The organism is Mesorhizobium wenxiniae (assembly GCF_002284535.1).
Classification (GTDB): Bacteria; Pseudomonadota; Alphaproteobacteria; order Rhizobiales; family Rhizobiaceae; genus Mesorhizobium; species Mesorhizobium wenxiniae.
The window spans coordinates 229,926-287,402 of the sequence record NZ_NPKH01000001.1; the positions used below are offsets into that span (position 1 = coordinate 229,926).

The following is a 57,477-nucleotide window of genomic DNA, read 5'->3' on the forward strand; positions in this document are numbered from 1 at the left end:
CAAGCGCCGATAGGCCCTGCCACGACTCGTGGTAGGGTGCCCGATGCCGATACGGTCATTGCTGCCATGGAAAAGTGTGGCTGGGTGCAGGCAAAGGCGGCGCGCCTGCTCGGTTTGACCCCGCGCCAGATCGGCTACGTGCTGAGAAAACGCGGTATCGAGATCAAGCGTCTCTGAAACAACCCGCCGAGCAAGAGCTGGAGCAGGTCAAGCATTGGTGCTCTGGCGCCGAGCCCATCGGCCAGGCTTACGAAGTGGGTGTGAACAGCGCTGCCAAGATTCCGGCCGTGTGCTTTCTACCACCAGTCGTACTGGGGCTCTGCGACTGACAAACTAAAAAGGAGTAATCCTATGGCTAGTAACTTCGCTCTACACCGCAAGGGCAAATCAATTCGACGTGCCTGAAATCCAGAAATAATCGATGTATCATTGGTGACACGCCAGCATGCGTAGAGGCGACGCACAGATGTCCGCTGGCGGGACCTGGTCGATACATAAGCTGATCGCTTACCGCTCGATATCGCGCCAATCTGAGATGGGCATGAAAGTGAGTTCGACCGCTGGACAGTTGCCGACTTCGTCAGGTATTGGCCCCTGCGACCGGTTGATCTGCGATATTTCCAACTTCGCAGAAGTTGGTCGAGACGAAACTGTCGCCCCGGCTCGTGACCGCGCGCCCGGCAAGACCGAGTTACAAAGTTGCCGAGGCCAGTTTGATGTGCGTTCCTGCATCACTGCACGGGACACGACCTGACGGGAGACTATGATGCGTAGCCAAAAAGAAAAGATGCTCGCAGGCGAGTTTTACAATGCGGCGGATCCGGAGATCCAAGCTGACCTGTTGGCCACCGGGGCTTGGCTCAAGCGGTACAATGATACGCTGGGGCAGACCACGGGGCATTGGCATGAGCTTTTGTCCGAGCGGCTGGGAGAGGTTGGGCGCGGAACGGTCATCCGTCCGCCCTTTTTTTGCGACTACGGATTCAATATCCGCATTGGCGCCAATGCCTACATCAACTTCAACTGCGTTATTCTTGACGTGGTAGAGGTCAAAATCGGGCAAGGAACGGCAATTGGGCCTGCCGTGCAGATTTATACCGCCGATCATCCACATGATGCCGAGCAGCGGCAGGCCGGCCTGCAGGTCGGGCGTCCTGTTCGCATTGGCAGCCGTGTCTGGATCGGCGGTGGAGCAATCATTCTGCCTGGCGTCACGATTGGCGATAATGCGGTCGTAGGCGCTGGCAGCGTGGTCACACGAGATGTTCCCGCCGGGGCAAAGGTAGTGGGAATTCCTGCTCGCGTCGCCAACCCACATAAACAGGCATAATCAACCTCCTTGACCCTGGAGGTGCATGCGAACTGTCGAAACTGTGCCAAATTTCTGCCGAAGCCATTGAGCGCTGCATATCTTGTCGCGGTTCGGCTCGGGCGCTTCAGTTCTTTTGCCACGGGTGTCACAAAATCATGTGCGTAATGCCGCCGCAACGTGCTCACGTCCCGCAGCAGCGGGCCCTTTGACATGGCCCAACGAATTCAGAGCCTTCGTTGTGCTGCCAGTAGCATTACTGCTCACGAATGTATTCCCAACTGAGTTTTCGCCCTTGGAGGCAAGCGACTCACCAGCAATCGCCGGCCATTAATCCTGGCTAGCATCGACCCCGACGAGGCGAGCCGCGGCGTTGCGGATCGGCATGTCGATGACCGTGATCGCGCCTTCGGCAAGGAAACGACGTTCGTTTCTGGTCAGCGTAGCCGAATCGATCACCGCAAAGTGTGGGCCAGTGGAGCGCTTCATCATCTGTCTGGCATATGTGCGCAGCATCTGATCGTTGAAGCGGCAGCCCACGAAGAAAAAACCCCGGTTGACGCGCCGTTGCTTCACCACGTCCGGGATCGGCGTCTGGATATCAATTTCGGTTAGGACTTCGACGTAATCGGAATCAGCCACGAGGAAGTTTGCGGCCGGCCTGACGCTGCCGTGCGGCGCATAGAGCACCGTCCTAGCCACTTGTTCGGCGTCGAGTTCTGTTCCTGACAAATCGTAAGTTCTCGTCCAGATGTTACCGATTCCGGTCGCGCGCGTCGTTCCTTGTATCTCGACAACGTCTGTTTGGCCGGCCTCTGCAAGGGCTGCTCGCATGGCGCCATCGTACCAGCTATCGATGATGACAGACAGTTGAAGGGTTGCGAGCCAGGCGTGAAGAACGGTCGGCTCGGCGGGGGCTGCGAATATCTCCGCCATCCACGCTTGAAGAGTCCGACGATGTCGGCGCTGCTCGATAAACTGCGCGACCGACCACATATTGGTGCGAATCCTGGAAGGGGCAGGCGCCCGCTTGTTGAGCGCCGCGGCGACATCTTCAGGGGTGCAAGGTACAGGTGATTCCGGCGCGTTAAGCTGCAGAAGACCAGGACCGAGATAGGGGATCACTCGATCGGCCTTGAGAGCGCCCTTCAGCAGGTCAATCAGCTTTTTGGCAAAACTGCCCCGGACGACGACGAGATGGTCCCAGCTCAGCATCGTGTTCATACGCGTTTCCTCTCCGCCACTGAACCCACCGGCATCAGGCCCCGTCGGAAATCTTCATCGCCTCGACGGTGATCGGCAAACGCGTATCGCGCGGAAGGTCGGGCAGCATGAGCCGCCAACCGTTCCTGAGCGTCACGGTCCCGCCCCATAAGTCTGCGTTCTCAATCTCGGTGATCGGCTCTTCGAGATCCTTCTTGGGGACATAAGCCGACAAGCCAGTAGCGGTCCTGCGAATCATTACTTTCATCCGGCTGTTCCTCCGTTGGAAATGCCTTCAGCTCCGCAGGGAACCTCGACTTTGTCGAGGCTAATGAGTTCGCGCGCTCGCATGCCGACGACCGTGCCACGATCGATCCATTCGACCGCATAGATGAAGAATTGCTGGAGAAAGGTTCCAATGTCGCGCACGTAGCCTTCATCGCCCTTCCGCACGAGGTTTTCGCCGATCTCCTTGCCGGGATAGGTGCCGTCGTTTTTTATGTGGCGTGTCGCACGGACGCGCTCACCCTGCATGAACCGTGGCGGTCTGCCGATTTCGACCTCCTGTTCGCGTCTGGACCACATGCTGTCCATTCCTTTCTCGAGGCTTTTGGTGTGGTCGCGGGTTGCAGGCGTCCTCGTGCGGCGAACCCGACCGTTTCGGTAGGAATCAAGCGGGAACGCAGGTTTTCGATACCGGACAGACCGACACGCATTGCTGCGTATCGAAGGCCTCCTTGCATTCGGTGCACTTGTTTGGATCGATCACATAGGCGTCGCCCTTGAACTTGATCGCTTCCGAGGGACATTCGAACTCGCAGGCCCCGCATTGGGTACATTGGGATGCGATGATCTTGAAAGCCATTCTAACTCCTGGTTATCGGACGAGACGGCTCAGGCCGTCGCCGCTAGTGGTCTGATCCCAAGCTCTGCCGCGTAAAGTGCGCTGACTGCGGTCTCGATGTAGTCATGGCCATAGGCGTCGGTTACGCGCAGTCCAGCTCGCGAGAGTTGTTCCTTCGGGCGATTTCCGATCTTGGCGCATAGGACTATGTGTATGCCTTCCAGCGCAGCGATGACGCCCTCGAGGGTGGCGTCTTCGCCCCCGCCTCCGAGGCAATACCGCTCGACCTTCCGATGCCCGACCAAGCTGATCCCTCTAGGCGAGACTTCATAAACCTGGAACTCCTTCGCGTGGCCGAAGTGTTCATTGACGCGTCCACCTCCCTTAGTGGCCACCGCAACCAGAAGCGACTTTTCGGAGTCTGTTGCCTTGACCATACCGATGGCTTCGCTCCTCGCCGCCTCGTGATCACGGCGCTCGTGTGCGACCACCTGCCGATAGGCCTGACGCTTGCCAGCCTCGTAGGTGACACCGTCGGGAATCCCGTCCAGCGTGAATTCCTGGCCACGATCTTCACCGAGCAGGCCGACAGCATCTGCCCGGCACTGCCGGCAGTGGCGCATCAACTTGGCGCCACCTTCAAGTCGATCCTGAAGAGCCATCATCTCCATTGCCGTTGGGCCGCGCTGCCCGATGAGTCCGTAGTGGGTGCCGTGCGCCGGGTCCGAAATCAGAGGCATCACGTTGTGCAGGAACGCGCCCCGCTCCTTCACCATTTTGTTCACCTCAAACAGGTGCTGGTCGTTCACTCCAGGAATCATCACCGAGTTGATTTTGGTGAGGATGCCGCGCGCGCTCAGCATCTCCAGGCCCAGCATCTGCCGCGCGTGCAAGATTCGAGCCGCTTCGATGCCGAAGTAGCGGCGATTTTCATAAAAGATCCAAGGATAGATCTTTGCGCCGACTTCCGGGTCGACCATGTTGATGGTGATCGTCACGTGATCAACATTCATTTCGGCAAGCTCGGCGACATGGTCCGGCAGCACGAGCCCGTTGGTGGAGACACACAGCTTTATGTCGGGAATTTCCCTGATGACGCGGTCGAACGTTGCCTTCGTTTTCTCCCAATCGTAACAGGCATCCCCCGGCCCAGCGATGCCAAGAACCGAAAGCTGCGGAACTTCGTTGGCAACCGCGATGACCTTGCGTAGCGCTTGGTCGGGCGTCAGCTTCTCAGACACAACGCCAGGCCGGCTCTCGTTGGCGCAATCGTATTTGCGATTGCAGTAGTTGCACTGGACATTGCAAGCCGGCGCGACCGCCACATGCATACGCGCGAAATAGTGATGCGCTTCCTCCGAAAAGCAGGGGTGATCCTTGATCTTGTCCCAAATAGCCGGATCCACATCGCCCGGGCTGGTCGGCGACGAGCCGTAGGAGGACGGTGCGCAGCCACCGGATTTCGCGGCTGCCAGAAAACCCTCGGATGTCGTGCTGGTCGGCCCCTCAATCGAAACTGTCGGTGAGGACATCAAACGGCTCCGTTGCTGGTAACGTCGCGGTTCAAGGTGCAAGAGCCATACCAACTTAAAAAAGCGGCTTCAGTTCACTATTTGGGTCGATGTCGGATTGTGTGAGGCCGGCGCGACACAATTTTGTCCTGCTTGCGACAGTGCAAGTCCAAATCCGTTCAGAAGCACAAAGCACTCCTTGTCGCGCAGAGGGCGCGCAAGACCACTGGCCTGACGATTGGCTCATCAGGCTCTTAGAATTTCCTTCACCTCGATACTATGCCGGCGTATCGCCTAGCCGACTTGTCGCGGCGTGAGGCGGAGAATTCGAGCCGCATTAGCCTGAACCCAGCCGGCCTTCTCCATTGTGTCGATCAGCCGGTCACGCTCCGTCCGTCGCGGTCCCAGCGCCGGTCCGGCCGTATCGTTAGAATCGCAACCGGCTATCTCGTGTTCAGGGGCGCCGATGCGCCTAACCGGCTTCGTGCTGGGCCGTGAGAGCTCGTCGATGCCATTGCCACGTTCCGAAAGATTGGTTCCTTCCAGAGGAGAACGCGCAAGTGTGGCTGTTCTTTACACGCTAGTTCTCCAGCTCGCGGACGTTGCCGCGGAAATAGCATTGCGAGATCAGCTCAACTGCCGACGGCGTAAAGCCATGGTTCTCCATATTTCAAAAGTAAGCGCCGTGTCCTTCCAGGAGTGCCCGCGATCTGTGGGCCTGCCGATTCTGAGGTGGATCGGAGATCGGCTTGTGTCTGAACTTGAACTTTACGATTGACCCTGAGCGGCAGCCTCGCGTTTCAAGGTGATCAACGGCGCTGTTAGTCGGCAGGCATTGGTCGATGGACGACAAGGGACGGAGTCATCGCCGAGACCCTGGGGCCGAACGTGGTGATCTCGGAGGTTGCCCGGCGCTACGGGCTGCGGCCGCGGCGGAACGCTCGCAAGCTTGCGACGTCGGCAGGACAGGCCACTCCCGCCTTTGTTCCGGTGGTGGTTTCGGTGGCGCCACCGGAACGACCCGTTGGGCCTACATCCGTGCACCAGAACTCAAGGCCGCGGCCTGAGAATCGGCCGCCCGCTCACCCTTTCCTCAGCCGACAGCGCTAAGAAGGAGAGCAACTTCCGTCGGTGCGAGGATCATTGCGTCGTGGCCAGTGGCGAGTTCCTGCCACGCCCAGCCATCCTGCTTCGCGACCCATTCTCGCGCTCCCGCCGTCGGCGGGTGGAGCGGATTAGTGCAGACGACATAGGTCCGGGGCCTGCCGTTGCCGAGCGGGTGCTCGAGCTTAAGTCCGCTTTCGTAGGTGCTTGCCGGATGCGGTGTTTATCCGGCGCCGCACCCAGTCCGTGAGCGAGTGTCCCTTGGGAATGCCGAATGCTGTTGGCGGCGGAGTCGGCATGAAGATACCCCGTCCTTCCTCCGCAACCAATTTTCGACGGGCGGCGACGATGTCGGGGGGCATGGTGCTGAATACACTTTGACCGCTCTCGACGATGGCGCCGTCGAGATAAACGAGATGGCTGATATGGTCGGGTATCCGGTCGGCGGCGCCGGTGATGCTGATGCCGCCTAGACTGTGACCGACAAGGATCACATCGCTCAGCTCTTCCGTTACAATGTGGTTGACGATGTCGGTCACGAATGTGTCGGGCGTGATGTCCTTGCACAGCAAATGTGCGCGTTCGCCGACACCTGTCTGGGTCGGCGTGGTCACGTGGCATCCCATCTTGCGAAGATTGGCGGCGACGTCCCGCCAACACCATCCGCCATGCCAGGCACCATGCACTAGCACATACGTCTTTGTCATGGATTGTGCCGTTCCATTTGCTCACCGGCCGTTGTGGCTGCCATCCGGCACGATGGCCGAACGTTGTCCCAAAGGGGCTCGACCACGTTACCGGTGGTAAGTCCGGCGCACAGGCCGCCGCCGTGGCCTGAGGACACCCCTACCAGTCGAGGAAATTTGAATTGCGAAAGCCCAATATTCACTAGCTCTTTGCAAGTGGATGGAGAGGCTCATGGTGTGCCGCAGTTGCTCGCTGCCGGCATGCTCTTGGCACGGTGCCGGCTGATCATCCGAACTTGAACAGGACACCAAAGCCGCCGCGCGGATAGTTCCACTCGATGTCGCCGCCTTTCTCGCACAATATCCGGCAGGTGCCGCATTCCATGCAGCCGTCGGCGGTGATCTCGACTTGGCCCCTGTCATTCAACTCATAGCATTTCGCTGGACAGACGTAGGTCAACGCAAGCAAGTTCGCGCTTGGCTTCTCGTGCGGTCGCACTATGATATGGGGGCGGCCCGAATCGACCAGGTAGCGGTTCTGGTAAAGCTTGTCCTCGACACGAACCTTCGTCACTGCGATCGTCATCTTGTACCCTCTTCAGCGCCATGCCAATGCCAGGCGGACCGCGTCGCTGACCAACCCCCAGCGCGAGCGCGCGTTGATGAAGGCGGCCGTGGTGGCCCTTTCCTTCTCGATCTTCGGCGTGCCGTCGACACGCATGAAGCTCTGAGCGGCATACGACATCAACCGCGGATAGCTGGTAAAAAAGTTGCTGGAATTGGTGTGGAGTAAGGCTGGCATGTCCTTGTATTTCTTAAGATCCTTGATCACAAAGGATTCATCCAACATCGTCTTGTAGAGCGCAAGGTTCCCTTTGGTCATAGGACCGTTGCGGCTTTTGACTTTGATGATCGCCTCAGCCGCGACACGACCTGAGGTCATGGCAAGGTTCGAACCCTCACGGTGAATGGCATTGTTCAGTTGCGCTGCGTCGCCGACGATGACCCAACCGTCGCCGAACAGCTGCGGAATGGCCCTGTAACCACCTTCGGGGATAAGATGGGCGGCATATTCTTTCACCTCCGAGCCAGCGATCAGCGGCCGGATCGAAGGATGGTTTTTCATCGCGTCTAGGAGGGCGGACGGGCTCTCCAACGTCGCGGCGAAATCCGAGACCAGGCAGCCGATGCCGAGTGAAATCGACTCCTTGTTGGTGTAAAGGAAGCCGAGCCCGGCCATGCTGCGAGAAATCGTGCCCACGGCCTCGATTACGCAGCCTTCATCGCCCTTGACACCGAACCGCTGGCCAATGACCTCTTCGGGCAAGAAATGCATTTCCTTGACGGCAAGTGCCACGGTCTCCGGCTTCGGCATCTCGCGCAGGCCTGCGCGAGTGCCAAGCAATCCCGACACCCCTTCTGCGAGAACGACCACATTCGCGAAGACCACTCCGCCAGCCCGGTCTGTGCGGACGCCGATCACCTTGCCATTGCCATCACGGACGAGTTCCGTCGCGGTCGTCTCACACAGGACCGTCGCGCCAGCCTCGCGCACCTTGCGGGAAAACCATTTGTCGAACTGGGCGCGGATGATCGTGTAGCGGTTGGGTTTCGCCTCATTGAAGTCGTCCGACCGGTAATGAATTCCGGTGTGAGATGTGTTGTCCATCACCCAAAGTCGCTGTTCGACCAGGTGCCGCTCGAGGGGCGCATCATCCCGGAAGTCCGGGATGATCTTCTCCAGCATGTTCGCGTACATTATGGCGCCCTGGACGTTCTTAGAGCCCGGATATTCCCCGCGCTCCAACTGCAGTACCTTCAGCCCCTGGCTTGCCAAAGTGTAAGCAGCTGCGTTTCCGGACATGCCGGCTCCGACCACAATGGCATCGAATTGTTCAATCATGTCTTCTCCCTCAACTCGCAAGCTTGTCTCGACTGTGCGGCGACAGCCGCCGGGTGAAGGCTTCCGTGAGTGCGGGCAGGAAGCGGATTGCATCCGTGACGATCCCGAGGTGGGCGAACTCGAAAATCGGCGCGTTCGGATCGGTGTTGATCGCTACGATGAGATCGGCCCCCTCGACCCCAACTCGGTGCTGGATGGCGCCGGAAATTCCGGCCGCGATGTAAAGCTTCGGTCGAATGGTCTTGCCAGTTTGGCCAATCTGCCGATCAGCCGGCATCCAGCCCTTCTGGACCAAGGGGCGCGAACAGCCATGCTCGGCGCCGATCGCTCGGGCAAGATTCTTCACAAGCTGAAGGTTCTCCGCCGCACCGAGACCGAGGCCTCCCGCAACCACGACATCCGCATAGGCAAGATTTGCCATTGCCGACTGGTTATCCGGTAGGAAGCCGAGGACTTTGGTGACGATATCGTCCTCAACGAGCGACAGCTTGTGCCGCATGACACGCCCGACCGGCTTATCCACCCGTTGCGGCATAGGCATGACCCTTGGTCGCACGGTCGCCATTTGCGGCCGGTAATTTAGTGTATAGATCGTACACAACAACGAGCCACCAAAAGTCGGACGGGTCGCGGCGAGTGAACCGTCGGAATCTACATCAAGTTCGGTGCAGTCGGCCGTGAGCCCCGTCTGCAGGGTCGTCGCTACCGAGCCCGCAAGATCCCTGCCCAGTGTGGTCGCGCCGAGAAGGAGGATTTCGGGTTTATGGGTATTGACCAGATCCGTGAGCGCCTTGGCGAACGGCTCGTTCCGGTAGTCGGCGAGCGGCGGCGCATCGACGATGTAGACAAGATCCGCCCCGTAAGCGAAGGCCTCGGCAACAGCGTCCTCGACCATCTCGCCCGGCGGTCCCAGCACGACGCCCGCGAGCTGGACTTCAAGCTTGTCGGCTAATTTGCGGCCTTCACCCAGCAGTTCGAATGATACAGGATGCACATTGCCGCGTTCGAGCTCGAGGAAGACCCACACGTGCCGGTAGTCTTTGAAACGGTCGGGAAGTTCTTTCTTTACACCGGCACGGCCGGGGGCAATGCGAGGGGTAGTTTGGCTTGCGGTCGACATTTTCTGCTCCTGGCCGTCACGTGCCGCTGTTGAAGGCCAACTCATGTTCCAGCGCCGGCCGGCGGGTTAAGATATCGGCGATGAGTTCATCGGCTATGTCCTGCAAGCCCCTTTCCGCGGTGTCGATCTGCGCCGCGCTTTCTGCCCGTGCGGTGGGGGCGAAAACACGCTTGACGACTGTCGGCGAGCCACGCAGACCGCACCGGGTGAGATCGTCAATGCCGGCGTCGGCTGCAGTCCACTTCACGACTTGGCTGCGCGCCGCGCAAAGAGCCTGCTGGAGCGAGCCCCGGCGGATTTCGTTGGTGTCTTCCAGCATGGTAATGAGGCAAGGGAGTCTGCTCTTCAGCAACTGGGTGCCGCCTTCGGCGCGACGCGCGACTTCGATCTCTCGCGTTTTGAGATCGATGGAGGCAATCTTCGCGACATAGGTAAGTTGCGATAGATCCAGGCGCTTGGCTATGCCGGGTCCGACCTGGGCGGTATCGCCGTCAATCGTCTGCTTGCCGGTGAAGACGATGTCTGGCCTGCCGAAAGTCTCCCCAATTTTTGCGATTGCTTGCGAAAGAGCAAAGGAGGTCGCCAGCGTATCGGATCCGGCAAAATAGCGGTCCGTCAAGAGAACTGCTCGGTCAGCACCGTAACCGAGCGCCTTTCGCAGCGAGTCCTCCGCCATGGGCGGACCCATTGTGAGCACAGTAACCTCGCCACCATGAACGTCGCGCAGTTTGAGCGCTTCTTCGAGGGCGAACAGGTCGTAAGGATTGATGATGGTCGGCACACCCTGACGCATGATCGTGTTCGTCACCGGGTGGACGCGGATCTGTGCCGAATCCGGCACCTGCTTGATGCAGATTACGATGTGCATTGGCGATTTCTCTAAGCTCCCAGTCCGGATGCGTGCTTGGCGGTTCACCTCATGCCTGCATCGTTCATGCCAAGTCTTCTTCCTGCCTCTATTCCAGAAGGTGGCTTCGTTTGCTTCCGAGGAGGCGTCATGAGGACTGGATTTGTCGACTTCTCGACATTGTCGCGTCGCAGCCGTGTCGGGCTCATTACTTTCCGAACCGCTTCAGTGCAGAGTTGAGCGGGACGAAAGCGCGGCCAGGTGCGGCACATACGTTTGGATCGTGGTCCCTTAGCACCTTGAACACACGTTGCGTGAGCGGCGAGGAAGTCGCGAAATCTTCGTAGGCGCGTTCCAGCTTGGCGCGCACCCGCGCGGCGATTACCTGGTCAGGCAGACCGGAGAAATCTTCTTCGGCAAGGTATTGGCCCACGCGCTTCATGATATGGAGCCGCGAGACATTCATCACTTTCGGGTCGTAGGAGACGCCAAGGCAGGCGAAGAAGTCCTCCGCAGCCGACAGGCCCTTCAGTCGCGCCAGGATATCGGTGGGATTGATCGGGCGGCTGTCAGCGGAGCAGTTCATTGTATTCTCCCGGCACGAAATTGTGGTGTCGATGCGTTGGTGACATTGCTGACGGCGTGCCGACCTCTGGCACGGCGGCTGGGCAAGAGACTTGGCGATCTCAAGCTTTTCTGAAGTGGTGAAGGCGACCCCGGGTTTGACTGCTCTCCATTGCGCAGGGTCGTCACGTTGAGGAAGACCTCACGGCTCCTGAGTGGGCGTCGGCTATTGTGCCGCTCGGACCCGGGCCGGAATGAAGCTGTTCTGCACCTCGCCCGCACAGTCCAGCACTGGGAACGGCCCGTAGCTTCTCGGTGATCGCAGGCAGGACCTCAAGCACGCGGTCTACGTCATCTTCGCCGTTGTCACGCGACAAGGAGAAGCGGACTGCCCCACATGCCGCGTTCATAGCGATCAGAACATGGCTCGGTTCCAGTGAGCCAGAGGCACAGGCGGACCCGGCGGAACAGGCGATTCCCAGCCGGCTGAGGACAATTGGGATTGCATCGCCTTCGATACCTTCGAATCCAATGTTTGCAGTGTTTGGCAATCGCTCTTGCGGATCGCCGTTGATGGATGTGTTTGGGATGCGCTGGATGATCCCGTTCTCAAGGCGGTCGCGCAACCATTTTATTCGTTTTGTCTCGTCCATGAATTTCAAGGCGAGTTCGGCCGCCATGCCCAGCCCGACTATGCCGGGTGTGTTTTCAGTGCCTGCACGCCGGTCGCGCTCTTGGTGGCCACCCTTGATCATGGAGGAGAAGCGCACGCCACGTCTTACATAAAGCGCGCCTATCCCCTTTGGACCATGCAGCTTGTGGGCGGAGAGCGACAGCATGTCGATCGCGGTCGATTTCAGCTCAACCGGAAGCCTTCCGACCGCCTGCACTGCATCAGTGTGGAAAAGCGCGCCGACTTCCCTGGCTAGATCGGCAAGCTCAACCACGGGAAAGATCGTACCGGTCTCATTGTTCGCCCACATTATCGAGACGATTGCCACTTGTGGGGTGAGGGCGGTTCTGTAGGCGTCCAGGTCGAGCCGGCCGTGGTGATCGACTGGGATAATGTGCACCTTGACGCCGCGCGTCTTTTCAAGGTGCGCGCACAACTTCAGAACGGCCGGATGTTCAACCGCGGAAGTCACTATTTCCTTTCGGCCGGGCATTACCTCCAGCGCCGAAAGGATGGCTGTACTGTCGCTTTCAGTCCCGCCCGAGGTGAAGATGATCTCGTCCTCGAATCCCGCGCCGATGAGGGCTTGCAACTGTTGCCTCGCCTTTCTCACGGCTTCAGCAACCGATGCGCCATAGGCGTGCATGGACGAAGGATTGCCAAATTGCTCCGTAAAGAAAGGCAACATCGCTCCAACGACTGCAGGATCAACCCGCGTCGTTGCGTTGTTGTCGAGATAGACAGGGCTCATGGGAGTGATCCTTCAACTGCTGAAATGATTCAAGGGTAGGCGGGCCATTGAACCTCTGGCGCATATCGTATCTGGTAAGGTGGGCGGCCGGGCGAGCGATGGCTTGGCTGACCGGTCGCTGTCGACATTGCCATTTGGTGGCGGCATCCGCCGGGAATTCAGCTGTTTCGGGCAATTTTGTTTGCTTGCCCACGGCAACGATCGATGATCGCGATTTGGCGCATCACCGAACGCAATTGTTCCGGGCCGACAGTGCGTGTCGGCCGGTTCCAGAGCGCCGGCGGTTACCGGTTCGACGCAGTATTCCTTGGCGTCGCTATAGTCGAACATAGCCTGTTCCCTCGCGATCATTTGCAGGACTTGCCGCAGCCGCACGTCTCACGCGCATTGGGGTTATCGAAAACAAAGCCGGATGTTTCGAGCCCAGTGACGAAGTCCACGGTCATGCCGGCGGCATGGGGTTGGGAGCCTCTATCCATGAACACCTTGAGCCCATCTCGCTCGATGATCGCATCGCCCTCATGTGAGACGCTCTCCAGGCCCATTGAGTATTGGAAGCCGGCGCAGCCGCCGGCATGGACCATGATGCGAAATCCTTCCGCCGGCTCGCTGGCGCGGTAAAGAGCGGCCTTGATGGCGGCAACAGCGTTGTCGGTGAGCGTAATCATGGCTCGATTTCTCCTCGGTCCGACGTTTTCGCGGATCATCTCGCATGGACCGTGCCAAAGGGAAGACGTGTCAAAAACCGTAGGACATCCCGACGTCTCTTATGCTCGATTGCTGGGGAGACGTCCGACAACCGACACTTACTGTCGGGTTTGTCGCGTCCGCGTCACAGGAAGGGCGCCTGAGTTCGCGATGCACTCACGCGTAAAGCAATGAACAGAGCCAAAGATGTTCAGAGCTTGCCGCGGAGCAACTGGCACGACGTTTGAGAAGCCTTCGTTGCGGCGGCAAAATTGCCGGCCGATTCACCTTTGGGTTGCCCTCGCAATCGAAGAACGAAGGAAAGCAATATGTCGCTCCTCCATCAGACCCGCCTTGAGTGGGAAGGCAGCACCGCCGGTGGTACCCGAATGCTCGATCGGCCGATTGGCGCCGACCACCCAACAATCGCTCTCTACCGGCGATTGGCCGCTGACCGCCCGGAGACAGGATTCGACTGGCATGTGCCTGACGATCGATCGCGTCCGCCGTGCACACCCCTGAGGCCCGTTTTTCGATCGATCGTCAAAAGAAGAACGGGGCGGGGGTAAAAACATGGATCAGCGCAAGAAGCGGTCGCCCAACGAAATCCGGCGTGCGTGGGAAGTCTGTCCGAACATTCCCGCGCGTGATTTCGCCGCCCAATTGGCCATTTCGGAAGCGGAACTGGTCGCGGCCCATTGCGGTTTCGGCGCGGCACGCATCGACCCGCGCGTCAATCACCTTCTGACGGGCCTCGAATTCGTGGGCGAAGTGACGGCGCTGACCCGCAATCAAGGTGCCGTGCACGAAAAGATTGGCGTCTTCAACAGAGTGATAACCGGCAACAATCACGCCATGGTCCTTGGTGACGAATTCGACCTTCGCGTCTTCCCGCAGGCTTGGAGGTATGGTTTCGCTGTTGAAAGGCGCCATCGCGGCGGAATCCAGCGCAGTTTGCAATTCTTCGACGCCACCGGCGCAGCAGTGCATAAGGTGCATCTCAGGCCGGGCTCCAACCTTCATGCCTATCGAAAGCTGGTGGCCGAGCTCGTATCCGCCAACCAAGAGCCGACCATGTCGCTTAAGGCGAGAGTAGCCGACCTGGGCGCGAGGACTGCGGACTGGGCCGGCACGGTGGACGACCTACGCGAGCACTGGAGCCGGCTGACTGACGTCAACCTTCTAAAGACGCTCAAGCTCAGCCGCTGCCAGGCTTTGCGCATGGTCGGCCAGGATTACGCTTGGCTGCTCGACAATGCTGCAGTTGGCGCCGTGCTCCAGCGTGCGGCCGAAGACGAATTGCCGATCATGTGCTTCGTCGGCAACCGAGGTTCTATCCAGACCCATTCCGGCTTAATCGAGTCGGTCAAGCAGATCGGGCCGTGCATCTATGTGCTGGACGAAACGTTCCGGCTGCATCTCAGGACCCACCAAATCCGTGAGGTTTGGGCCGTGCGCAAGCCGACCAATGACAGTCACGTCACCTCGCTCGAAGCATATGGGTCCGACGGCAAGATCATCATCCAGTTGTTCGGTGCGCGCAAGGAAGGCGAACGCGAGCGTGACGACTGGCGGGTTCTGGCGGAAAACCTGCCTCGTTTCCCCGACAGCTACATGAGAAAAGACCGATCGTTGTCGGTGGGACGCCGGCGCCCATCTGCCTCCGCAGCCAGTAGCCGGGCATTGAAGCCGAGATCGGGAACACGATGACGCAATAAGCGCGCTGTATTATCGTAACGCGATGAGCAGGAAGCAATTTGGCGCTGCCCCATCGACCGCATGGTTACGACGAAGCCGCGGCCTTCGGGCCGAGCTCAGAGGTGACAATAGCGTTAACGCCGCCGACCGTCGTCACTCCCCACCAGGCGGTCAGGTTTTGCGGTTCGGGCCGAGCAAAAATACTGTCAAGACAGCGAGGAACGTGGCAACCGCGCTGTAGACAAAGACACTGGCAATGCCCGTGTGATCCACCAATAGGCCACCGAAAGTTGTGCCGGCTGCGATGGCCACTTGGAAGGTTATGACCATCAGTACACCAGCGCTCTCGGCCTGTTTCGGAGCGGCGCGTAGCACCATCCATGTCTGCAATCCGACCGGGACCGCGCCAAAAGCAAAGCCCCATACGGCAACTGCAATTGCCGAGGTCAAGGCCGATGCTCCCATAGTCAGGAGCGAGACAGCGGCTACGGCAATGAGCAGGGGCGGCAGGGCCGCGACTGCCTTGAGACTGTGTTTGGTGAGGAATGCGCCCGCTAAATTGCCGAAGACGCCGGCCGTGCCAGAAGCAAGGAACACGAGCGGGATCGACTTCTTGTCGAGCGGAGGAACGCTCTCGAGAAAGGCGCGGATGTAGGCGAAGCTGGCAAAATGGGCGGAAGCGACCAATAGCACGACTAGCACCGCAACCTTCATCGTCGGATTCTTCGCGACATCCAGCGGACTGCGGAATCTGCGCACTTCGATCGGAGGCAGTGGCGGAATGGTTACGAGTTGCACGAGCAGCGCAACGGCACTCACGATTGCGGCGACCTTGAACGAGGCTCGCCATCCCCAAATGTCACCGACATAAGCGCCGATTGGAGCCGCGCAGACGGAGGCGACAGAAACGCCGGTGAGGATGATCGACATGGCGCGCGGCATGAGGTGACTTGGAACCAGCCGCATTGCCAACGCTGCCGAAATTGACCAAAAACCACCGAGCGATATGCCAAGGACGACGCGTGCCGCCAGCAAAACCGGCAGCGACCCCGCAACCTCCGCCAGAACGTTCGACAGGATCAGCAGGAGCGTCATCGCCCAGATGACGACCCTGCGGTCCAGACGCTTTGTCACGATGGCGATTATCGGTGCCGAGATCGCCGCGACGATTGCGGTCGCTGTTAGCGCCTGTCCAGCCGTGCCCGTGGTGATACGGAGATCATGCGCGAGCGGTGTCAGAACGCTGGCGGGCAGAAACTCTGCCGTCACAAGCCCGAAGGTGCCGAAGGAAAGCGAAATGATGGCACCCCATGCAGGGCCAGAACGTTGATAGGGACTTTCTGGGTCAAGCCGATCTCGGTCGAACAAAGCCGCGTCCACTAAATCTGTCGCCGATTCGGTCATGAATGAGTTCTCCAGCTAGGAGCTGTTGCAGCAGGGGTGGCTACATCGCCGGGGATCAAAGCCGCTAGACCTTCCGGCGGCGGCCAGTCGGCATCAGTCGAGGCCTCGGCGCCCGACGCATCCGAGGCCTCATCGGAGGGCCGACGGACACAACCGTCGACAATGCGGGAGAGTTCTCGGCGCGTTCGCATCGATCGCATCCGTCGAAGTGCGGCCTGTTCACTGCGAACCAAGCAAGCCGAACGCGGTGTCCTCGATCGAGGCCTTGATGGGGGGATGATCGACGATCTCTATATTGCTTTGAAGCAGGAAGTTCCGTCGCCATATGCGGTTATCCTGGCAGCCAGAATTGAGCGGTTGTCGCAAGCACCAAGGCGGTCGCAATGAGTGCAACGAGGCGGAAGTCTGATCGATGGCTGCGGTTCGATGGCCGCGCGATCGACAAAAATTGAGGTGATGAGTTATCCCTTTTGAAGCCGTTGCTCCCAATTCTGGGATAAGGTAATTGCAGGCGGTCCCAGCAACGTCGGGCGGCCTTTTTGGTGATCGAATTCATGGGACGACACTCTCGGTCCGTGACGCATCTGCGAATGACTGCGCAAGTTCCGTGCCATCAACGACAAATCTGGCTCTGCTGAGCGGGTGGTGGAGGCACGAGCGTGGGCTATCCCAAGAGCTTGCCGCAAGGTTGTTCGAAGTTGAGGTGCCGGATAGACCGCAAATATGTCGGGCGGCCTGGGGTTCGCCAACACGAAGATGCGCAAGTTCAAAAGGACGAGCTGAACCCTTGCCGATATCCGTCCGAGGCTGATCTGGAGAAGGTCAAGAACTGCGTCTTGAAGGCTTCCGCCGCTTCGGCAAATGCGAAGCCAAGGTGCTGGGCAAGATGGACAGGGCCATCCAACCCCTCGACTGGACGCTCATTAACGGCGTCGGTGTGGCTCTGTAGCTGGCGAGAAAAACGCCTCTGCTGAAAGACGAAAGCTCGTGTGGCCGGCTCTGAAGGACGGCCAATGAGGCAGGCGAGGAGAGGCTATAGCCCATTCGTGTAGACTGACCTTGTCCCACGGAGGCGGCTAACCACCCCGCCAGACATCATCGAGGGGAGCGCCACTAGGCTCACGAACAAGTGTTGGTCATTTCCACCTGGGTGACCTCGGCCAAGTCACCAAGCCGCTTAGCGCAACCGTTCGAACTGGATGCTCCCCGGGCACATGATCGGCTAGCGATCCCACCAGTTGAGTTGCTCCAAGCCGGTGTCTAGCTTTCTACATTCTGTGTCCGACGCTGGACAAGAATGTTGCAATCCCGACCAGTAAGTCAGCGCAGGCGCCACCTGTTGCCCAGCAAACGGCAAGGATTATCGAAAGACCAATTCGGCACGGACTTTGCACCAACGATTGCATGCAAATGCCGACAGCATCTCATGAACGGTCTCTCGATTCTGGCGCGGTTAAATCGCGGCCGGTTCCAGATCATGTCCCGCCCGAAATGGTGAGGGACTTCAGCCTGTTTACGTCGCCCGGCATGTTACCGACGGCTAACGGGGATCCACATGCAGCGGTTGCTTGCGTTCATGCCGGGCCTCCGATCTTTTATTCAACCAGCAACACGCGCGACGGTCGGGGTACCTGGGTCATCACTCGCGCGAGCGACCAGCGCCGGGTGCTGCAGGACACCGAAACGTTTTCCAGCCATCGCAGCATCTTCGCCTCTGTGCTCGGCGAGAGCTGGCCGATGATCCCGCTTGAGCTCGATCCGCCATTCCACGGTGTTTTTCGCTCACTGCTCAATCCGCTGCTTTCGCCAAAGCGGGTAATGGCATTGGAGCCGGCTGTCCGGGAACGAGCGATCAAGCTGATCGACAGGATCGCCGCATCAGGCACGAGCTGCGACATCATGAAGGATTTTGCAGTTCCGTTCGCGGTCAATATCTTCCTTCGCTTTATTGGGCTTTCGGACGACGGACTAGAAACATTTGTCGGCTGGGCTAGAGATCTGCTCCACGGCGATAAGGAGCAACGACCACCCGCAGCCCGGGCGATCGTGGCCTTCATCGACGAACTTGCCACCGAGCGCCGCAAGGAGCCGGTCGATGATTTCATGACCTTCATCGTGAAGGCAAAGGTCGAGGGTCGTCTGCTCAGTGACGAAGAAGTCCGTGGCATCGGCGTGCTTGTGTTCGTCGCGGGGCTCGACACGGTCTCAGCAGCCATATGCTTCGACTTGGCCCATCTCGCGCGCAACCCCAAAGATCAGGAATTGCTACGAAGCGAACCGGACCGGATTGCCGTCGCTGCGGAAGAATTGCTGCGCGCCTATTCGACCATTCAGATGATCCGAGTGGCAACGAAGGATGTCGACTTCAAAGGCGCGCCGATCCGCAAGGGAGACTATGTTTCCTGTGCCACGATGATTGCCAATCGTGACCCGGCGGAATTCGAATGCCCGAATGAGATCGATCTGGCGCGCGAGGACAACCGGCACGCTGCCTTTGGCTATGGTCCCCATCGTTGTCTTGGCTCACACCTTGCCCGGCGGGAGATTGTCATTGGCCTGGAGGAGTGGCTGGCGCGCATCCCAGCCTTTCGGATCAAGACAGGGACTGAACCTATCACCTTCGGCGGCCATGTGTTCGGGATCGAGAATCTGATCCTGGACTGGTCCTGAAGTTTCAGCCAACGACATTGGAGTTCGCTATGCGTGTCGTCGTACACAAAGCCAGATGCCAGGGTCATGCGCGCTGCTGGGCGCGGGCGCCGAGAGTCTTCAAGCTTGATGACGCCGGCTACATCTTGCCCGGTGATATTGATGTTGCCGATGGGGAGCAACTGCTTGCCTCACAAGGGGTACGAGCCTGCCCCGAACAAGCTCTGGAAGTTGACGAGCCCCCCGCTAACTCAATTGTAGAGAGAGACACACGCAAAGTGCAGACTGGCATCGAGAAGGACAAAACAATCATACAATTCGCGACAGACCCTGTCGACCACGCGAAAATTACCGAATTGCGTGACCGAGAGGCGATCCGCAACTGCCTGTATCGGTACTGCCGTGGGATAGACCGCGCCGATGAGGCGGCGCTGCGTAGCGCATACTGGCCCGAAGCGTATGACAGGCACGGTCCCTATTGCGGACCGGCAGAGGACTTCATCCAATTTGCTCTCGGTCTGCCGGGGCACCGTAACATCCATCAAATCACGAACAGCCTGATCGACTTCATCAGTTCAGCAGAGGCCGCGGTCGAGAGCTATTTCACCGCGCTGCAACGCGGACCGGATACAGACCAAGAAATACGTCAGACGCTGCTTTGCGGCCGTTACTGCGATCTGTTTCAGAAGAGGCAGGACGAGTGGCGAATTGCGGAACGGACAGTCGTCTACGATTGGATTGAGGAGCAAATCCCGCCAGCGATTCTTGAGGCAGATAGGTTCGGCCGGCGACAGCCGATTGGAGCACCACATCCAGACGATCCCATCTACCAGTTGCTCAAGGGTCACATCCCCACCGACCAAGATGGCGTCGAGGGTCCCCAACTGGGAGCTGCATAAGTGGGTAGAAATGGAGGATGAGCGCCTTACGGGAACGACATCTGTGTGGGGCGCAACTGGCGGTCACTGCAACGATTTGGCTCGACCCTTCATTCCGCCCAAGGTTGATGCTGAGATCACAAGCGGTCATCGTGGAGAAGCTCTCGTGAAACTGGCAGCACGCACCGTAATCATCACAGGCGCTGCGGGCGGGATCGGCCGTGCCCTGGTCGATATCCTTGCCGCGGACGGAGACACTGTAGTTGCGGTGGACCTTCCGGGCAGTGGTGTGGTTGAACTGGCTCGGGATCTCGGGTCGCCGCACGTCGGTCTGGAGTGCGATGTGTCGCGAGAGAAGGACATGCTCTCACTTTTCGGCCAGGTCGAAGCACGGTTCGCGCAAATCGATGTCCTCATCAACAATGCGGCGGTTGGACCCACGATGGATCGGATCATCGACACCGCTGTCGATACCTTCCGACGCGGCGTGACAGTGAACCTTATTGGGCCATTCGTTATGGCCCGGGAAGCGGCGCGGCGCATGAGGCCGGGCGGTGCGATCGTCAATGTGGCTTCGATGGCGGGCGTGGTCGGCAATCCCAGGCGCAACGCCTACGCAGCCTCGAAAGCTGGCGTGATCTCGTTGACAAAGTCCCTTGCATGCGAGTGGGCTATGCGAGGAATCCGCGTCACGGCGGTGGCGCCGGGCTCCGTCCGCACCCCAATGGTCACAGAACTGGCACGCGCTGGCAAAATGGACCTCGCGGCGATACGCCGCCGCGTGCCGATGGGGCGCTTGGCTCGCCCCGACGAGATCGCCAGGGTCGTGCGTTTTCTGAGCAGCACGCAGGCGCGCTACATCACCGGCTCGGTGCTGGCAGTCGACGGAGGCTGGATGACATTCAACCAGCCGGGGGATGCTCACCCGCCGGTGGATGGTGCGCTCCAAGCCGAGCTCTCCTGTCCGGCCGAATGCACAGATGCGAGAATCGTGCTCATCACCGGTGGCGCAAAAAGCATTGGCGCGGCCGTCGCTCGCCGCTTTGCCGCGAACGGCGACACCGTCGTGATTGCTGATAAAGATGGCACTGCAGCGGCAGAGCTGGCTACATCGCTCCCCGGCAAGCATCTGGCGAAATCGCTGGACGTGGCCGTCGAGAGCGATGTGGTTTCGATGTTCGAAGAACTGAGGGCACGCTTCGGGTATATCGATGTTCTGGTCAATAGTGCTGATACCGCCGACAGGATTGTGCCTGCGATCGAGCAACTGTCGAAACAGCTCGAACACGTCCTGGATGTCAACCTTACCGGCGCCTTCACCTGCGCGCGCGAAGCGATCAAGGCTATGCGCCCGGGCGGCGTGATCCTCAATCTCGGGTCGATCGACAGCTTTCTGCCGTTCGCGCCGCGCCATGCCTACGGCGCCTCCAGGGCGGGGATGGATATGCTGACCCGTTGCATGGCGGCCGAACTCGGGCCGGTCGGAATTCGGACAGCCACCGTCGCTCCTGGCCACATCCGCACGCCCGCACTTGCTCAGTTGGCCAAAGCCGGCCGCATCGACCTGGCAGCAATCGGACGACGCATCCCCATGGGCAGGATGGGACGGCCAGAAGACGTCGCAGATGCATCGTTCTTCCTTGCTTCGTCTGACGCCTCATACATCAACGGCTCGATCCTCTACGTGGACGGCGGCTGGACCTCGTTCGGTGATGCGGGAAACGCCAGCGAACTCTATGACGAATGTTTTGCGGAGGCCGCAGGTTAATTGCCAGGCCTTCGCAGGGCGACCGGCCGAGCATTATGAAGCCTCGGCTCCACGACGCACCTGAGGTGCTTGAGATCCAAGCATGTGCATGCCGAGCACATTCCCGGTCGGCTGACGTGTCTATAACGAGGAGAAATCATGGAATTTGCCACTTTCATTCTGGCCGCCCAGCGTGGCTATCACCAATCCTCAGAAAGCGTCATCCGCAACTCCATCGAACAGGCCGTCGCTTCGGAGCAGGCTGGGTTCAACACCGCGTGGTTTGCTGAGCACCACTTCAACAATTACAGCCTCATACCATCCCCGCTGATGATGGTGGCGCACTGCGCCGGCTTGACAAGCACGATTCGCCTGGGCACTGCCGTCTGCGTGCTGCCGCTTTACCAACCGCAGCGCCTGCTGTCCGAGATCGGCTTCGCCGACATCGTTGCGAACGGCCGTCTCGAGCTCGGCGTAGGCTTGGGATACCAGCAGTTCGAGTTCGAACGGTTCGGCGTGGACATCGATGAGGCGCCGGCCGTCTTTTCGGAATACCTGGACATCATTCTCAAGGGCCTCAACCAAAACGTCTTCGAACACGACGGCCAGTATGAGAAGATCCCCCCAACAGCGATTTCGGTCCGCACAGTCCAGCAGCCGACGCCGCCTATCTGGATCGCTGGCGGAGCCGCACGGATGGCTCGGGCCTACCGCGAGGGGCACAATTTTTTTGTCACAGCCTTCCACGACGGCTTAGAGACTTTGACCACACTGCGTGAATCAGTCGAGAGGGCGGCGGCATCCGAGGAAAAGAACGTCACCGACGTCAAGATATCGCTGCTGCGCTGCTGCTATGCCAGCCACGACGAGTTGGAGATCAACAGCTATCTCGACAATGCCCGCTTCCAGCGCCGGCTTTCTGAAGCCCTGCATCAGCGCCGCCAACAGAGCCACGATGGCTACCTGCTGCAGGAGACACCGACCCAGCAGGATCTGTCCTTCGAGACCATGCGCAAAAATTTGCCGATTGGCAGCGTAAATCGCGTGATTGATCGCCTGCTGGAAGAGATCGATATCTTGAAACCGGACCAGATCGCAGTTCAGACTCAATTGGGCGACTTCGACCAAAAGACGATGCTGCGCCAGATCGAGCTCTGGGGCGACAAGATCATCCCTGCGGTCAACAAGGCGCTTTGTCATGCCGGAAGCTGAAGCCGGCCGTTACGATGATGGCTGCCTATCCAGCGCGCAATGGCGTGGGTCCGAGCTAGGGAGGAGCTTCGATCAGCATGTGCTGCCCTGCGTACATTCACGTTCGCTTGAGGAGGTCCAGGCGGGCGAGGTGTTGGCGACGGAGGGGACAGGCCTTTCGTCTGTCGAATTGCGTGATGTCTTGGCCGCAACTTTCCCGTCTACCTCCAGCAGCGTATTCGCTTTGGAGGAGTTGAGCGAGCCCGAGCCGGAACTGGAAGAGGAGCTGCTACGCCGGCTGCTGCTAGCGCATGCTGCGCCGGCCGACCCGGCGAGCGCCCGCTTGGCCAAGATCATCGCCCGGCGTGCGATGCGCACGGACCATCTTTGGCGGGATCTTGGCCTCTCAAATCGCGCTGAGCTCAGCCGCCTGCTTGCCAGACATTTTCCCGCGCTGGCGGCAGGCAACACAGAAAACATGAAATGGAAAAAGTACTTTTACCGCAAGCTGTGTGAGGCCGAAGGCTTTTCGTCATGCACAGCACCCAGTTGCGGGGAATGCCATGACTTCGAAAGCTGCTTCGGCCCGGAGGAAGTTGAGAGTCGCCTCTCGCCGACCACGAATGTCGGTTAGTCACTTCGCTTGATCGCAGCTGCGGACAAACGCTTTTCGCGGCGCCGTCGTATGGAGGAAGGGATGTTCATCGCCTCGCGATATTTGGTGACGGTACGGCGAGCGACATCGATGCCGGTCTCCTTGAGTTGAGCAACGATGTCTTCGTCGGAATGTACCTTGTCGAGCGATTCTTCGGCTATGATTGCCTTGATCCGATGGCGGACAGCTTTGGCGGAGTGCGCGTCGCCGCCCTCGCAGGATGCGATTGGCGCAGCGAAAAAATACTTCAGCTCGAACACCCCGCGCGGAGTCAACATGTACCTGTTCGAAGTCACCCGGCTTACCGTCGACTCGTGCATGCCGATCTCGTCAGCGACATTTTTGAGACAGAGAGGCCGCAGATGGGCGGCGCCGTGTGTAAAAAAGGCATCCTGCTGGCGCACGATTTCGGTCGCAACCTTAAGGATCGTCTTAGCGCGCTGCTTGAGACTGCTGATCAGCCAGTTCCCTTTTTCCTGGCAATGGTCGAGAAACGCTTTGCCTTCCGGATTTTGATTGGTCAGCTGCGAGATTTCGGCGACATAGGTATGGTTAATCAACACTTTGGGCAGCGTGGCCGGATCAAGCTCCACCCGCCATCCACCTTCGGACGAGGGCATTACCCAGACGTCCGGTACGATGGTTTCCGGCGTCCCGGACTGGAACCGGTCTCCAGGCTTGGGATCGAGCGCGCGGATTTCGTTCCTCATGTCGAGGAGATCCTCCTCGTCGACTCCGCAACGCTGCTTCAATCCCTGAAAATCCCCCCGTGCAAGCATCTCGAGATTGGCGACCAAAGCTGCCATAGCCGGGTCGAACCGGTCTTGCTGGCGCAGCTGAATCTCCAGGCATTCGCTGAGAGTTCGCGCAAAAATCCCCGGCGGATCAAATTGCTGCAAGATTCCGATGACCCGTTCCACATCAGCTTGCCGAACGTTTAACCTCCCGGCCAGATCGAAAAGGTTTACCTGAAGATAGCCAGTGTCCTCCAGATGGGCGGCGAGCTGTCCGGCAATCAGCCGCTCCTGGGGGGTGAACGGGGTGAGGGCGACCTGGCGGGCGACATGGTCGTGCAATGTTTCGGTGTGGGCGGTAAACTCCTCGACGGCAGGTCGATCGTTGCCGCTACTGCGTTGCGACTTCCATTGCCCTCGCCCGCCAGACGGCCCGCCAATGGGCGATTCGCCGATTTCGCTTCTGCTTTGACTGCTCCGCTGATCCTCCCCTGGCAGCGGCGAAACGTCGTCAAACGGGTCAGGCTTCAAAACGGGGTTCTTCTCGAGTGCCTGCTCCACGAGCTGATGGAGTTCAGTATGCGTCAATCGCAGCAAGCGAATAGCTTCAATGGCTTGAGGCGATAAGACCATACGTTGCTTCTGGCGTTGAAGCAGGCTTGCTGAGAGATGCATGTTGAACCGGTAATCTGCCGAGGAGGCTCTAGTGTGTGCTGGGGTTGTGTGAGACTTGCCACTTCTGGGTCATGCCGCCGCCTTCAGTTTGTCGAGAACGTTTTGCGGGGATGAAACGCCATAGGGGTCCGTCTCGCAGTTGTCACAGAAGCCTTCCTCCTCGAACCACTGCTCCACCACGCCATCGTCGATCAGAGCGGCGTATCGCCAGGAGCGCATGCCAAAGCCCAGATTGTCCTTCGCGACCAGCATGCCCATCTTGCGCGTGAACTCGCCCGACCCGTCTGGGATCAGCTCGATCTTCTGCAGCCCCAAGGACTTTCCCCACGCATTCATGACGAAAGCATCGTTGACTGAGACGCAGTAGATCGCGTCAATTCGCAGTTCCAGAAATTGATCATAGAGTTTTTCGAAATCGGGCAGTTGGAAGGTCGAGCAGGTCGGGGTGAAGGCGCCAGGCAGCGAGAACAGGATAACGCGCTTGCCCCCGAAATAATCGTCGGAGGTCTTGTTCTCCCACCGATAAGGATTTGGCCCCCCGATCGACTCATCGCGAACACGCGTGCGAAAGGTCACGAGAGGAACGTTCTTTCTATCGGTCATTGATTTGCTCCCAGGCCAAAGTGGTACGGTGCATTTTTCGGTTAAACTGAAGCGGCATCGACTTCGGTGGACAGTTCCGGCAGCCTTTCGCCCTGGCGTGGTTGCCTCGGACCAGTCTTGTGCAAGACCGCCCCCGAGCAGGGACGTTTAACGGCGACGAGCTTCCAGTTTTCCGCGGGGACGGGGAATGTTTGCTCGCGTGCTTTATCGAGCTTTGAGAGGTAGGCATGGTCTCCAACCGTGGTTTTGACTGCGTTCTAGCGACCGGGTCGCAAGCGCCATGCCAATTGACCCCATGCCTTGGGTTCACTTCGGTTTTTGCAGCAACTTTCGTGTTGTGCAGTAATGCCGGTCGATATTATTGCTCAAGCAGCACTGGAAATTGGGTGGGACTCCGTTCGGCAAACCCGGCCTTTGTCCGAAGCCGGACACGAATGTCGGAAATTAGCCAAACGCCAGGACCTGGGGCGGGTTTAAGAAACGTTGCCGTGGGCACCGTTCTTCAGCACAATTGCGCCACGCGAGCATGGCTCCCAGCGTCAATGCCGTGCAGCAGCGAGACGAAAGTCACTGCAGAATATCAACCTCTGCGAAGTCGTTGAGACCCAGCATGTGCGAGCCGTTCGAGCCGCAGATCAAGGCATGCTCGAGGAAGAGCTCGTGCTCTCGGCAGCAAGTGTTGCGACGTCTGACAAGGATCGTCGCGCTTCAAGGAAAAGAACCTGAATGGTGCACGGCTTGTGAAGGCCTGGCGCATGGAAATGGCTGGGCTGATCATCCTCCATGGCGGTTGGATGAAGAGCTGGCCCCTATCTCCCTCAGCTGCAACGGGGGGAGATAGGGCATGCCGGTCTATCGCGCTGGGTAACATTCCTCGGTGAGGCAATAAGGGGAGCAATTTCTCATTTCGGCCGACACGACCCAGCTCTCCTTTCATGCGCTGATTCCCCTAGGGAAATCGCGACTCCAGCCTTCCTATGCAGCGAATCGCGGTGCTGTCCGATGTCCGACAATGTCGGATGCGGATCGTAGCTGGGCTAGATCCGTCACTTTGCCTCGAATGGTTTCCCACTGGCCTAATATCTGCTTCGCCCCAAATGCGGCGACAGTTATCTCAGGAGGGAGCCAAACCTGTGCGGCATCTGTGAATGGATCGACTTCAATCGCGACCTCGGAGGTCCCGACGCGCGAAGAAGCTTGCCGATATGACGGCCACCATGGCGAACCGCGGTCCGGACGACGAGGGGACTTGGATCGGCGGGCCTGCGGCGCTGGGACACCACCGCCTGGCAATCATCGATATCCATGGCGGCCGTCAGCCCGATGATGCTCCAGGAGGATGGCCGACCTGACTTGGTGCTCGTCTACACGGGTGAGACTTACAACTACCGCGAGCTGCGTCAACAGCTGGCCGGCCTAGGCCATCGCATGAACACGAGCAGTGACACCGAGGTGGCGCTGCACCGCGCCCGCGGGTGGGGCTCTTCGGCGGGTACACTTTTTTCACGAAATCCGTGAATGTTTCTCGCGACATCATCCCGCAATCGGTGGTGCAGCGGGTGAAGAGCCCGTATCCGGCTATCCAGGATGCCGCCTACGACAAAATGCTACGTACGCGGTTCACTGCGGTGCTGGACGACCCTAGTGCGGCAGTGGCACCGCTGTTGTCCGTCGACAGGTCCCGCGCTTTGCTCGGTGCGACCAACAACCTTAAGGGGCTAGGGCGTATCCTGACCCTGCAAGATCTCCTCGCCGACTATAAGGTGCGCCTCACGATCTGAGACGATGGGACAGGATGGCCAAGGAGGTGCGCCGTCTTGCATGCCCCGCCAGCGAGGCGAACCCTCTTGGCTACGCGCGCCACCAGAGACGCTCCATATCGTCAGGCCCGCGTCTCATGCTCAGATGAGCCGGTATTTGGCTCTCTCATCAGCGAACCGAGAGAGCCCATGCCAAGACGGAAGCAAGCAAGACGAACGAGCGTCAGATACCCTGCGCCTGACCCATAAACAGGGCAGTCCGGTGGGCGAGGTGGCAGAGCAACTGAGGTTCGGCAAGACCTCGGTTTCCACCTATTTCTGCGGGCGCTGGAGGCGGGCTGTCGTGCTGGCCCTGCATGCGGCTTTGACGACGATGCGATGTTGAAACACCGTCTGTTGCGCCGAATCGGCCGTCGGCCACACGTTGGGTCGTCATCAGGTTCTCGACAGCTTCCCGGTGTCAAATCCAACCGTGGTCGGCGATCCCCACCAAGGTGGGAAGGCAGCGCTGACATAGCCGAACGTCGATCAAGTCACGATCAACGATTGCCTCATGTCACATGCCCTGCGGGACTGAAAAACGGAGAAGAACATGTGCGATGCAAAACTGAAGACCGTGCTTTCGCTTTTTTCGCCGGTGGCCAGCAAATTAGATGCTCTCTCGTCCAACGGACCAGCGACGGATGCAAATTGCGTTAAGCTAAATACGAACGAGAACCCGTTTCCGTTGCCGAAGAGCGTAATGCAAAGTGCAATTGCTGCGATCGAACACCAGTATCTTTATCCGGAAGACGACAATCTCAGCTTAAGGGCAGCTGCCTCCGACGCTTACGGATTTTCCAAAGATCAGGTGATTGCCGGCAACGGTTCGTCGGAACTGCTCGGACTCATCTACAGAGCTTTCCTCGCCCCAGGCGATAGAGTGGCGATGCTGTCGCCCGGATTTTCGTTCAACCGTAAACTTGCCATGTTGCAGGGTGCTGAGTTTCTCGAAATCGCATCGAGCGAAGCTCATCCCCTGCCGATAGAAAAACTGCTGTCCGGCCCCGCAAAAGACGCGAAGTTCATTCTGTTGGCTAATCCGAACAATCCGACCGGAACATTCGTGCCGGTGGCCGAAATCGAACGCCTTGTGGAGCAAGCAGATCGCTTGATCGTCTTGGATGAGGCCTACGTTGACTTCGCACCCGACCATGCCCTGCGCCTCGTCAATAGACATCCGAATCTTTTGATCTTGAGGACTTTTTCAAAGAGCTATGCTGCCGCTGGCGTGCGAGTCGGCTTCGGTTTCGGTCACCCAGAAATCATTGGCAGGCTGCGCAACATCCAGAATGTCTTCAACATGAACGTGATCGGGCAGGCGGTCGGGAAAAGCATTCTTGCGCATCGCCACGCCTACGAAGAGAACCACAGGCACATCAAGCATGAACGACAGCGAGTGACCCTGGCGCTGTTGCAACTTGGCTTTTCAGTAACACCCTCCCACGCAAACTTTTTGCTGGCCCGTGTGCCGGCGGGACAGGAGGGCTCATGCTGGCAAGCCGCGTTGAAAGAGCAAAAGATCCTCATCGCCAGCTTTCCTGACATAGATTTGAAGAACTGCATTCGCGTCAGCATTGGCACCACAGAGCAGATGGACAAATTCCTTGCTGCCGCCAAACACGTCTGTATGAACTTTAAGAGGAATCGCGGTATGCACAAGCATGAAGTCAATTCACATTGCTTTGGAAATGTGTCAAGCAATAAGTGTCGATGTGTTGTGAGTTATGATGTTTCCAATGGTGGATAAATCATAGGTAATTTGGAGAATAATTAATTGAAGAAAATTTTCGCTTCGGGCCTGACCTTCGGCATCTTCGATCATCTGGACGAAAACGGCGATGACATCGCCCAACAATATGCAGATCGGCTGAGCCTAGCAGAAGCGTGCGATGGCTATGGCTTTTATGCGTATCATCTCGCAGAGCACCACTGTACGCCGCATGGCAGAGGTCCATCACCGAATTTGTTCTTAGCGAGCGTCGCCCAGCGAACCCGCAGTCTTCGTGTTGGTCCCATGGTAATGCTACTTGCGCTCTATCATCCGCTGCGTGCCTTCGAGGAGATCTGCATGCTTGATCAGTTGAGCGGCGGCAGGCTTGAACTCGGCATAGGGCGCGGCTCTGCTCCGACTGAATTGGGATACTTCGGGGTTGCTGTAGAAGCAGCACCAGAACAGTATGCGGAGGCCAGCGAGATTCTCATCAATGCGATGAAAGGCGGGACGCTTTCTTATGAGGGCCGCCACTTTGAGTTGAAAGACGTTCCGCTGACGTTGAGACCTCACCAATATCCCCATCCGCCGACATGGATCGCCACCAATCGACCCGAGCCGGCTAGCTGGGCCGCCGCGAATGGGGCAAACATCGCCTGCGTCGGACCTTCCACTTCTGTTCGCAGCGTTACCGACGCGTTCCGCGCCGCCCGAATTCACGATGCTGACATTGGCCACCAAGCGCCATTTCTTGGATTGCTCCGAATGGTGGTGATAGAGCGTTCTGAAACAGATGCGTATTTGCTCGCAGCACCTGCCTATGAACGATGGCTCAAGAGCTTCAAATTTCTATACGAACTAAATGCCATTCCCACTCCACCAAACTTGCCTCTGAACTTCGATGCAGCAATTGAAAGTGAATTGTGCGTCGTGGGAACGGCAGCTTCTGTCCGAAAAGCTCTCCTTGATCAGTTGGAAGAGGCAGGTGCTAATTATCTTCTGTGTCAACTGGCATTTGGGGATTTGCCGCTGGATGCGTCCCTATACACCGCATCGACCATTCGATCCGAAATCATGGCTCGAGTTGGCGCATCGTGAAATCCGTTGCGTGATTGGAGGAGCAGCGGCAGCGCTGCTCCTCTTCCGAAACGGTTGTGGGGGCCGAACTCTTGTGTCAGGCGTAAACCACTAGAGCACGTCCTGTTTGATCCAGTTCATATCCTGCGGCTTTGAAGTAGTTGGCACATTCGGCTGGGGTGAAGAGGTCGACGACCGCGCCGACGCGTCTCATAGAGCCTTGATGGTTCTCTCGGCTTTGCTCGCAGCAGCGCCTTAAGTTTGGCGAAGGCGTTCTCAATCGGATTGAAGTCGGGACTGTAGGGCGGCAGGTAGAGCAGCCTCGCGCCTGCGGCCTCAATCGCGTCGCGCACGTCGGCGGCCTTGTGGGCGGGCAGGTTGCCCATGACGACTACGTCGCCCCGCGACAATGTCGGTGAAGGCCGTGGTCTTCCAGTGGCATGTGGCACGCCGGCCCGGCAGCGCTCGCCGCGCAGGGTTCTCCAGGCGGATGTCGCCAATGTCAAATTTGCTGGCATCCATGCCGCCATCGCTTTCTGGTTCCAGATCGAAAAATCGCCGAATGGAACCAGCGCATCAACCTGCGCCTCAAGGAGCTCACTGCCACTTTCGGTCGGCGGGGTGTGCCGCCCCACAAATAGAACATCAATTGTCGTGCCAACCGCGCAAGCGAAGGCCAGAAAGCCAACCTGTGTTTCTACGGCTTAATTGAGAGGCAGCCGATGTCGGCCGAACATCACCTTGTCTCGAAGTCGACGAATCCGACAGCAGGTTGCGAAAGTGCGCGCGACACGAACAAACTGCTGAAGCGCTCAACTCTTATTGATCACGCGTGTTGGACGCGACCCATTCTCGTTCCAATCGGGCTGAGCGCAAATTCTCCCGGTTCACAAAATTGCGTCGCTGGAGTAGTGGGGGCGCAGAGAAATCTCCGGTCGCAGCCTTACCCGGTCAAAACAAGGATACCAATGATGAAGACTCTCGCCGTCTGCTCTGGCGGATTGGACTCCGTTTCCCTTGCTCACATGGTGGCAGCGGAGCATGAACTCACCGGCCTTCTATCTTTCGACTATGGCCAACGGCACAGGAAGGAATTGGGCTTCGCCGCTCTTTGCGCGGAGCGACTGAAGGTCCCGCACCAGATCATCGACCTCCGCGAAATTGGCCGTGGCCTTTCCGGCTCAGCGCTCACCGACAGTGTCGACGTGCCGGACGGCCATTACGCCGAAGATACGATGAAGATTACGGTGGTGCCGAACCGCAATGCCATCATGTTTGCAATCGCCTTCGGGCTGGCCGCCACGCATAAGGCAGAAGCGGTGGCGGCGGCCGTGCATGGTGGGGATCATTTCATCTATCCAGATTGCCGTCCGGCCTTCATCGAAGCTTTCCAGACAATGCAAGACCGCGCGCTCGACGGCTATGCGCAGATACGCCTCTATGCACCGTACGTGAACCTCGGAAAAGCTGACATTGTGGCGGATGGCGCAAGATACGGCACCCCGTTTGCCGAGACCTGGTCCTGTTACAAGGGCGGCGTGCGTCACTGCGGGCGATGCGGGACCTGCGTCGAGCGGCGCGAAGCGTTCCATCTCGCCGGGCACGCTGATCCCACCGACTACGAGGACGCCGATTTCTGGCTCGAGGCACTCCGCAGGAGGCGCGCGTAATGTTCCACATCAGCAAGGAATTCCACTTCTCGGCCTCGCATCAGCTCACCTCCTTGCCCCCCAACCATCAATGTGCGCGCCAGCACGGGCATAACTATATCGTCGTAGTGGAGCTATCGGCCAAGGAACTGGACGCCCTCGGCTTCGTGCGCGACTATCACGATCTGGCGCCGCTCAAACGCTATATTGACGAGAGCTTCGACCATCGGCACCTCAACGACGTGCTGGGACATGAGAAAGTCACGGCGGAATGCCTGGCCAGACATTTCTATGAATGGTGCAAGGCACGTCTGCCGCAGACCACGGCCGTGCGCGTTAGCGAAACACCGAAAACTTGGGCGGAATACCGTCCGTGACCGACATGCATCCCGCAATCCGTGTGAGCGAGATATTTGGGCCGACGATCCAGGGCGAGGGCGTGCTCATCGGCTTGCCGACGGTGTTCATCAGAACCGGCGGATGTGATTATCGCTGTTCATGGTGCGACAGCCTTCACGCGGTGGACAATCAGTATCGCAATGAATGGCTACCGATGCCGATCGATGCCGTGTGGCAAACCGTCCATGCGCTTTCCGGCGGCAGGCCGGTTATGGTCTCCTTGTCAGGCGGCAACCCGGCCATTCAGCCGTTCGGTCCCCTCATAGAACGAGGCCATCGCCAGGGCTATCGTTTTGCACTGGAAACGCAGGGTTCCGTGGTGAGGGAGTGGTTTGCGGATCTTGACGTGCTGATCCTTAGCCCAAAGCCGCCGTCCAGCGAAATGACGACCAGTTGGGCTGCGTTTGAGGCGTGCCTCGAAGCGGCGCAAGAGAAGCCGCAAATCGTGCTCAAGCTCGTCGTTTTCGACGAGAGTGACTATGCCTACGCCAAAGAAGTCGCGGCGCGATATCCGCACCTTCCGATCTATCTGCAACCCGGCAATCACACGCCGCCGCACCCTGGCAGTGAAGACACCTCTGTCGACTTGGACGGAATAATGATGCGAATGGAATGGCTTGTCGAAAGGGTGACCAGCGACAGGTGGTTCGAAGCCCGCGTGTTGCCGCAGCTGCACGTTCTGCTTTGGGGTAACAAGAGGGCGGTCTAGTCTGCGGCTTGCGTCGCACCGGAAGGCCGGGCTCCGACGGCTTGGCAGGCTCTCTTAGCGTGCCGAGTACAGCCGAGCTTTGTTCGCGCCAGCGGTCTCGCATTGTGCGGCTGGAAACCGCAAGAACTGGCCTTCTCGCCCCAGCTGCTTGACTGTTTCCTCCGTCGCAAGCACGTCATCCCTCCCATCCTTGTCCAGCCCTTATCGATGTATCTCATGGTCCGGCCTGACGCTCGACTGTCAGACACCAGAACGCCAAAGGGGCTGGCCCGCCGGTCAACGGCAGCTGCTAAACAGAACGGCGATGTGCATGGGAATGCATCCGTTGCTTAAATGCCTTCCATAAAGAAGATCGATTTCCTCACTGGCCCAACGATCTCATGGATTTGTTCACGCAACAGGTGAAGCCGTCCGAGATTACGGCGCAACTCGGCTCGGCTTCGTTCCGGTCGGGGCATACGCTACCCGCACCGTCGGACCCTTTGCCCGCGCGTGTTCGATTGCCGCTCACTCGTCATCTTCTGGCGGTTCTAGTTTGCCAACCGAAACCTCTAGCCTCGTGGTGCACTCAATAAGGTTAGCTAGCAATTTGGCATCAATGTCTGTGTGCCCCTCGTACTCGGAGAGGTTTCGCTCGTTGTGCGCCTTTAGAAAAATCTGAATGTCAGCCTTGTCGGTTCCGACGGTATGAACGAGCGCTTGAAACACCGAAGTGCGATTGTCCGAGCGATAGCCTTCGCGGCGTAGGGCTGCCAGGGCAAGCCGATGCGCAGCTCCATATAAGAGAGTGAATTGGCTGTCGGGGTCGAGACCTTTCTGTGCGTCAGTTAAATTCTTGCGCGCGCCACCCAGCATGCCGTCATATTCGGACAGCGATGGGGGCTCACTTTTCATCAGCCCAATCTTTACGAGGTTGTCTAGTTCTTGCTTGCCCACGCTTGTAAATCTTTCTCCGAGCCGATGAGGAAAATCTTTGGAAGGGTACTTACCTTGCGGACAAACGACCCTTTCTGCGACGCCTTTCGTTGCCATTCCTCCGGCGACAGAAATGTCGGACTGACCTTTCGGCCTAGTCTCAGTTCCGCGTTTTGTGCGGCTGAATAAAGTTCAGAGAGGTTCAGGTTATCGCCGACCACCATCAAATCGATATCGCTGCGTTCTGTGTCCGTGCCTTTGGCGACTGAACCGTACACGAAGGCAGATTTGATCGAATGAAAGTGCGACAGCAATTCCCTTAGTGGCTCGGTTGGTATTTGGTTCTTAAGTGAAAAGTGCGCCGTGCTCTGCAAAGCAGGGGGGGCTGCGTTCTCAGGCCCCGCGCTAGTGCCGTCACGATGCGCCTTTAGGCGCTGGTATTCATCGACCGAAAGCAGCACAAGCCGTTCGCGGCCATTCTTGCTGATGATCACGGGTTCCGCTAGCGCCTTGTCCTGATACAGCCCAAAGTTGCGCTGAAATTCAACCGAGCTAATGACCGACATAGAATTGTCCCGATAATCCGTTATATCCGTATAATACGTATCTTTTTGAAAATATCAATGGTCTCGTGCTAAGGTACTGAATTATTTGCCTTCGATATAGCGCGTCGGCGGAACCAACTCGTAGACGGGCTATGAAAGGTTAAGCGCGGATGTCTATCGGCCGCCGGCGTTCCCGCTCCGCAAGCCTGCCTGAACTATTCCGCGCGGCGGTCAAGCCCCAGGCTCCTGCTCATCCAGCGACCGCCCGATCAATAGCAGGCTGGAAAGACAATAGCCGACGTCTTCCGATGGTCTCGCCATCAGCTTTGGGCCAGCTCCCCATTATCCCGCTTCGAGCTCGACACAGGGCGGTTTCGATGGCGCACGACAATCTGTGTCGGCTTTGTCGTGTCCGTGACAGACGCCTGAAAGGCCCGCTCGCGCGTTTTGCCGCCGTCTAAGTGGCTGGAATTTAATAACAAAGTTTCTTCTCGGATCGGCCGATCACGCTGGTACGCTTTTTGCGATGCTTGGTGTGAGGCGGCACGAGCTGCCTATCGGCACTTGTGTCGCGGGCAGTCGCGATGATTAGAACGAAGGAAGGAAAGCTATTATGTCAGGTCTGCGTCAGATCGCCTTTTACGGCAAAGGCGGCATCGGCAAGTCCACCACCTCCCAAAATACGCTCGCCGCCCTTGTCGACCTCGGGCAGAGAATCCTCATCGTAGGATGCGACCCCAAAGCCGATTCCACACGCTTGATCCTGAATTCGAAAGCTCAGGATACCGTCCTGGATCTCGCCGCACAGGAAGGTTCGGTGGAAGACCTCGAACTCCAGGACGTGCTCAAGGTCGGCTACAGAGGCATCAAGTGCGTGGAGTCCGGCGGCCCCGAGCCGGGTGTCGGTTGCGCCGGCCGCGGCGTCATCACCTCGATCAATTTCCTCGAGGAGAATGGCGCTTATGACGATGTCGATTATGTCTCCTATGACGTCCTCGGCGACGTGGTATGCGGCGGCTTCGCCATGCCGATCCGCGAAGGCAAGGCCCAGGAGATCTACATCGTCATGTCCGGCGAGATGATGGCGCTCTATGCCGCCAACAACATCGCCAAGGGCATCCTCAAATATGCCCATTCGGGCGGTGTGCGGCTGGGCGGGCTGATCTGCAATGAACGTCAAACCGACCGTGAACTCGATCTGGCCGAAGCACTGGCTGGCCGATTGAATTCCAAGCTCATCCACTTCGTGCCCCGCGACAACATCGTCCAGCATGCCGAACTCAGGAAGATGTCGGTGATCCAGTACGCGCCGGACTCCAAGCAGGCAGGGGAATACCGCGCTCTGGCCGAGAAGATCCACGCCAATTCGGGCCAGGGTACGATCCCGACGCCGATCACCATGGAGGAGCTGGAGGAGATGCTGCTCGACTTCGGCATCATGAAGACCGACGAGCAGATGCTTGCCGAGCTTCACTCCAAGGAAGCGGCGAAGGCGGCGGCCCAGTAGTGACATTAGCGCTGCCATGAATCGGCGCGCCTTGCAGAGAACGGCGCCTATTCGTTGAGGCGTCACCCAACCTTGAAAGGGGACTCATGAGCCGGGAATACGAGAATGATGGTGCTCTTCATGCGAAGCTTATCGAAGAGGTGCTGTCGCATTATCCCGACAAGGCGGCGAAGCGCCGCAAGAAGCACCTCAACGTCGCAAAGAGCGGCAACGAGGCTGGCGGGGAAAGCGAGGTCCTTTCCGAATGCGACGTCAAATCGAACATCAAGTCCATTCCCGGGGTGATGACGATTCGCGGCTGTGCATATGCGGGTTCGAAAGGCGTGGTGTGGGGGCCAGTCAAGGATATGGTCCATATCTCGCACGGCCCGGTCGGCTGCGGCCAATACTCTTGGTCGCAGCGCCGCAACTACTACGTCGGTACGACGGGCGTCGACACGTTCGGGACAATGCAGTTCACCTCCGATTTCCAGGAGAAGGACATCGTCTTCGGCGGCGACAAGAAGCTGGAACAGATCATTGACGAGATTGAAGTCTTGTTTCCGCTCAACAACGGCATCACCGTGCAATCCGAATGCCCTATCGGCCTGATTGGCGATGACACCGAGGCGGTTTCTCGCAAAAAGACCAAGGAGTATGACAAGACGATCGTGCCGGTACGCTGCGAGGGTTTCCGCGGCGTCTCGCAGTCGCTTGGCCACCACATCGCCAATGATGCGATCCGGGATTGGGTCTTCGACAAAAAGGATGTCAAGTTCGAGGCCGGCCCCTACGACGTCAACGTCATCGGCGACTACAATATCGGCGGCGATGCCTGGGCCTCGCGCATACTGCTTGAGGAGATAGGGCTGCGCGTGGTCGGCAACTGGTCGGGTGACGCCACACTCGCAGAGATCGAGCGCGCCCCGAAGGCTAAGCTCAATCTTATCCACTGCTACCGGTCGATGAACTACATCTGTCGGCATATGGAGGAAAAGTATGGCGTCGCTTGGATGGAGTACAATTTCTTCGGTCCCTCCCAGATCGAAGCCTCTCTGCGCAACATAGCCAAGCATTTTGGGCCGGAAATCGAGGAGAAGACCGAAAAGGTCATTGCCAAGTACAGGCCGCTTGTTGATGCGGTCATCGCCAAGTACCTGTCGCGCCTGGAAGGAAATACCGTGATGCTCTATGTCGGCGGCCTGCGCCCCCGCCACGTCGTCACGGCCTACGAGGACCTCGGCATGGTCATCGTGGGCACCGGCTATGAATTCGCCCACAGCGACGACTATCAGCGCACCGGCCACTACGTGAAGAACGGCACGCTGATCTATGATGACGTGACCGGCTATGAGTTGGAGAAATTCATCGAAGGGATTCGCCCAAATCTGGTCGGCTCGGGAATCAAAGAAAAATACCCGGTGCAGAAGATGGGCATACCGTTCCGCCAGATGCATTCCTGGGATTATTCAGGCCCGTATCACGGCTACGATGGCTTTGCCATTTTCGCACGTGATGTGGATCTCGCCATCAACAACCCGGTCTGGGACCTATTCCACGCGCCTTGGAAAAGAAGCCGGGGCGATGAGCGGGCGATGGCTGCCGAATAAACATCTGCTTTAGCCCCAGTCTCCCACTGAGACGGTGAACTCCCGCGGCCTCTGATCCGCCGGAGCCTGGAACGTCTTGACGTCCTGAGCTGCCGTACCGCGCAGCCAGATGCAAAAGAGGTATCATCATGCCGCAGTCGGCTGAAAAAATTCTCGATCACGCTCCCCTGTTCCGCGAGCCGGAATACAGAAAGATGCTCGCTGAGAAGAAGCTAAACTTCGAATGTCCGCACCCCGATGAGATCGTTTCCGATCAGCGCGATTTCACCCAGACGTGGGAATACCGCGAAAAGAACCTCGCCCGCAAAGCGCTTGTCGTGAACCCGGCCAAGGCCTGCCAGCCGCTGGGTGCGGTATTCGCTGCCGCCGGCTTCGAACGAACCATGTCCTTCGTCCACGGCAGCCAAGGTTGCGTCGCCTATTACCGCTCGCACCTGTCGCGCCATTTCAAGGAGCCTGCCGCGGCGGTCTCCTCCTCAATGACCGAGGATGCGGCGGTGTTTGGCGGCCTGAAGAACATGGTCGACGGGCTCGCCAACACCTACCAGCTCTACGACCCGAAGATGATTGCCGTGTCGACGACCTGTATGGCAGAGGTCATTGGCGACGACCTGCACAGCTTCATCCAGAACGCCAAGGACGAAGATTCAGTCCCGCGCGACTTCGACGTGCCCTTTGCCCACACGCCGGCCTTCGTTGGCAGTCATGTCGACGGCTATGACAACATGGTCAAAGGCATTTTGGAGCACTTCTGGAAAGGCCAGGAGCGTACGCAAGTCGAAGGAGCCATCAACATCATTCCGGGCTTCGACGGCTTCTGCGTCGGCAACAACCGGGAGCTCAAGCGCCTGCTCGATGTAATGGGCGTGTCCTACACATTCATCCAGGATGCCTCTGACCAGTTCGATACGCCTTCGGACGGTGAATACCGCATGTATGACGGGGGCACGAAGATCAACGAGGTGAAGAAGGCCCTCAACGCCGAGGCAACGCTTTCGCTGCAGCATCACAACACCCGAAAGACGCTGGGCTATTGCGAGGAGGTCGGGCAGGCGACGGCCTCGTTCCACTATCCGCTCGGCGTTCAGGCGACCGACGAATTCCTGATGGAGGTCGCGGCGATTTCCGGCAAGGAGATCCCCGAGGCAATTCGCCTCGAGCGCGGCCGACTGGTAGACGCCATGGCGGACAGCCAATCCTGGTTGCATGGTAAGAAATACGCCATCTACGGCGATCCCGACTTCGTTCACGCGATGGCCCGCTTTGTCATGGAGACCGGCGGCGAGCCAACCCATTGCCTCGCCACCAATGGCACCTCGGCATGGGAAGCCGATTTGAAGAAGCTGCTAGCATCCTCGCCTTTCGGCAAGGCTGCCCAGGTTTGGGCGGGCAAGGACCTGTGGGCGCTGCGCTCACTGCTCTTTACCGAGCCGGTGGACCTTTTGATCGGCAATTCCTACGGCAAGTACCTGGAGCGCGACACCGGAACGCCGCTGATCCGGCTGATGTTTCCGATCTTCGATCGGCACCATCATCACCGCTTTGCGCTCTTTGGCTACCAGGGCGCGTTGCGCGTGCTTACGACGATCCTCGACAAGATCTTCGACAAACTCGATCGCGAGACGAGCGAGACGGGTGTGACGGATTATTCCTATGACCTCACGCGCTAAGAGCCGTGGCCGGCTTTTCGCCGAGGCCATTCCTTGCCCAATGGACTGGGGAGGCTGAGCAATGTCCTCCCTCAGCGCCAAAATCAAGGACGCCTTCGATGAGCCCGCCTGCGATAAGAACCGTGGCAAAGATGCCAAGCCGCGCAAGGAGGGCTGCTCGAAGTCGCTGACACCAGGGGCGGCAGCCGGCGGCTGCGCCTTTGACGGAGCCAAGATCGTCCTGCAGCCGATCACCGACGTTGCGCATCTGGTCCATGCGCCGCTTGCCTGCGAGGGCAATTCTTGGGACAACCGTGGTGCGGTTTCGTCAGGGCCGACCTTGTGGCGGACAAGCTTCACGACCGACCTCACCGAACTCGACCTGGTGATGGGGCAGGGCGAGCGGAAACTCTTCAAGGCGATCCGCGAGATCAAGCACACATACGCGCCGCCGGCGATCTTCGTCTACTCGACTTGCGTAACGGCGCTGATCGGTGACGACATCGAGGCCGTGTGCAAACGCGCCACGGAAAAGTTCGGTTTGGCCGTGGTGCCGATCAATGCGCCTGGCCTGGCAGGCTCCAAGAACCTCGGCAACAAGCTCGCCGCCGAGGCGTTGCTCGATCATGTCATCGGCACGGTCGAACCCGACGACCCCGGGCCCTACGACATCAACATCCTTGGCGAATTCAACCTCTCGGGCGAATTCTGGCTTGTAAAGCCGCTCCTCGATCGGCTCGGGATCCGGGTGCGCGCCTGCATTCCCGGCGATGCGCGTTACCGCGACATTGCTTCCGCGCACCGCGCCCGGGCGGCAATGATGGTGTGCTCGACCGCGCTGATCAGTCTTGCCCGCAAGATGGAGGAGCGCTGGGACATCCCGTTCTTCGAGGGCTCCTTCTATGGCATCTCCGACACATCGCAAGCTCTTCGCAACCTTGTCAGGCTGCTGGTGAGGAAGGGCGCCGATCCGGAGATCCTCGAGCGCACAGAGACGCTGATCGCGCAGCAGGAGGCGATCGCGTGGAAGAAACTCGAATCCTACCGGCAAAGGCTCCAAGGCAAGCGCGTGCTGCTCAACACAGGCGGTGTGAAGTCCTGGTCGGTTGTCCATGCGCTGATGGAGATCGGAATCGAGATCGTCGGCACCTCGGTCAAGAAATCTACGGTGCAGGACAAGGAGCGCATCAAACAAGTTCTCAAGCACGACAAGCACATGTTCGAATCCATGGCTGCGCGCGAGCTGTACGCCATGCTCTCTGAACACAGGGCCGATATCATGCTGTCGGGCGGTCGCACGCAATTCATTGCGCTCAAGGCCAAGACGCCCTGGCTCGATATCAACCAGGAGCGCCAGCATCCTTATGCCGGCTATGACGGCATGGTGGAACTCGTACGCCAGATCGACCTCGCCATTCACAATCCGATCTGGTCTCAGGTGCGCCAGCCGGCCCCGTGGGATTGCCAGCCTGATCTGATAGGCGAATTGCCGTGCACGAGGAACGAGACCGCGTACCTGTTTGATGAATTCGCCTGCGCGACGGCACACGAGTGTTGAGGCGACCGATGGCCCGCATCCTTCTCCAGAGCAAATCGGCTGCGGTCAACCCGCTGAAGTCGTCGCAGCCGCTGGGTGCCGCCTTTGCCTTTCTTGGCGTCGACGGTGCGATGCCGCTGTTCCACGGCAGCCAGGGATGCACAAGCTTTGCGCTCGTTCTCTTCGTGCGGCACTTCAAAGAAGCGATTCCCTTGCAGACTACGGCGATGGATGAGGTGGCGACCATCCTCGGCGCAGCCGACCATCTGGAAGAGGCGATCTTCAACCTCAAGAACCGCACGAAGCCAAAGCTGATCGGGGTGTGCACGACCGCGCTCGTGGAGACGCGTGGCGAAGATTGCGCGGGTGATATTGCCAACATCAAGCTGAAGCACACGCAAGAGCTTGCGGGTACGGAGGTCGTGCTGGCCAACACGCCGGATTTTGACGGCGCGATCGAAGAGGGCTGGGCCAGGGCAGTCACCGCAATGATCGAAGGGATTACACGCTCGGGCGAACGGGCGCGGCACCCGAAGAAGATCGCAATCCTGCCCGGATGCAACCTCACTGTCGCCGACGTCGAGCACATGCGGGACATGGTTGAAAGCTTTGGGCTCAAGCCGGTTATTCTGCCCGACATCTCAGGCTCACTCGACGGTACGGTTCCTGACCGCTGGGTAGCGACCACATACGGCGGCACCAGCGTCGAGGACATTCGCGAGTTGGGCACGGCCATGCAATGCATCGCCATCGGTGAGCACATGCGCCGCCCGGCGAAAGCGCTGCTCGGGTTGACCGGCGTGCCTTACGTGTTGTTCCAGTCACTGACTGGGCTGCAGGACACGGACCGCTTCGTGTCGCTGCTGTCTTCGATTTCGGGCGCGGCGGTACCGGCCCGCGTGCGCCGGCGCCGGGCGCAATTGCAGGACGCGATGCTCGACGGACATTTCCATTTCGGCGGCAAGAAAATTGCCATCGCTGCCGAACCAGACCAGCTGTTCCAACTTGCAACCTTCTTTGCTGGCCTCGGCTCCGAGATAGCCGCGGCCGTCACAACGACCGACAGGTCTAAAATTCTCGAGAAAGTCCCGGCGGTTTCGGTTCAGATCGGCGATCTCGGCGATCTGGAAAGTCTTGCCGTCGGTGCTGACCTGCTTGTCACGCATTCGCACGGGCGCCAAGCATCGGAGCGGCTCCGAATTCCGCTCATGCGCATCGGGTTCCCGGTCTTCGATCGACTAGGCAGCCAGCACAAGCTCGCAATTCTCTATCAGGGCACCCGCGACCTGATCTTCGAGGTCGCCAACATCTTCCAGGCCAACCAACACGCGCCCACTCCTGAGGCGCTTGATCCACTCCGTAATCGAGAAATATCACATGAACGCTGTTCGCCGCCTCTCGCTGGTCAGTAATGAGGTTTTCGCCCCGATGCCTGAACGACGTGCGGGCGCATTGCGCGTTGCGATCGCCACTCAGGACATGCAGAACCTCAATGCCCATTTCGGGTCGGCCAGGCGCTTTGCTGTCTACGACGTGACGCGCGAGGAATGGAATCTCGTCGAAGCCGTGGCCTTCGATGACGTTTCGGATGAAAGCGGGGAGCATCGGGCCGAGGGCGATGACCGCATCACGCCCAAGGTGGATGCGCTGAAAGGCTGTCATCTGCTGTTTTGTCTGGCGATTGGCGGACCTTCGGCAGCCAAGGTTGTCGCGGCAAAAATCCACCCGATCAAAGTGGCGGAGCCCCAATCCATCCGAGAGGTGCTGTTGCGCACGCAGATGATGCTCAGGACGTGTCCTCCGCCCTGGCTGCGCAAGGTGCTGGCGCAAGCGGGCGTTGCCGAAACGAAACCGTCCTTCGAGGACGAGGACTGATAGGAGGACGCCAAATGTCTGACCCCGCAATCCCCCCAGCTGTCACCGAAGACGAGGCGGCTCTTTGCACCCCGTTCGTCAAATGCCTCGTGCGGCTGATCCGTGCTCAGGATTCCTATGGCTCGTGGGAACGCAAAGCGGACGCCGAGCTGCTGGGCGACTTCATCATTACCAAGGAACAGCGCCGAGCGATCCCGATCATCGGAGATCCCGATCCGGACGTGCTGTGGAGGCTCGACAAGTACTACGCCGCCATCGGGCTTGCGATCGAGGAGCGCTGCGGCCTTATGGCATCGCCGATGATCCAGGTGAGCCATGAGGGTTTTGGTCGGGTGCTTTTCACGACCGGACGGTTGGTCGTTTTGTCCAAAACGCTGCGCGATGTCCACCGGTTTGGCTTCGAGACGCTCCTGAAGCTCGCCACGGCCGGTACGAAGCTGGTCGACGATGGGATTGCAGTCATCGAAGCCTTTCCCCACGTGGCGCTGGCATGATGGGCGCGATTTTCGAGAAAGGCCATCATGACGGAACCGAGAAACTTTGTTGGCCAGCCCCCTCGATCCAGGGGCTCGAGGCCGACCAGGTTGCTGGGGTATCGCTGATGAAGAAGCCGCTGGTCCTGATCTGCTCGCAAGATGCCGAGTTCTATCTGCTCTACAGTCACATACTGGAGGTGGACGGTTTCAGCAGTGAGACGGCAGACGGCGCGAAGGCTGCGCTGGCCTTGGCCGACCAACGGGAGCTTCAGGCCGTGGTGCTGGATTGCGACCCAGCCAGCATAAACGGGCCCGCAATTTGCGCCCACCTCAAGCGGGAACCGCGCACCACCGACCTGCCCATTATCGCCCTGATCGCGCCTGGCGCCGAGCACCAGCACCTCGATCTCTTGAAGGCAGGCGTTGAGAGCTTTGTGCGGCCAGTGGCTCCGGCCAAGCTGCTCGACTGCCTGCGGGCGAGGCTCGGGCTGACCAAGCGTGGTTCGAACGGGGTTGAAAACGGCAGTTGGATTTGTTGTGGAGGCCTGGAGATGAAGCTCGATGCCCGTCGGGTTCGCGGTAATGGCCACGACATCCATCTCGGACGGATCGAGTTCAACGTGCTGCGGCTTATGATTGAGGCCCCCGGCAAGGTCTTCAGCCGGGACGAGTTTATCGGGGCGGCCTGGCCGGCCAACATTCATGTCGGTGAACGCACCGTCGATGTCCATATCAGCCGGATCAGAAGGGCGCTGAAAACGGCCTTGCCCGGCAGCGTCATTCGCACCGTCAGGTCGGCCGGCTACTCGCTCGAGAAGCCGGACGACTGAAATCGGTGGTCGAATGTGGTGCCGCTCTCTCTTCCTCCGCTGAGAGCGGTGTTGCCGCTTTGAGACGCTCCTAACGAAGACCAGGAGAAGCAGGCAAATGGAATTTAAAAGCATATTCTGTGTGACGGGTGCTGATCATTCTGATGAGGACCTCACAACAGCTGCCGGACTGTGTGCCGAGGTCGGCGCGCACCTATCCGTACTGATTATACCGCCTCCATTGCTCTTGATGTCGTCTCCGCCCCTCGAGTGGGGTACGGGACGTGCACAGGCAATTGCAGTACCGAATTATCGATTTCAGCAAATCGAGAAATTTTCACAGGACGTGACCAGAATGGAAAGACGGTCCGCGGATATCCTCAAACGGCTGAAAGCTATGTCGCTTTCCTGTGACGTTGACACCGACTATTGCGATCCGGCTAGCCTCGGTGAAGTGGCGCGACAGCGGGCGCTCTGCGCTGACCTGACGATCGTTGGAGCGGACCTCCTCAACGATGAGACTCTCGGACCTCCTGTTGTCAACGGCTGCTTGTTCGATAGCGGAAGGCCGGTGCTCATCGTGCCGAAGGGCGCTAAGGCGACCCTGTCGCCTCGACGCGTGCTGGTCGGCTGGGATTCGCGCGTAGAGGCCTCGCGTGCGGTTCGGGAAGCTCTTAGTCTCCTATCCGCTGCTGAGGAAGTTTGTGTCGCTATGGTCGATCCGAAGGCGCAAAACAACGGGAAAGGTGCGCAGTCTGGAGCAGACATCGCTGCCTATCTTACTCGGCACGGTGCTCGGGTCTCGGTTGACCTGCTTAAGAGCGCCGGTAAATCGGCGGCCACAGTGCTGACGCAGCACGCGGCCGACACCTGCGCCGACATGATAGTCATGGGTGCTTATGGCAGCCGTGGGCTGCGTGAGCGGATTTTCGGCGGTCCGCCGAGCTGGAGCTTTGAGAAGACCACATTGCCGCTGTTTTTGGCTCGCTGATCAGTTCCGTAGCAACACCGATCAGGTCGTAGGACCGCCAACCAGTCCGAAGTCGTCGTCGGTTACCGGTCGGATTGCGGAGACATGGCTGGATCCGCGAACATCTTGCGACGCTTTTCAGAGCCAAACCGGACGCCTCGACTGCTTCAGGACGCTCTCGTGCATCCAACTCGTGCGAGATCGTCTGTAACGGGCAGTAAAGACGAACGGCTGCAGCAGACCGCAGCCAAGCCACAGGGCGGGTGTACCAGGGGACCCCCACCTCGGGGCGCGAACCCTGTTGGCCCCTGATCAGTACCCGGACGCGGGTCAAATCGGCGGCTGCCCCCTGTCAGGCCTGCGGTGTGCAAGGGCCGCTGCCGCGGAGCTTCCTCTGCCCGATCGTCGGGCGTGCGACAATGTCGGGTTCCAGACGAGCTGGAATTACGCGAACTCGTTGGTTTGACGTTTTCTTTATCCGGCACGCTGCATGCATGGGAGTCTACGAACGCATTACGAGCCGTTATCCATGGTTACGCCCCTCGAAGAAAGAGCCGCTTCCGTCGTAACCGGGAAACAGCCAATCCTGGGGTGGAGGCAGCCGCTAGGAGCCGCCGTAAAATCCGGAGAGCTGCGCGACAGCATCACACGCTTTCCTTCCGCTCTTGGGTTCGGATGATGCGGTGCCCGCTGTCGATGTCGCCCATTGAGCCCAAGATCTGGAAGGCCGCGCAGGCCTTTTGCCTTCCTCTCAGTCGGGACCGCGGCTCAAGGATGCCTGTGAGGTTCGCAATGCTCAATGCCTGGCGGTCGCCGCGCACATGCCGCTGAGTTGGAAAACACTCCTAGAGGAGCAAGGATAAGTGGACCTCTTTTGCATTGGTATCGGTGCTGGGCCGTCTAATTTGAGCCTTGCGTGTCAGATACAGGAAGAGATTGCGCAAGGGGCACTGTTCCTGGATCGGCAGGTTGATTTCCGCGGACATCCAGGCAGCGCTTTCGATTGCGCGGAGCTCCAGGTCGGCCACTTCCAGGATCTGGTTACTCTGGTCAATCCGCGATCAGCCTACACATTCGTAAACTACCTCCACGAGAACGGGCGTCTTTACCATTTCCTCAATGCGCAATTTCACGGGGTGCTCAGAGCCGAGTTCGCTCAATATCTCAACTGGGCGTTCCAGAAGAATCCGCTTGTCCGTGGCGGCGAGGCCGTTCGCGAAATCCGCTTTGACGGCGAGTTTCGCGTGCGGACGGACAACGCGGTCCTTGATGCGAGAAACCTCGTCATCGACATAGGCAAGCAGGCGCAAATTCCGCCTCAGTTTCATGGCTGGACTGGACCCAACCTGTTCCACTCATCTGAGTTGGCCCACATCAATCCTGAGGTGCAAAAAAAGCATGTCTGCGTTGTTGGCGGCGGACAGTCGGGAGCCGAGCTGCTGCTGCACCTTGTCGGCCGGCCGAAAGAACGGCGGCCCGCGGCGATCACTTGGGTCTTGACGCGCGAGATGCCTTTCGACGACCACCCGTTCACAAACGAGCTGTTCACGCCTTGCTTTTCGGATCGTTTTGCGGCCATGAGCGAGGTGCATCGCCAGCTGTTCCTGCGGCGTTTCGCGCTTGCCTCCGACGGGATTTCAGAAAGCACGTTGCGCGCGGTCTATCAGGCGCTCTACCACCACGCCTTTCTCGAGCCACACCAATGCGACATCACACTGCGGCCAAGTTGCAACGTGTCGCGCTGCATCAACGCAGGGGCGGGGCACAGGCTCACGCTGCAGCGCGGCATGGATAACATCGGAGAAGTAACCGCCGACATCGTCATCCTGGCCACGGGGTACGAGAACGCGCTGCCGGACTTCCTGGAACCGATCGCAGATCGCCTCGAGCAGATCGGCAATGAGCTCGCCACCGGCGAGGATTTTTCGGTGTGCTGGGACGGACCGCGAGACAGACGCCTTTTCGTTCAGAACGCCTGCCTTGGACAGCGCGGGCTGGCTGATCCGAACTTTGGCCTGCTGGCCTGGCGAGCGCGCCGCATCCTGGACAGCCTTCTGGGGCGCGCGCCATGCACCAATCCCGAGCATCTGGGCTTCATCAGCCGTACGTTGATCGAGCGCCGGCCCGACCTCGTAGCCGAAGAAATGGGCAGCGGGATATAACTGGTCTACTATTGTTCATTGGCGGTGGCATCCAGGGAATGATGTACGCCTTCGTTGCGGCGAAAGCGGGAGCCTTAGCCCAGATCATCTTGACCGAATAAGCACTCGGGCCCTGAGGCACATCGTTATTCCGCGGACGTTTCCCCTACGCTCGTTAAGTCCTTACGTTCACTCGAAAGAGTGCGGTAGCCTCAGCGGCCATGGCTGAGCCCGCGGTCAGCGGGGAGGGTCCTTGCTTTTGGCGATGCATGTCGTGGCTGGACCCGGTGAGTTAGGTGAGTCCGGCCCAGTCTACCCAGCCCCTGCGCCCGCCCCGAAGCCGCTCGCCCGCTCAGCGCTATCGAGGGGGCGCTCGCGAGCGGCTTCGCTGACCGCCGCGCTACAGCGTAAGGACGCGACCCCAGTGAAGGCATACTCCAGTGTCGCCAATTCCGTTTCGTTGGCCCGCCGCAAGCCGGTCTTCCAACCAAAGGCCGAACTCGCCAACCAACGATTGTCTAAATCCGCTACCCAGGGCGGTTCGCTCGGGCTCGCTTGCTTGAGCACGGCACAGACGGGATCGCGAGCATGATGCCGCGGAATGGGAACGCACCATGCTTGGGCACGAGGGCCCGTGCCAACGCGCATTGCGCCAATCGGCGTCGTCACGTCCGAGATTCAGCACCGGCTGCTCGGCGCTTTTACGCTCGCATCATGGGCCGGCATGCCGCTGGCGATCCATGACGCGATGCCGCCGAGGCTGCTCGTTCATGGAAAGCGATAAGCACTAGATTAATGGGCAGCCTCGTCGGGACCGAAAAGGGCGCTAAACCGGCTGGCTAGATCGATCCAGGGTGCCGCGTCTCCGCGCTCTGAAGCTATTCGAACGACCGTCGCCAGATAATCGGTAAAAGCCTTCAGGTCTGATGGCGCCTTGCTCAGAAAGGTGGTCAATGGCGTCAAGCCGCTGGTGAACGGCAGCCAGCATATGTTGCACCAAAAGCAGTGAGGATGGGCAAGGGCAGTCGCCCTTACTCGCGAGGCGCCTGCACTCGCTGCAAAGCGGCGGAATGTCCTCTAAGGCTAGGTCGCCGGAAAGCCGTTGTATGAGATTGTCAGTGGCGTTCCACAAATTCGCTCGCATGCAGAACGGAATGCAGCGTGACCCCATGTTGGGCTAGCAGCTCCGTAGCTCCCTCGTCACGGTCCACGAGGCAAGCTGCGTCACCTACAATGCCCCCGACGCGGCGAACCTCTTCAATCGCCTTCAATATCGACTTGCCGCTTGTGGCAACGTCGTCAACGATCAGGACGACTTTTCCCTCGAGATCTTCTTTGGGCCCAAGACCTTCAATCACGTCCCTTGTGCCATGAGGCTTTGGAGTCTTGCGAACGAAGATCGTGTTTATGGGTTTGTTCATCGCCGAGCTGACAGCTGCCATCGATCCGATTACGGGGACCGCTCCCATTTCAAGGCCGCCGACGTACTCTGCTTTCACTTGCTCAGCGATTTTTAGGAACTCAAGAGCGGCAAGTTGCGCGCCTCGCGCCATCATCATGGTAGGCTTCATATTGAAATAGATGTCGCTCTCTATGCCCGACGAGAGCGTGTAGCGTCCGGATCGAAAAGAGCGCTCACGGACGATTTCGCGGAGTTCGTCCTTATCGTGTTGGCTGGAATCAACTGGTCTGAATTTTGCCAGTGCCGCCATAGATCTGACCTCGCCCTAGGGAAAAAATTGGGTGCGGCATGCACCTAGTCACTACCGCTATGTGGCTTATGCAAGTGTTCGCGGGGTGTGTCAATTAATGTCAATACCGGTGCGACCGTTTCGCGCAGATTTTTCCATTATCGTTATTGGGTGCCTAAAGCGTGATCACGGGTTTCCCTACGGCTGGGTAGCGTTGGCCACCCGCCCTTGCCCGATCTCGGCAGGCACGGCTTTTCTCGATGCGGGCCGTCTCTTTGAGGATTTGGGCGTTTCATCCTCGTCCCCTCGAGTTCCGCCTCGCTCGGCCCCGTTTGCGCCAGCTTCTTAACCAGGTTGCGCATGAGGTGAGCGTTTCGGCCGCCATGTCGGCCCGTGTCGCTCTTGTGATGACGAGTGGGCAAGGCCGCGCTTTTCGTGCAACCTCCTCGTAGAGGCGCGAGAGGTAAAGTTCGAGCCGCCGAGAATTTTTGTCATCAGCACCGCGGCGCAACATTTCGGCTCGCTTCATCTGACGACGGTAGAAAGCAAAGTTCAAGGTAGGTCGTAGTCCACCTCCCTGCCGGCCGAGTCTTTACGGCGATATCGGCGACAGGGGCGAGCGTCTGCCTCTGAGGCAGACGCCGAACAGCAGGCCGAGCCTTACACTGATTTTGGTGACATTGAGTTCGCCGACACCCCTGAGATGGAGCCTATCACGGGCGAAGCGCCTTGTGGCAGAACTCGACAAGCGGCGCTACGTTCTGGACGCCGGCGTTGCTGACAGGACATCGAGGCGCCCGAAGGTTTCGATTGCCTGCATCAGCCGCGTTCCACCTGCCTCTCACCCTGGCAACCATTTTTCGTCAATCGATCGATCCCGGACGCCGTTGTTGGACTTCGCTGTGATCAAGATCCGCGGACCACTCTTGCTCCCTCGCGGGCGAACCGCGCTTTCCTTGCCGACCCCGCTCGCGGCTTCGGCGATCACCGCCACCTTGTCGATAAGCCGGCCACCGGCTCCCCGTCGCGCTGGTTCAACAAAATATCATTGTGAAAGTTCATGGTTTCTTCCTTTCCGATGGCGAGGCTCGGCTTCCGCGAGATAGTCGTGGACGACCTTCCCGAGCGCGAGCGTGAGATCGGCGACGAGGTGTACGGCCGAGACTACTTCCAGCACCGGCAGTTCGGCGACGGGGGCAAGCGCATGCGACCAGAGGTTCAGGGCTGCCGGGCCGGTCCAGGCGCCTCTCAGATCGATGTCCTCCAGGTGGTATTCCACGAGTTCGCAGATGCGCGGCGTGCCGTCGACATGCGGGATGATTTTGAGGAGGAAGTTCGGGTCGGCGAGCGAGGCCTTAACGCTCGCAAGGTCCGCGGCCCGGTGCTTGTAGCCCATCGTACCCGTCGCGACGCGGACCGGGCCGTAGTCCAGCGTGCCAACAAGCGTGTCCGTCTCTGTTCGGAGCGTTGGGCTGGCGAGCTTCTTGGGAAAGCCCCACAACTCGCGTCCGCCCGCTGTCGGCGGATGGTCGTCGAGAAACATGCAGTGGGTGTAGCTCCCCATGCGGCCGCAGAAGGAGACAGGGATGACCTGTCCGCTTTCCGTGTAGTCGCCGAAGCCCGTCGAGTCCGGCATGCGAATGAACTCGAATTTGACCAGAGGCTCGCACACCTGAAGCGGCTCCGGCACAAGGTCGCGCAGTTTTTGCGGATCGGTGCGATATGTGATGATCAGATACTCCCGGTTGCTGAAGCGATATGGGCCGGGTGGGTAGGCCGGGCTGGTCAGGGGCATGGCGAAAGCTCTCCCACGGACGGTATCTTGGTGCATGTTTGAAATTCCTTTGTGCTGGCTCAAGTGGGCTTAGATAGGTCTCGATGATGGCGGCGAGGCTCTCCGAGGTGCCTTCGTTAGCCTGGATGCATGGCGTGATCGCGCGTAGCCATTTTGCGCTGGGCAATTGCCTCGGGGCGCACTCATTGTATGGTCGCGGACGCGGTTCCATGGGTCCGGTTGTAGTCGAGAGGCAAGATTCGAGGTAAAGTGATTTTGTTCCTCATTTGAAGGCGCTGCTTCCCGTCTGCTCTCGTGGTAGGAGGAAGTGGAGTGGCGGCCAGCTCCGATTTCGCCTCATGGCGGGGTTTGCGGATCAACGCGCACGCGCCATGCCAAATGAGAATCGTTCGAGGCAAAGCGATAGATCTTGCTCAGCTACGTTACGCCTCCGACGTTGTCGGACATCGGATAGCGCCGAACAGGACCGCTTGCGGATTGGGAGGACGTGTCTTTTGCGCAAGAGGACCTCCGCCCCTCAGGCAAATAGCTCCGACCGGGGCGCTATGCTTCACCACCGTCGGCCCGGGAAGTAACGCTCTTTATGCCGAGGTGTTCTCCCACTGGACGCCGCGCATTCGCCATCATGTGAAAGAGTTCTACTGCTCGACGACCAGAAATTCTCGACCAGCCGGGGCCATGCGGCTAGGGCAAGGAGGCTCTGGGCCCAAAGGCAGGTTGACGTCGTGCGTACCCATTCGGCGCTGGTACGCCCGCAAGGTGAGCTGGACGCGCTCCGCCGGGGGAACGAGACATTTCAAGGGATCTTGCGATATCCGTCGTGTTAGCCTCGCCGTCTTTACCGGTGTGGTTCGAGGCGCTAGTCAGCGTGACGCGCCTTGCATAGTGCCCGATCACCCGAGAACGCCTGTGATCCATCGCGAGGAAATACAGCGGACCTCATTTGCTGGCAGAACGCCTATCCGACCCAAGTACCTTCTAATGGCGGCTGGCTATCCTGCGGCGCAGATTACTGCAGTCGCGCTCGAACGTGGGCAGGTAGCGTCGCTCGACGCCTGGCTGCAGAAGTGGAGGCAGCGAAGGGCATCCGATACATTGGTGCAGCATTACGTGCTGTCGGGGCTCAACGCCGCGCTGATTGAGCCCAATGCCGCCGACTTGCCAGCCGCGTGGTGATTTATGTCCACGAGGCAAGGATCCACACGCGGCGGTGGCGGCACGAGGACCAAGCCGCCCCGCACTTTCGACCCGGCGCCAAAGTGCCACTGCTCGAGGACGCCGGCCAGTCTAATGACAGGCGAGCCATCCAAGCTCTCACCTGTCCTAAAGCGGCTGGCTCAAGAGGGCGAAACCCGACAGCGGCAGAAGACATGTCAGGTCCACGACAATCGGCCGTGTTTGGGCTCGTGGAGAATTTTCAAAGCATTCCCCGCCGCTTACCGGAGCTGAGAGGGGTTGGCACGCCCATTGCTGCTTGATGGGCGGCAACACTGTGAGAGGACTGAATCGCATGCAAACGCGCAAGACGAGCGATGGCCTCCTGATCCGTGTGTTGCGATTCTGACAGAGAAACCAACTACGCATAAAAGCCACGAAAGGTGTGGGTAGCTTTGGATAAGAACATCATGGAACTGCGTATGGGGTCCCCGGCTCCTCCGATCAAAGTGGAGAACTGGCTGCGTGGCGAGCCCGTCACGAACTTTAAGCCCGGCAAGGTCTACCTCGTTGAATTTTGGGCGACTTGGTGCGGACCATGTGTGACGGCCATGCCGCATTTGGTTGAACTGCAGGAGAAACATGCAGACAGCGGATTTGAGATTATCGGAGTCGCAGCTGGCGAACGGGCTGCAACCGCGGACGAGGCACGTACTAAGGTGGATGCCTGGCTGACCGAGAAGTTCTCGAATCTGAATTATCGTATCGCGTTCGATTACACTGGCGAAATGAACGAGCTCTGGATGGATCCCAGCTCTTCGATCGGGATTCCCACCTCGTTCGTGGTCGACCGCGACGGCCACATCGCTTTTATCGGCCACCCGGCGGAACTCGATGACGTTTTGCCGAAAGTCCTTAACGGCAGCTGGCGCAGCAGCTATGAAGCGAAAGCCGCCGATGCAAAGCGAATCGCGCGTAACCAAAGTATAGCGCGCGAAAGGTCACTGACCCGGCCGATATACGCCAAACTTAGGCCGGCGATGCAGGACAAGGATTGGACAGCGGCACTATTGGCCATCGAAGAAGGCCTCGCCGTGATGCCAGACTCTTTTCATTTTTGGCAGATTCATGCGGATCTTCTGCTTCACAAGCTGCGCGACATCAAAACCGGCTTGCCGCTTATGCGCCAATTGGTCGAGGACGCGATCGACAAAAAGTTCGAAGCGGTGTCTTGGATGGTCATGGCGCTGAACCAACTCTTCGATCCCACGATCGACAACTCCCATCTTCCGCATGATGATCGCTTTGCGATGGGCAACGAGCTCTCAGAACAGATCCTGGAACTTAATCCTCCGCAAGGCGACGGGCCCCTTAAATTCCGTTGGTACATCCCGGTCGCTCAGTATTATTACGAGAGCGGCAACAAGGATCGCGCGATCGAGTTGATCGAGGTGGCAATCAAATCGCTGGACCACCCGGAGCCAATGCCGGACCATACCAAACAGTACTACCTCACCCCATTGCTCCAAGCACTGGCCAACTACACGGGTGAGCCTGCCTGTCACGCGGATCTTTGTGTGGCTCCGCAAAACAAGGCATCCGAAACTCAAAACGCAGTCACTTCCTGAGCAAAGATCGCGAAGGGGATGACAATTGGAACTGAACACTGCCCAATCCGCCCATCGAGGCTCGCTTCGCAGCAAGTATGTCGATGCAGCAAGGGCGGGCGGCTTGGGGCAGGTTGGATTTCAATTGCGTTGACCACCGGTCGGATCGCGGCGCAGACGATGTGCGCCGCGAATTCGCGCCGTAGGTCTCGCACTCGTGGACATGTCGAGGTCGGCCACGGGGCATTCTTGGGTGGGGTTGGCCCGCCCAAGCCATTCGTCGGCCACGCAAGTGGGCCCGGAGTGGGCATCGCAGGAAAGGGAAATCGTCTCGCGAAGACGAAGACTGAAATGAGGAACAACGAAATGCCTCATGCACCGGGTGGCCCTGCTGTCAACAAGGACGACGAGGCCCTTGCTTCCCCGTTTGTCAAATGCCTTCTGCGGCTGATCCGTACTCAGGATTCCTTCGGCTTATGGGAAGGCAATTCGGACGCCGAGCTGCTGGGCGAGTTCATCATCACCAAGCAACAGCAATGTGCGATACCCTTTGGCGGCGATCCCGATCCTGACGCGCTGTGGAGGCTCGACATGTTTTACACGGCCGTGGCGCTTGCGATCGAGGAGCGCTCGGGTGTGCTCACGTCGCCAATAATTGGAATGAAACCCCTGGGGGCTTCCGGCGGTTGGTCGTTCTATCGAGACGTCCACCGGTTCGGCTTCGAGACTTTCCGCAAACTGGCTGAGGCCGGTACGAAACTGGTCGACGATGCGACTGCAGCCATTGAAGCCTAGCCCGAGATGGCGCGCATCAAGAAAACCATTGTTCCAGGAAGGATCTATGTCAGACCTAGATAAGATGAGGAATAAAGTCCGAAAGCTCCAGTTGCGTGCAGCTATTGCCAAGATGGCATTGCAGGACCTTGTCGAGGGTCTGCCGGGCAAGTGGGCCGACATACAGGAAGTCGCCGAGAAAACCCACGCCGTTTATGCCGAGTTGGATGTTGCCAAGAGAGAACTCGCTTCAATGAAGAATTTAGGATGATGCGCACATTCACCACCCGTGACGGCTCCATTTGGATGCCGTCGTACCTGACCTTCATCGATAGCAAGACCTGCATCGGCTGCGGCCGTTGTTTCAAGGTCTGCTCGCGCGATGTCATGCATCTTCACGGTGTCAATGACGCGGGTGAAATCCTCGGCCCCTGCGATGACGAAGACGACGATTTCGACGGCGAGCTCAATCGCATGATCATGGTTGTCGATGATGCCGGCCGCTGCATCGGCTGCGGAGCCTGCGGCCGCGTCTGCCCCAAGAACTGCCAGACGCATGTTGCGGCCGACGAGCTCGCAACATGATCTGGCGAAAAAACCAGGGGAACGGCGTGCACTTCATATCTTTTGTCGGCTCGTGGGGCTGATCCTGTGCAGCAATGCGTCGATGGTTTACTTCGCTTTGGATTCGCTCCGTCTGGCAGTCGTCACGACGCTGGCCTGTTCGCTGCTGCTTCAGGCCTGCTATTTCGGCCGCCTACTCTTTCTGATCCGGCAGTCTAGCCGCGCTCGTGGAACTCGCCACAGGGGCCAGCATGCCGATAGTTCCAGGAAAGCTCGGGTATCAGTCGTCTGAACTCTGATCAGCTGCGGAATGAAATTTTCAGCTGTGTCCGAGCTAAGTCAATTACCCAGCATGTGCTGCTGCTTTGATGCGCGGATGACATTATCAGTGCTCAGGCCCACACCACTTTTGGTAACCCTCTGATCACTGCGCTGATCGATATAGGGGATCTGTATTTGGCAGTGGGACGCGACCACATTCGGTTTGTCCTTAGGCCGGGAGATGCGGGTGTTGGGTCGATTAGGCACATAAGAGTCATCGCAGCACGCCGGATGCGGTCTGCTTGTCGCAATGACAAACTCGGTGCTGCAATAACGATGAACGTCTTCTGCACCCGCTTCGAAAGACGGGTGGCTTTGATCACACACACCCTTGGGCTGACCGGTGCGTAGCCGGTTCAGGTACTTTTTTGCTGGAGAGAGCATGCTGGAAAAATTCGAACGTTATCCGCTCACCTTTGGGCCCACGCCGATCGAGAGGCTCGACCGCCTCGGCAAGCATCTGGGCGACAAGGTGGAAATCTACGCCAAACGCGAGGACTGCAACTCTGGTCTCGCGCTCGGCGGAAACAAGCTGCGCAAGCTCGAGTACATTGTGCCCGACGCGATCGCGTCAGATGCCGATACGCTCGTCACAATCGGTGGCGTCCAGTCCAACCATACGCGCATGGTCGCTGCGGTCGCCGCCAAGATCGGCATGAAATGCCTCCTGGTCCAGGAGAGCTGGGTCCCACATGAGGATGCCGTCTACGACCGGGTCGGCAATATCCTCTTGAGCCGCATCATGGGGGCAGAGGTGCGCCTGGTTGACGAGGGCTTTGACATCGGCATCCGCCGCAGCTGGGAAAAGGCACTTTATGAGGTCAAGGCAAGGGGCGGCAGGCCCTATGCGATACCGGCCGGCGCCTCTGTCCACAAATACGGCGGCCTGGGCTATGTGGGGTTCGCTGAGGAGGTGCGCGCCCAGGAAAAGCAGCTTGGGTTTGCCTTCGACTATATCGTCGTCTGTACGGTGACTGGTTCAACCCACGGCGGCATGCTCGTCGGGTTCGCCAAGGACGGTCGACAGCGCAACGTGATCGGTATCGATGCCTCCGCCATGCCCGCCAAGACTAAGGCGCAGGTGCTTGGCATCGCCCGAAATACAGCGAAGCTCGTCCACCTCGGAGCGGAAATTGTGGAGGCAGACGTGGTGTTGTTCAAGGACTACGCGTATCCGGGTTATGGCGTTCCATCGGAGGAAACCAAAGAGGCAATCCGTCTGTGCGCGCGGCTCGAGGGCATGATTACCGATCCCGTTTACGAGGGCAAATCGATGCAAGGGATGATCGACCTCGTCCAGAGGGGCTTCTTTCCAGAGGGATCGAGGGTCCTCTACGCACATCTAGGCGGCGCGCCGGCGATCAACGGGTACGGCTACACCTTTCGAAACGGCTGACATTCGGCAGACTGCGATTCCGCCGTCCTGCCGTACCGGACGTGCATAACACCGTTCAGCGCTGGGCCGGAAAGGCCGAGGTCAATTTCGCGGACGTCGATGATCTGTAGAACTGTTCATTCGGTCCGCAGAGGGCCGGCGAATCCAATCTCTTCCTATGCCGTTGGCCGTAATCGAAAGACACGAGGCCGGCGAGTTCGTGCTCAGCTGCCACTCTGTTAGCAAAGGAACGGAATCCAATCCCCCGGAGCAGATGGCGAGAGTTGAACGAAGACTGCGGAGCTCTTGCGCTTCCGGGTCTCCGAGGGGACGACTTTGCGAACCGAAGGGAGTTTGATGCGTTGACGTGGCCGGCGTGCGGCAGGTTGGGCCAGCGACAGGGCTCCCAGCCGGCCGGGAAGCACCGCCCTCTTCAATGTGCGTTGACTTCGCTTCCTTTGGCGAAATGTGGGTAACGGCGAGGGCCGCACACTTCCCGGACCCAAATGACCGCCGAGATTCCCGCCCTTTTGGTGCGTTCGCCGTGAGGCGCGACAATTCGGTGCCCGCGTGTAACTGCGCGCATTCGCCGAAGCTTAGACGTGGTGCATTCCCGCCCGCCCGCCCGGCGGACAGTTCCGGCCGTGCTGGTTTTGCCGGCCGTAACGCCCCCGGCTCGTCGGTAAGGCCTCACTGCCACACGCCTCTCCGGCAACGGCTCGGCGCATCGCGCAACCCGGTTGGAGCTCAGGCCAGGCCCTTCGCTAGTTCCAACGCCTGCCGTTCGAAGAGGCGGCGGTAAATGCCACCATCGAGATCGATCAGCGCGGCATGATCGCCGTCCTCCATGATGCGGCCACGATCGAAGACGAGCAGCCGATCGAGCGAGCGGACTGTCGACAGCCGGTGTGCGATGACGAGTGTCGTTCGACCCACCATCAACCGATCCACCGCTTGTTGAATGAGCACCTCGGATTCCGAATCGAGGCTCGATGTGGCCTCATCCAGGATAAGGATCGGCGCGTTCGCGAGGAAGGCGCGCGCGATCGCCACGCGCTGGCGCTCGCCGCCGGAGAGCTTCAAACCCCTTTCGCCGACCAATGTCCCATAGCCCTTCGGCAGGGGCGCGATGAAGTCGTGCGCACTGGCCAGCCGTGCCGCTTGCTCAATCTCGGCCTGGCTCGCGCCAGGCCGGCCATAGGCGATGTTCTCGGCAAGCGACCTGTGAAACAGGATAGGCTCCTGCTGCACGATCGCGATCTGCGAACGAAGGGACTCTTGGGTCACCTCGGAGACGTCCTGACCGTCTATCAGGATCCGGCCGCCGCTCAGGTCGTAGAGTCTCTGGATGAGCTTCACGAATGTTGTCTTGCCGGAACCGGAGGGCCCAACCAACCCA

Annotated in this window: 53 protein-coding genes and 5 pseudogenes (2 of these 58 running past the window's edge); 34 read left to right on the top strand and 24 right to left on the bottom strand. The window is 59.0% G+C overall.

The window, feature by feature from the left end; all coding sequences use genetic code 11:
• Positions 1–177 (top strand): annotated as a pseudogene (gene nifA, locus CIT31_RS01055) (nif-specific transcriptional activator NifA); its annotated part reaches 867 nt to the left of the window's first position; the annotation flags it as partial.
• A 586-nt stretch (positions 178–763) separates the two neighbouring features.
• Positions 764–1,330, top strand: a complete 567-nt coding sequence (locus tag CIT31_RS01060; protein ID WP_095484269.1) for a sugar O-acetyltransferase — start codon at positions 764–766, stop codon at positions 1,328–1,330.
• Positions 1,331–1,639: 309 nt separating this feature from the next.
• Here the strand turns inward: CIT31_RS01060 and CIT31_RS01065 are convergent, their stop codons facing one another.
• The 15 genes and pseudogenes from CIT31_RS01065 to CIT31_RS01130 form a co-directional block, all read right to left on the bottom strand.
• On the bottom strand, positions 1,640–2,533 hold the full coding sequence (locus tag CIT31_RS01065) for an SIR2 family NAD-dependent protein deacylase (protein WP_029356592.1): 894 nt from the start codon (positions 2,531–2,533) through the stop codon (positions 1,640–1,642).
• Positions 2,534–2,567: 34 nt separating this feature from the next.
• Entirely contained in the window at positions 2,568–2,780 is a 213-nt protein-coding gene (gene nifT / locus CIT31_RS01070) for a putative nitrogen fixation protein NifT (RefSeq protein ID WP_024505230.1), read from the bottom strand.
• On the bottom strand, positions 2,777–3,097 hold the full coding sequence (locus CIT31_RS01075) for a nitrogen fixation protein NifZ (protein WP_029356589.1): 321 nt from the start codon (positions 3,095–3,097) through the stop codon (positions 2,777–2,779). Before CIT31_RS01075 ends, nifT begins: the two co-directional genes overlap by 4 nt.
• Positions 3,098–3,182: 85 nt before the next feature.
• Entirely contained in the window at positions 3,183–3,377 is a 195-nt protein-coding gene (locus tag CIT31_RS01080) for a 4Fe-4S binding protein (protein ID WP_095484272.1), read from the bottom strand.
• 29 nt (positions 3,378–3,406) lie between these two features.
• Complete coding sequence (gene nifB / locus CIT31_RS01085; protein WP_095517119.1) at positions 3,407–4,888, bottom strand: nitrogenase cofactor biosynthesis protein NifB; 1,482 nt, start codon at positions 4,886–4,888, stop codon at positions 3,407–3,409.
• Between the two features lie 273 nt (positions 4,889–5,161).
• Positions 5,162–5,510 (bottom strand): annotated as a pseudogene (locus CIT31_RS01090) (helix-turn-helix domain-containing protein); the annotation flags it as partial.
• A 646-nt stretch (positions 5,511–6,156) separates the two neighbouring features.
• A complete protein-coding gene (locus CIT31_RS01095) occupies positions 6,157–6,678 on the bottom strand; it encodes an alpha/beta fold hydrolase (RefSeq protein WP_245316070.1) in 522 nt (173 codons plus the stop codon).
• Between the two features lie 265 nt (positions 6,679–6,943).
• Positions 6,944–7,243, bottom strand: a complete 300-nt coding sequence (locus CIT31_RS01100) for a ferredoxin family protein (protein ID WP_091599526.1) — start codon at positions 7,241–7,243, stop codon at positions 6,944–6,946.
• Positions 7,244–7,255: 12 nt separating this feature from the next.
• Positions 7,256–8,560, bottom strand: coding sequence for an FAD-binding protein (locus tag CIT31_RS01105; RefSeq protein WP_095517120.1), 1,305 nt, complete (start codon positions 8,558–8,560; stop codon positions 7,256–7,258).
• A gap of 10 nt (positions 8,561–8,570) precedes the next feature.
• The gene (locus tag CIT31_RS01110; protein WP_024505237.1) at positions 8,571–9,680 is read right to left on the bottom strand and encodes an electron transfer flavoprotein subunit alpha/FixB family protein; all 1,110 of its coding nucleotides are present in this window, start codon (positions 9,678–9,680) and stop codon (positions 8,571–8,573) included.
• Between the two features lie 16 nt (positions 9,681–9,696).
• A complete protein-coding gene (locus CIT31_RS01115; protein ID WP_095484276.1) occupies positions 9,697–10,548 on the bottom strand; it encodes an electron transfer flavoprotein subunit beta/FixA family protein in 852 nt (283 codons plus the stop codon).
• Between the two features lie 187 nt (positions 10,549–10,735).
• Positions 10,736–11,113, bottom strand: coding sequence for a nitrogenase stabilizing/protective protein NifW (gene nifW / locus CIT31_RS01120; protein WP_095517121.1), 378 nt, complete (start codon positions 11,111–11,113; stop codon positions 10,736–10,738).
• A gap of 163 nt (positions 11,114–11,276) precedes the next feature.
• Entirely contained in the window at positions 11,277–12,515 is a 1,239-nt protein-coding gene (gene nifS, locus CIT31_RS01125; protein ID WP_095517122.1) for a cysteine desulfurase NifS, read from the bottom strand.
• A 12-nt stretch (positions 12,516–12,527) separates the two neighbouring features.
• Positions 12,528–12,845, bottom strand: coding sequence for a hypothetical protein (locus CIT31_RS33720; protein ID WP_133116102.1), 318 nt, complete (start codon positions 12,843–12,845; stop codon positions 12,528–12,530).
• A 17-nt stretch (positions 12,846–12,862) separates the two neighbouring features.
• Positions 12,863–13,183 carry a HesB/IscA family protein gene (locus CIT31_RS01130; RefSeq protein ID WP_095517165.1) on the bottom strand — a complete coding sequence of 107 codons (321 nt, stop codon included), beginning with the start codon at positions 13,181–13,183 and terminating at the stop codon, positions 12,863–12,865.
• A 592-nt stretch (positions 13,184–13,775) separates the two neighbouring features.
• Between CIT31_RS01130 and CIT31_RS01135 the strand changes: the two are divergent.
• A pseudogene (locus CIT31_RS01135) lies at positions 13,776–14,807 on the top strand (hemin-degrading factor); the annotation flags it as partial.
• Positions 14,808–15,071: 264 nt separating this feature from the next.
• On the opposite strand, the gene CIT31_RS01140 reads toward CIT31_RS01135, so the two are convergent.
• Positions 15,072–16,304: an MFS transporter gene (locus tag CIT31_RS01140; protein ID WP_095517124.1), complete on the bottom strand. Its 1,233-nt coding sequence runs from the start codon at positions 16,302–16,304 to the stop codon at positions 15,072–15,074.
• Between the two features lie 1,491 nt (positions 16,305–17,795).
• Here CIT31_RS01140 and CIT31_RS01145 point away from each other — a divergent pair.
• From CIT31_RS01145 to CIT31_RS01165, 6 genes and pseudogenes are all read left to right on the top strand, one after another.
• Positions 17,796–18,974, top strand: a complete 1,179-nt coding sequence (locus CIT31_RS01145) for a cytochrome P450 (protein ID WP_165778319.1) — start codon at positions 17,796–17,798, stop codon at positions 18,972–18,974.
• Positions 18,975–19,003: 29 nt separating this feature from the next.
• Positions 19,004–19,126, top strand: a pseudogene (locus tag CIT31_RS34810) (ferredoxin); the annotation flags it as partial.
• Between the two features lie 138 nt (positions 19,127–19,264).
• Positions 19,265–19,852, top strand: coding sequence for a nuclear transport factor 2 family protein (locus tag CIT31_RS01150; protein ID WP_245316073.1), 588 nt, complete (start codon positions 19,265–19,267; stop codon positions 19,850–19,852).
• Between the two features lie 145 nt (positions 19,853–19,997).
• On the top strand, positions 19,998–21,599 hold the full coding sequence (locus tag CIT31_RS01155; protein ID WP_095517127.1) for an SDR family oxidoreductase: 1,602 nt from the start codon (positions 19,998–20,000) through the stop codon (positions 21,597–21,599).
• Between the two features lie 138 nt (positions 21,600–21,737).
• Positions 21,738–22,790: an LLM class flavin-dependent oxidoreductase gene (locus tag CIT31_RS01160; protein ID WP_024505249.1), complete on the top strand. Its 1,053-nt coding sequence runs from the start codon at positions 21,738–21,740 to the stop codon at positions 22,788–22,790.
• Positions 22,777–23,403, top strand: a complete 627-nt coding sequence (locus tag CIT31_RS01165) for a nitrogen fixation protein NifQ (RefSeq protein ID WP_095517128.1) — start codon at positions 22,777–22,779, stop codon at positions 23,401–23,403. The genes CIT31_RS01160 and CIT31_RS01165 overlap by 14 nt, the downstream gene beginning before the upstream one ends.
• Here the strand turns inward: CIT31_RS01165 and rpoN are convergent.
• Positions 23,400–24,833, bottom strand: coding sequence for an RNA polymerase factor sigma-54 (gene rpoN / locus CIT31_RS01170; RefSeq protein ID WP_095517129.1), 1,434 nt, complete (start codon positions 24,831–24,833; stop codon positions 23,400–23,402). The genes CIT31_RS01165 and rpoN overlap by 4 nt on opposite strands.
• Before the next feature lie 69 nt (positions 24,834–24,902).
• Positions 24,903–25,436 (bottom strand): peroxiredoxin, encoded by a 534-nt coding sequence (locus CIT31_RS01175; RefSeq protein ID WP_029356553.1) that lies wholly within the window; start codon positions 25,434–25,436, stop codon positions 24,903–24,905.
• A gap of 1,326 nt (positions 25,437–26,762) precedes the next feature.
• Here CIT31_RS01175 and CIT31_RS35980 point away from each other — a divergent pair.
• The 4 genes from CIT31_RS35980 to CIT31_RS01200 all read left to right on the top strand — a co-directional run bounded on the left by CIT31_RS35980 (position 26,763) and on the right by CIT31_RS01200 (position 30,047).
• Entirely contained in the window at positions 26,763–26,954 is a 192-nt protein-coding gene (locus tag CIT31_RS35980) for a hypothetical protein (protein WP_353682223.1), read from the top strand.
• The gene (locus tag CIT31_RS01190; RefSeq protein ID WP_165778306.1) at positions 26,912–27,217 is read left to right on the top strand and encodes an asparagine synthase-related protein; all 306 of its coding nucleotides are present in this window, start codon (positions 26,912–26,914) and stop codon (positions 27,215–27,217) included. The genes CIT31_RS35980 and CIT31_RS01190 overlap by 43 nt, the downstream gene beginning before the upstream one ends.
• A 571-nt stretch (positions 27,218–27,788) precedes the next feature.
• A complete protein-coding gene (hisC, locus tag CIT31_RS01195) occupies positions 27,789–28,985 on the top strand; it encodes a histidinol-phosphate transaminase (RefSeq protein ID WP_095517130.1) in 1,197 nt (398 codons plus the stop codon).
• 27 nt (positions 28,986–29,012) lie between these two features.
• On the top strand, positions 29,013–30,047 hold the full coding sequence (locus CIT31_RS01200) for an LLM class flavin-dependent oxidoreductase (RefSeq protein ID WP_095517131.1): 1,035 nt from the start codon (positions 29,013–29,015) through the stop codon (positions 30,045–30,047).
• 76 nt (positions 30,048–30,123) lie between these two features.
• Here the strand turns inward: CIT31_RS01200 and CIT31_RS34815 are convergent.
• Positions 30,124–30,508 (bottom strand): annotated as a pseudogene (locus tag CIT31_RS34815) (transposase); the annotation flags it as partial.
• Positions 30,509–30,997: 489 nt separating this feature from the next.
• On the opposite strand from CIT31_RS34815, the gene queC reads away from it, so the two are divergent.
• From queC to queE, 3 genes are read left to right on the top strand one after another with little or no spacing between them, the layout of a single operon-like run.
• A complete protein-coding gene (gene queC, locus CIT31_RS01210) occupies positions 30,998–31,696 on the top strand; it encodes a 7-cyano-7-deazaguanine synthase QueC (RefSeq protein WP_029356538.1) in 699 nt (232 codons plus the stop codon).
• Positions 31,696–32,052, top strand: coding sequence for a 6-carboxytetrahydropterin synthase QueD (queD, locus tag CIT31_RS01215; RefSeq protein WP_095517132.1), 357 nt, complete (start codon positions 31,696–31,698; stop codon positions 32,050–32,052). Before queC ends, queD begins: the two co-directional genes overlap by 1 nt.
• 5 nt (positions 32,053–32,057) lie before the next feature.
• Complete coding sequence (gene queE, locus CIT31_RS01220; protein WP_165778320.1) at positions 32,058–32,783, top strand: 7-carboxy-7-deazaguanine synthase QueE; 726 nt, start codon at positions 32,058–32,060, stop codon at positions 32,781–32,783.
• Positions 32,784–33,290: 507 nt separating this feature from the next.
• Here the strand turns inward: queE and CIT31_RS01225 are convergent.
• Both CIT31_RS01225 and CIT31_RS01230 read right to left on the bottom strand, forming a co-directional pair.
• Positions 33,291–33,719 (bottom strand): hypothetical protein, encoded by a 429-nt coding sequence (locus CIT31_RS01225; protein WP_029356531.1) that lies wholly within the window; start codon positions 33,717–33,719, stop codon positions 33,291–33,293.
• Positions 33,701–34,264 carry a type II toxin-antitoxin system prevent-host-death family antitoxin gene (locus CIT31_RS01230; RefSeq protein ID WP_236378831.1) on the bottom strand — a complete coding sequence of 188 codons (564 nt, stop codon included), beginning with the start codon at positions 34,262–34,264 and terminating at the stop codon, positions 33,701–33,703. The genes CIT31_RS01225 and CIT31_RS01230 overlap by 19 nt, the downstream gene beginning before the upstream one ends.
• A gap of 592 nt (positions 34,265–34,856) precedes the next feature.
• Here CIT31_RS01230 and nifH point away from each other — a divergent pair.
• The 11 genes from nifH (at position 34,857) to CIT31_RS34045 (ending at position 47,580) form a co-directional block, all read left to right on the top strand.
• Positions 34,857–35,750 carry a nitrogenase iron protein gene (gene nifH / locus CIT31_RS01235; protein ID WP_024505261.1) on the top strand — a complete coding sequence of 298 codons (894 nt, stop codon included), beginning with the start codon at positions 34,857–34,859 and terminating at the stop codon, positions 35,748–35,750.
• Positions 35,751–35,836: 86 nt separating this feature from the next.
• Positions 35,837–37,339, top strand: coding sequence for a nitrogenase molybdenum-iron protein alpha chain (nifD, locus tag CIT31_RS01240; protein ID WP_024505262.1), 1,503 nt, complete (start codon positions 35,837–35,839; stop codon positions 37,337–37,339).
• Between the two features lie 128 nt (positions 37,340–37,467).
• Entirely contained in the window at positions 37,468–39,009 is a 1,542-nt protein-coding gene (gene nifK / locus CIT31_RS01245) for a nitrogenase molybdenum-iron protein subunit beta (RefSeq protein ID WP_029356526.1), read from the top strand.
• 61 nt (positions 39,010–39,070) lie between these two features.
• On the top strand, positions 39,071–40,546 hold the full coding sequence (gene nifE, locus CIT31_RS01250) for a nitrogenase iron-molybdenum cofactor biosynthesis protein NifE (protein ID WP_095517134.1): 1,476 nt from the start codon (positions 39,071–39,073) through the stop codon (positions 40,544–40,546).
• An 8-nt stretch (positions 40,547–40,554) separates the two neighbouring features.
• The gene (gene nifN / locus CIT31_RS01255; RefSeq protein ID WP_095517135.1) at positions 40,555–41,937 is read left to right on the top strand and encodes a nitrogenase iron-molybdenum cofactor biosynthesis protein NifN; all 1,383 of its coding nucleotides are present in this window, start codon (positions 40,555–40,557) and stop codon (positions 41,935–41,937) included.
• The gene (gene nifX, locus CIT31_RS01260) at positions 41,903–42,400 is read left to right on the top strand and encodes a nitrogen fixation protein NifX (RefSeq protein WP_095517136.1); all 498 of its coding nucleotides are present in this window, start codon (positions 41,903–41,905) and stop codon (positions 42,398–42,400) included. Before nifN ends, nifX begins: the two co-directional genes overlap by 35 nt.
• Positions 42,401–42,414: 14 nt before the next feature.
• Positions 42,415–42,894 carry a NifX-associated nitrogen fixation protein gene (locus CIT31_RS01265; RefSeq protein ID WP_095517137.1) on the top strand — a complete coding sequence of 160 codons (480 nt, stop codon included), beginning with the start codon at positions 42,415–42,417 and terminating at the stop codon, positions 42,892–42,894.
• Positions 42,891–43,706, top strand: coding sequence for a response regulator transcription factor (locus CIT31_RS01270; RefSeq protein ID WP_165778316.1), 816 nt, complete (start codon positions 42,891–42,893; stop codon positions 43,704–43,706). The genes CIT31_RS01265 and CIT31_RS01270 overlap by 4 nt, the downstream gene beginning before the upstream one ends.
• Before the next feature lie 97 nt (positions 43,707–43,803).
• Positions 43,804–44,676, top strand: a complete 873-nt coding sequence (locus CIT31_RS01275; protein ID WP_095517138.1) for a universal stress protein — start codon at positions 43,804–43,806, stop codon at positions 44,674–44,676.
• An 842-nt stretch (positions 44,677–45,518) separates the two neighbouring features.
• The gene (locus CIT31_RS01280; RefSeq protein WP_095517139.1) at positions 45,519–46,817 is read left to right on the top strand and encodes a lysine N(6)-hydroxylase/L-ornithine N(5)-oxygenase family protein; all 1,299 of its coding nucleotides are present in this window, start codon (positions 45,519–45,521) and stop codon (positions 46,815–46,817) included.
• Between the two features lie 613 nt (positions 46,818–47,430).
• Positions 47,431–47,580, top strand: coding sequence for a hypothetical protein (locus tag CIT31_RS34045; RefSeq protein ID WP_165778317.1), 150 nt, complete (start codon positions 47,431–47,433; stop codon positions 47,578–47,580).
• Between the two features lie 331 nt (positions 47,581–47,911).
• Here CIT31_RS34045 and pyrE read toward each other — a convergent pair whose 3' ends face one another.
• Both pyrE and CIT31_RS01300 read right to left on the bottom strand, forming a co-directional pair.
• A complete protein-coding gene (gene pyrE, locus CIT31_RS01295) occupies positions 47,912–48,508 on the bottom strand; it encodes an orotate phosphoribosyltransferase (protein WP_095517141.1) in 597 nt (198 codons plus the stop codon).
• Positions 48,509–49,532: 1,024 nt separating this feature from the next.
• Complete coding sequence (locus tag CIT31_RS01300) at positions 49,533–50,318, bottom strand: acetoacetate decarboxylase (protein ID WP_029356505.1); 786 nt, start codon at positions 50,316–50,318, stop codon at positions 49,533–49,535.
• A gap of 945 nt (positions 50,319–51,263) precedes the next feature.
• Here CIT31_RS01300 and CIT31_RS01305 point away from each other — a divergent pair.
• The 7 genes from CIT31_RS01305 to CIT31_RS01335 all read left to right on the top strand — a co-directional run bounded on the left by CIT31_RS01305 (position 51,264) and on the right by CIT31_RS01335 (position 56,099).
• Positions 51,264–51,458 carry a hypothetical protein gene (locus CIT31_RS01305; protein ID WP_029356503.1) on the top strand — a complete coding sequence of 65 codons (195 nt, stop codon included), beginning with the start codon at positions 51,264–51,266 and terminating at the stop codon, positions 51,456–51,458.
• 449 nt (positions 51,459–51,907) lie between these two features.
• On the top strand, positions 51,908–53,065 hold the full coding sequence (locus CIT31_RS01310; RefSeq protein ID WP_095517142.1) for a TlpA disulfide reductase family protein: 1,158 nt from the start codon (positions 51,908–51,910) through the stop codon (positions 53,063–53,065).
• Between the two features lie 330 nt (positions 53,066–53,395).
• The gene (locus CIT31_RS01315) at positions 53,396–53,839 is read left to right on the top strand and encodes a DUF269 domain-containing protein (RefSeq protein WP_236378823.1); all 444 of its coding nucleotides are present in this window, start codon (positions 53,396–53,398) and stop codon (positions 53,837–53,839) included.
• 46 nt (positions 53,840–53,885) lie between these two features.
• Positions 53,886–54,089 (top strand): CCE_0567 family metalloprotein, encoded by a 204-nt coding sequence (locus CIT31_RS01320; protein ID WP_095517143.1) that lies wholly within the window; start codon positions 53,886–53,888, stop codon positions 54,087–54,089.
• On the top strand, positions 54,086–54,403 hold the full coding sequence (gene fdxB / locus CIT31_RS01325) for a ferredoxin III, nif-specific (RefSeq protein ID WP_189521685.1): 318 nt from the start codon (positions 54,086–54,088) through the stop codon (positions 54,401–54,403). The genes CIT31_RS01320 and fdxB overlap by 4 nt, the downstream gene beginning before the upstream one ends.
• Positions 54,404–54,485: 82 nt before the next feature.
• On the top strand, positions 54,486–54,674 hold the full coding sequence (locus tag CIT31_RS34820; protein ID WP_236378845.1) for an exopolysaccharide production repressor protein: 189 nt from the start codon (positions 54,486–54,488) through the stop codon (positions 54,672–54,674).
• A 411-nt stretch (positions 54,675–55,085) separates the two neighbouring features.
• A complete protein-coding gene (locus CIT31_RS01335; RefSeq protein ID WP_095517145.1) occupies positions 55,086–56,099 on the top strand; it encodes a 1-aminocyclopropane-1-carboxylate deaminase in 1,014 nt (337 codons plus the stop codon).
• A gap of 726 nt (positions 56,100–56,825) precedes the next feature.
• On the opposite strand, the gene CIT31_RS01340 is transcribed toward CIT31_RS01335, so the two are convergent.
• Positions 56,826–57,477 carry the final stretch of an ABC transporter ATP-binding protein gene (locus tag CIT31_RS01340; protein ID WP_095517146.1) on the bottom strand. It continues 1,151 nt past the right edge of the window, so only the last 652 of its 1,803 coding nucleotides appear in the window; its start codon lies off the right edge, out of view — the gene reads right to left on this strand; its stop codon occupies positions 56,826–56,828.

Coding starts and splice junctions, on each gene's coding strand:
- CIT31_RS01060 (WP_095484269.1), top strand. CDS start 764: ATGATGCGTAGCCAAAAAGAAAAGATGCTCGCAGGCGAGTTTTACAAT.
- CIT31_RS01065 (WP_029356592.1), bottom strand. CDS start 2,533: ATGAACACGATGCTGAGCTGGGACCATCTCGTCGTCGTCCGGGGCAGT.
- nifT (WP_024505230.1), bottom strand. CDS start 2,780: ATGAAAGTAATGATTCGCAGGACCGCTACTGGCTTGTCGGCTTATGTC.
- CIT31_RS01075 (WP_029356589.1), bottom strand. CDS start 3,097: ATGTGGTCCAGACGCGAACAGGAGGTCGAAATCGGCAGACCGCCACGG.
- CIT31_RS01080 (WP_095484272.1), bottom strand. CDS start 3,377: ATGGCTTTCAAGATCATCGCATCCCAATGTACCCAATGCGGGGCCTGC.
- nifB (WP_095517119.1), bottom strand. CDS start 4,888: ATGTCCTCACCGACAGTTTCGATTGAGGGGCCGACCAGCACGACATCC.
- CIT31_RS01095 (WP_245316070.1), bottom strand. CDS start 6,678: ATGACAAAGACGTATGTGCTAGTGCATGGTGCCTGGCATGGCGGATGG.
- CIT31_RS01100 (WP_091599526.1), bottom strand. CDS start 7,243: ATGACGATCGCAGTGACGAAGGTTCGTGTCGAGGACAAGCTTTACCAG.
- CIT31_RS01105 (WP_095517120.1), bottom strand. CDS start 8,560: ATGATTGAACAATTCGATGCCATTGTGGTCGGAGCCGGCATGTCCGGA.
- CIT31_RS01110 (WP_024505237.1), bottom strand. CDS start 9,680: ATGTCGACCGCAAGCCAAACTACCCCTCGCATTGCCCCCGGCCGTGCC.
- CIT31_RS01115 (WP_095484276.1), bottom strand. CDS start 10,548: ATGCACATCGTAATCTGCATCAAGCAGGTGCCGGATTCGGCACAGATC.
- nifW (WP_095517121.1), bottom strand. CDS start 11,113: ATGAACTGCTCCGCTGACAGCCGCCCGATCAATCCCACCGATATCCTG.
- nifS (WP_095517122.1), bottom strand. CDS start 12,515: ATGAGCCCTGTCTATCTCGACAACAACGCAACGACGCGGGTTGATCCT.
- CIT31_RS33720 (WP_133116102.1), bottom strand. CDS start 12,845: ATGTTCGACTATAGCGACGCCAAGGAATACTGCGTCGAACCGGTAACC.
- CIT31_RS01130 (WP_095517165.1), bottom strand. CDS start 13,183: ATGATTACGCTCACCGACAACGCTGTTGCCGCCATCAAGGCCGCTCTT.
- CIT31_RS01140 (WP_095517124.1), bottom strand. CDS start 16,304: ATGACCGAATCGGCGACAGATTTAGTGGACGCGGCTTTGTTCGACCGA.
- CIT31_RS01145 (WP_165778319.1), top strand. CDS start 17,796: ATGGTGAGGGACTTCAGCCTGTTTACGTCGCCCGGCATGTTACCGACG.
- CIT31_RS01160 (WP_024505249.1), top strand. CDS start 21,738: ATGGAATTTGCCACTTTCATTCTGGCCGCCCAGCGTGGCTATCACCAA.
- CIT31_RS01165 (WP_095517128.1), top strand. CDS start 22,777: ATGCCGGAAGCTGAAGCCGGCCGTTACGATGATGGCTGCCTATCCAGC.
- rpoN (WP_095517129.1), bottom strand. CDS start 24,833: ATGCATCTCTCAGCAAGCCTGCTTCAACGCCAGAAGCAACGTATGGTC.
- CIT31_RS01175 (WP_029356553.1), bottom strand. CDS start 25,436: ATGACCGATAGAAAGAACGTTCCTCTCGTGACCTTTCGCACGCGTGTT.
- CIT31_RS35980 (WP_353682223.1), top strand. CDS start 26,763: ATGCTCCAGGAGGATGGCCGACCTGACTTGGTGCTCGTCTACACGGGT.
- hisC (WP_095517130.1), top strand. CDS start 27,789: ATGTGCGATGCAAAACTGAAGACCGTGCTTTCGCTTTTTTCGCCGGTG.
- queC (WP_029356538.1), top strand. CDS start 30,998: ATGAAGACTCTCGCCGTCTGCTCTGGCGGATTGGACTCCGTTTCCCTT.
- queD (WP_095517132.1), top strand. CDS start 31,696: ATGTTCCACATCAGCAAGGAATTCCACTTCTCGGCCTCGCATCAGCTC.
- queE (WP_165778320.1), top strand. CDS start 32,058: ATGCATCCCGCAATCCGTGTGAGCGAGATATTTGGGCCGACGATCCAG.
- CIT31_RS01230 (WP_236378831.1), bottom strand. CDS start 34,264: ATGTCGGTCATTAGCTCGGTTGAATTTCAGCGCAACTTTGGGCTGTAT.
- nifH (WP_024505261.1), top strand. CDS start 34,857: ATGTCAGGTCTGCGTCAGATCGCCTTTTACGGCAAAGGCGGCATCGGC.
- nifD (WP_024505262.1), top strand. CDS start 35,837: ATGAGCCGGGAATACGAGAATGATGGTGCTCTTCATGCGAAGCTTATC.
- nifK (WP_029356526.1), top strand. CDS start 37,468: ATGCCGCAGTCGGCTGAAAAAATTCTCGATCACGCTCCCCTGTTCCGC.
- nifE (WP_095517134.1), top strand. CDS start 39,071: ATGTCCTCCCTCAGCGCCAAAATCAAGGACGCCTTCGATGAGCCCGCC.
- nifN (WP_095517135.1), top strand. CDS start 40,555: ATGGCCCGCATCCTTCTCCAGAGCAAATCGGCTGCGGTCAACCCGCTG.
- nifX (WP_095517136.1), top strand. CDS start 41,903: ATGAACGCTGTTCGCCGCCTCTCGCTGGTCAGTAATGAGGTTTTCGCC.
- CIT31_RS01265 (WP_095517137.1), top strand. CDS start 42,415: ATGTCTGACCCCGCAATCCCCCCAGCTGTCACCGAAGACGAGGCGGCT.
- CIT31_RS01270 (WP_165778316.1), top strand. CDS start 42,891: ATGATGGGCGCGATTTTCGAGAAAGGCCATCATGACGGAACCGAGAAA.
- CIT31_RS01275 (WP_095517138.1), top strand. CDS start 43,804: ATGGAATTTAAAAGCATATTCTGTGTGACGGGTGCTGATCATTCTGAT.
- pyrE (WP_095517141.1), bottom strand. CDS start 48,508: ATGGCGGCACTGGCAAAATTCAGACCAGTTGATTCCAGCCAACACGAT.
- CIT31_RS01300 (WP_029356505.1), bottom strand. CDS start 50,318: ATGCACCAAGATACCGTCCGTGGGAGAGCTTTCGCCATGCCCCTGACC.
- CIT31_RS01305 (WP_029356503.1), top strand. CDS start 51,264: ATGGCGGCTGGCTATCCTGCGGCGCAGATTACTGCAGTCGCGCTCGAA.
- CIT31_RS01310 (WP_095517142.1), top strand. CDS start 51,908: ATGGAACTGCGTATGGGGTCCCCGGCTCCTCCGATCAAAGTGGAGAAC.
- CIT31_RS01315 (WP_236378823.1), top strand. CDS start 53,396: ATGAGGAACAACGAAATGCCTCATGCACCGGGTGGCCCTGCTGTCAAC.
- CIT31_RS01320 (WP_095517143.1), top strand. CDS start 53,886: ATGTCAGACCTAGATAAGATGAGGAATAAAGTCCGAAAGCTCCAGTTG.
- fdxB (WP_189521685.1), top strand. CDS start 54,086: ATGATGCGCACATTCACCACCCGTGACGGCTCCATTTGGATGCCGTCG.
- CIT31_RS34820 (WP_236378845.1), top strand. CDS start 54,486: ATGGTTTACTTCGCTTTGGATTCGCTCCGTCTGGCAGTCGTCACGACG.
- CIT31_RS01335 (WP_095517145.1), top strand. CDS start 55,086: ATGCTGGAAAAATTCGAACGTTATCCGCTCACCTTTGGGCCCACGCCG.